The 57,428-nt window shown below is 59.7% G+C and carries 48 protein-coding genes and 1 pseudogene; 26 read left to right on the top strand and 23 right to left on the bottom strand.

The window, feature by feature from the left end; all coding sequences use genetic code 11:
• The first annotated feature begins 192 nt into the window (after positions 1 to 192).
• Positions 193 to 612 carry a peptide deformylase gene (locus ACTQXI_RS07165; protein WP_154517060.1) on the top strand — a complete coding sequence of 140 codons (420 nt, stop codon included), beginning with the start codon at positions 193 to 195 and terminating at the stop codon, positions 610 to 612.
• A gap of 243 nt (positions 613 to 855) precedes the next feature.
• Positions 856 to 1,821 (top strand): choloylglycine hydrolase, encoded by a 966-nt coding sequence (bsh, locus tag ACTQXI_RS07160; protein ID WP_441048508.1) that lies wholly within the window; start codon positions 856 to 858, stop codon positions 1,819 to 1,821.
• A gap of 79 nt (positions 1,822 to 1,900) precedes the next feature.
• On the opposite strand, the gene ACTQXI_RS07155 is transcribed toward bsh, so the two are convergent.
• From ACTQXI_RS07155 to ACTQXI_RS07145, 3 genes and pseudogenes are all read right to left on the bottom strand, one after another.
• The gene (locus ACTQXI_RS07155) at positions 1,901 to 2,062 is read right to left on the bottom strand and encodes a hypothetical protein (protein WP_441048562.1); all 162 of its coding nucleotides are present in this window, start codon (positions 2,060 to 2,062) and stop codon (positions 1,901 to 1,903) included.
• Positions 2,063 to 2,100: 38 nt separating this feature from the next.
• Positions 2,101 to 2,244, bottom strand: a pseudogene (locus ACTQXI_RS07150) (KUP/HAK/KT family potassium transporter); the annotation flags it as partial.
• A gap of 267 nt (positions 2,245 to 2,511) precedes the next feature.
• Positions 2,512 to 3,423, bottom strand: coding sequence for a DMT family transporter (locus ACTQXI_RS07145; RefSeq protein ID WP_441048507.1), 912 nt, complete (start codon positions 3,421 to 3,423; stop codon positions 2,512 to 2,514).
• A gap of 118 nt (positions 3,424 to 3,541) precedes the next feature.
• Between ACTQXI_RS07145 and ACTQXI_RS07140 the strand changes: the two genes are divergently transcribed.
• Both ACTQXI_RS07140 and ACTQXI_RS07135 read left to right on the top strand, forming a co-directional pair.
• A complete protein-coding gene (locus ACTQXI_RS07140) occupies positions 3,542 to 4,399 on the top strand; it encodes a LysR family transcriptional regulator (protein ID WP_441048506.1) in 858 nt (285 codons plus the stop codon).
• 202 nt (positions 4,400 to 4,601) lie between these two features.
• A complete protein-coding gene (locus tag ACTQXI_RS07135) occupies positions 4,602 to 6,083 on the top strand; it encodes an aminotransferase class I/II-fold pyridoxal phosphate-dependent enzyme (RefSeq protein ID WP_441048559.1) in 1,482 nt (493 codons plus the stop codon).
• 226 nt (positions 6,084 to 6,309) lie between these two features.
• On the opposite strand, the gene ACTQXI_RS07130 is transcribed toward ACTQXI_RS07135, so the two are convergent.
• Entirely contained in the window at positions 6,310 to 6,720 is a 411-nt protein-coding gene (locus tag ACTQXI_RS07130; RefSeq protein ID WP_154517072.1) for a peptide deformylase, read from the bottom strand.
• 214 nt (positions 6,721 to 6,934) lie between these two features.
• On the opposite strand from ACTQXI_RS07130, the gene ACTQXI_RS07125 reads away from it, so the two are divergent.
• A complete protein-coding gene (locus tag ACTQXI_RS07125) occupies positions 6,935 to 7,834 on the top strand; it encodes a hypothetical protein (protein WP_441048505.1) in 900 nt (299 codons plus the stop codon).
• 389 nt (positions 7,835 to 8,223) lie between these two features.
• Here ACTQXI_RS07125 and pdxT read toward each other — a convergent pair whose 3' ends face one another.
• Together pdxT and pdxS are read right to left on the bottom strand one after the other, a co-directional pair.
• Positions 8,224 to 8,811 (bottom strand): pyridoxal 5'-phosphate synthase glutaminase subunit PdxT, encoded by a 588-nt coding sequence (pdxT, locus tag ACTQXI_RS07120; RefSeq protein ID WP_441048504.1) that lies wholly within the window; start codon positions 8,809 to 8,811, stop codon positions 8,224 to 8,226.
• A 20-nt stretch (positions 8,812 to 8,831) separates the two neighbouring features.
• Positions 8,832 to 9,722, bottom strand: coding sequence for a pyridoxal 5'-phosphate synthase lyase subunit PdxS (pdxS, locus tag ACTQXI_RS07115; protein ID WP_441048503.1), 891 nt, complete (start codon positions 9,720 to 9,722; stop codon positions 8,832 to 8,834).
• Positions 9,723 to 9,867: 145 nt separating this feature from the next.
• Between pdxS and pdxR the strand changes: the two genes are divergently transcribed.
• Positions 9,868 to 11,298 carry a MocR-like pyridoxine biosynthesis transcription factor PdxR gene (gene pdxR, locus ACTQXI_RS07110; protein ID WP_441048502.1) on the top strand — a complete coding sequence of 477 codons (1,431 nt, stop codon included), beginning with the start codon at positions 9,868 to 9,870 and terminating at the stop codon, positions 11,296 to 11,298.
• A 547-nt stretch (positions 11,299 to 11,845) separates the two neighbouring features.
• Positions 11,846 to 12,718 carry a hypothetical protein gene (locus tag ACTQXI_RS07105; RefSeq protein ID WP_441048501.1) on the top strand — a complete coding sequence of 291 codons (873 nt, stop codon included), beginning with the start codon at positions 11,846 to 11,848 and terminating at the stop codon, positions 12,716 to 12,718.
• A gap of 249 nt (positions 12,719 to 12,967) precedes the next feature.
• Here the strand turns inward: ACTQXI_RS07105 and ACTQXI_RS07100 are convergent, their stop codons facing one another.
• Positions 12,968 to 13,528: a ferritin family protein gene (locus ACTQXI_RS07100; RefSeq protein ID WP_154517090.1), complete on the bottom strand. Its 561-nt coding sequence runs from the start codon at positions 13,526 to 13,528 to the stop codon at positions 12,968 to 12,970.
• Positions 13,529 to 13,933: 405 nt separating this feature from the next.
• On the opposite strand from ACTQXI_RS07100, the gene ACTQXI_RS07095 reads away from it, so the two are divergent.
• The 9 genes from ACTQXI_RS07095 to ACTQXI_RS07055 all read left to right on the top strand — a co-directional run bounded on the left by ACTQXI_RS07095 (position 13,934) and on the right by ACTQXI_RS07055 (position 22,556).
• Positions 13,934 to 14,470 (top strand): iron-containing alcohol dehydrogenase, encoded by a 537-nt coding sequence (locus tag ACTQXI_RS07095; protein ID WP_441048500.1) that lies wholly within the window; start codon positions 13,934 to 13,936, stop codon positions 14,468 to 14,470.
• 8 nt (positions 14,471 to 14,478) lie between these two features.
• Positions 14,479 to 15,858, top strand: coding sequence for an aldehyde dehydrogenase (locus ACTQXI_RS07090; RefSeq protein WP_441048499.1), 1,380 nt, complete (start codon positions 14,479 to 14,481; stop codon positions 15,856 to 15,858).
• A 123-nt stretch (positions 15,859 to 15,981) separates the two neighbouring features.
• Complete coding sequence (locus ACTQXI_RS07085; protein ID WP_195233157.1) at positions 15,982 to 16,308, top strand: HIRAN domain-containing protein; 327 nt, start codon at positions 15,982 to 15,984, stop codon at positions 16,306 to 16,308.
• Between the two features lie 18 nt (positions 16,309 to 16,326).
• Positions 16,327 to 16,506, top strand: a complete 180-nt coding sequence (locus tag ACTQXI_RS07080) for a hypothetical protein (RefSeq protein ID WP_154517096.1) — start codon at positions 16,327 to 16,329, stop codon at positions 16,504 to 16,506.
• Between the two features lie 66 nt (positions 16,507 to 16,572).
• A complete protein-coding gene (locus tag ACTQXI_RS07075) occupies positions 16,573 to 17,118 on the top strand; it encodes a metallophosphoesterase (RefSeq protein ID WP_441048498.1) in 546 nt (181 codons plus the stop codon).
• A 73-nt stretch (positions 17,119 to 17,191) separates the two neighbouring features.
• Positions 17,192 to 18,028 (top strand): PRD domain-containing protein, encoded by an 837-nt coding sequence (locus ACTQXI_RS07070; protein WP_441048497.1) that lies wholly within the window; start codon positions 17,192 to 17,194, stop codon positions 18,026 to 18,028.
• Between the two features lie 341 nt (positions 18,029 to 18,369).
• Entirely contained in the window at positions 18,370 to 19,818 is a 1,449-nt protein-coding gene (locus ACTQXI_RS07065; RefSeq protein WP_441048496.1) for a PTS transporter subunit EIIC, read from the top strand.
• 77 nt (positions 19,819 to 19,895) lie between these two features.
• Complete coding sequence (locus ACTQXI_RS07060) at positions 19,896 to 20,660, top strand: ChbG/HpnK family deacetylase (protein ID WP_441048495.1); 765 nt, start codon at positions 19,896 to 19,898, stop codon at positions 20,658 to 20,660.
• Positions 20,661 to 20,798: 138 nt separating this feature from the next.
• The gene (locus ACTQXI_RS07055; RefSeq protein ID WP_441048494.1) at positions 20,799 to 22,556 is read left to right on the top strand and encodes a DUF2130 domain-containing protein; all 1,758 of its coding nucleotides are present in this window, start codon (positions 20,799 to 20,801) and stop codon (positions 22,554 to 22,556) included.
• A gap of 79 nt (positions 22,557 to 22,635) precedes the next feature.
• Here the strand turns inward: ACTQXI_RS07055 and ACTQXI_RS07050 are convergent, their stop codons facing one another.
• The 3 genes from ACTQXI_RS07050 to ACTQXI_RS07040 form a co-directional block, all read right to left on the bottom strand.
• Positions 22,636 to 25,317, bottom strand: coding sequence for a DEAD/DEAH box helicase (locus ACTQXI_RS07050; protein WP_441048493.1), 2,682 nt, complete (start codon positions 25,315 to 25,317; stop codon positions 22,636 to 22,638).
• Between the two features lie 267 nt (positions 25,318 to 25,584).
• Entirely contained in the window at positions 25,585 to 26,466 is an 882-nt protein-coding gene (gene trmB / locus ACTQXI_RS07045) for a tRNA (guanine(46)-N(7))-methyltransferase TrmB (RefSeq protein WP_441048492.1), read from the bottom strand.
• Between the two features lie 118 nt (positions 26,467 to 26,584).
• On the bottom strand, positions 26,585 to 27,457 hold the full coding sequence (locus ACTQXI_RS07040; protein ID WP_441048491.1) for a class I SAM-dependent methyltransferase: 873 nt from the start codon (positions 27,455 to 27,457) through the stop codon (positions 26,585 to 26,587).
• Between the two features lie 267 nt (positions 27,458 to 27,724).
• Between ACTQXI_RS07040 and ACTQXI_RS07035 the strand changes: the two genes are divergently transcribed.
• The 4 genes from ACTQXI_RS07035 (at position 27,725) to ACTQXI_RS07020 (ending at position 32,218) form a co-directional block, all read left to right on the top strand.
• On the top strand, positions 27,725 to 28,441 hold the full coding sequence (locus tag ACTQXI_RS07035) for a helix-turn-helix domain-containing protein (protein WP_441048490.1): 717 nt from the start codon (positions 27,725 to 27,727) through the stop codon (positions 28,439 to 28,441).
• Positions 28,441 to 29,337 (top strand): DUF4097 family beta strand repeat-containing protein, encoded by an 897-nt coding sequence (locus ACTQXI_RS07030; protein ID WP_441048489.1) that lies wholly within the window; start codon positions 28,441 to 28,443, stop codon positions 29,335 to 29,337. Before ACTQXI_RS07035 ends, ACTQXI_RS07030 begins: the two co-directional genes overlap by 1 nt.
• A 97-nt stretch (positions 29,338 to 29,434) precedes the next feature.
• The gene (locus ACTQXI_RS07025) at positions 29,435 to 31,342 is read left to right on the top strand and encodes an elongator complex protein 3 (protein WP_441048488.1); all 1,908 of its coding nucleotides are present in this window, start codon (positions 29,435 to 29,437) and stop codon (positions 31,340 to 31,342) included.
• Positions 31,343 to 32,218 carry a spermidine synthase gene (locus ACTQXI_RS07020; RefSeq protein ID WP_441048487.1) on the top strand — a complete coding sequence of 292 codons (876 nt, stop codon included), beginning with the start codon at positions 31,343 to 31,345 and terminating at the stop codon, positions 32,216 to 32,218.
• Between the two features lie 203 nt (positions 32,219 to 32,421).
• On the opposite strand, the gene ACTQXI_RS07015 is transcribed toward ACTQXI_RS07020, so the two are convergent.
• The 9 genes from ACTQXI_RS07015 to ACTQXI_RS06975 form a co-directional block, all read right to left on the bottom strand.
• Positions 32,422 to 34,866 (bottom strand): DEAD/DEAH box helicase, encoded by a 2,445-nt coding sequence (locus tag ACTQXI_RS07015; RefSeq protein WP_441048486.1) that lies wholly within the window; start codon positions 34,864 to 34,866, stop codon positions 32,422 to 32,424.
• A 116-nt stretch (positions 34,867 to 34,982) separates the two neighbouring features.
• Positions 34,983 to 36,281 (bottom strand): ATP-binding protein, encoded by a 1,299-nt coding sequence (locus ACTQXI_RS07010; protein WP_441048485.1) that lies wholly within the window; start codon positions 36,279 to 36,281, stop codon positions 34,983 to 34,985.
• A complete protein-coding gene (locus ACTQXI_RS07005; RefSeq protein WP_441048484.1) occupies positions 36,274 to 38,034 on the bottom strand; it encodes a TerB N-terminal domain-containing protein in 1,761 nt (586 codons plus the stop codon). The genes ACTQXI_RS07010 and ACTQXI_RS07005 overlap by 8 nt, the downstream gene beginning before the upstream one ends.
• Before the next feature lie 88 nt (positions 38,035 to 38,122).
• Positions 38,123 to 38,839: a DUF554 domain-containing protein gene (locus ACTQXI_RS07000; RefSeq protein ID WP_154517132.1), complete on the bottom strand. Its 717-nt coding sequence runs from the start codon at positions 38,837 to 38,839 to the stop codon at positions 38,123 to 38,125.
• An 87-nt stretch (positions 38,840 to 38,926) separates the two neighbouring features.
• On the bottom strand, positions 38,927 to 40,318 hold the full coding sequence (locus ACTQXI_RS06995) for a hypothetical protein (protein WP_441048483.1): 1,392 nt from the start codon (positions 40,316 to 40,318) through the stop codon (positions 38,927 to 38,929).
• 39 nt (positions 40,319 to 40,357) lie between these two features.
• On the bottom strand, positions 40,358 to 40,549 hold the full coding sequence (locus tag ACTQXI_RS06990; RefSeq protein ID WP_441547626.1) for a hypothetical protein: 192 nt from the start codon (positions 40,547 to 40,549) through the stop codon (positions 40,358 to 40,360).
• A gap of 49 nt (positions 40,550 to 40,598) precedes the next feature.
• Positions 40,599 to 41,201, bottom strand: a complete 603-nt coding sequence (locus ACTQXI_RS06985) for a hypothetical protein (RefSeq protein ID WP_441048482.1) — start codon at positions 41,199 to 41,201, stop codon at positions 40,599 to 40,601.
• 87 nt (positions 41,202 to 41,288) lie between these two features.
• A complete protein-coding gene (locus ACTQXI_RS06980; RefSeq protein ID WP_427719604.1) occupies positions 41,289 to 41,798 on the bottom strand; it encodes a hypothetical protein in 510 nt (169 codons plus the stop codon).
• Complete coding sequence (locus ACTQXI_RS06975; RefSeq protein ID WP_154517147.1) at positions 41,795 to 42,091, bottom strand: hypothetical protein; 297 nt, start codon at positions 42,089 to 42,091, stop codon at positions 41,795 to 41,797. Before ACTQXI_RS06975 ends, ACTQXI_RS06980 begins: the two co-directional genes overlap by 4 nt.
• 344 nt (positions 42,092 to 42,435) lie before the next feature.
• Here ACTQXI_RS06975 and ACTQXI_RS06970 point away from each other — a divergent pair, with 344 nt between their 5' ends.
• The 3 genes from ACTQXI_RS06970 to ACTQXI_RS06960 are packed head-to-tail and all read left to right on the top strand — an operon-like array spanning position 42,436 to position 46,061.
• Positions 42,436 to 44,037: an FAD-binding oxidoreductase gene (locus ACTQXI_RS06970; RefSeq protein ID WP_441048481.1), complete on the top strand. Its 1,602-nt coding sequence runs from the start codon at positions 42,436 to 42,438 to the stop codon at positions 44,035 to 44,037.
• A gap of 2 nt (positions 44,038 to 44,039) precedes the next feature.
• A complete protein-coding gene (locus ACTQXI_RS06965; RefSeq protein ID WP_441048480.1) occupies positions 44,040 to 44,855 on the top strand; it encodes an electron transfer flavoprotein subunit beta/FixA family protein in 816 nt (271 codons plus the stop codon).
• Positions 44,856 to 46,061: an FAD-binding protein gene (locus ACTQXI_RS06960; protein ID WP_441063729.1), complete on the top strand. Its 1,206-nt coding sequence runs from the start codon at positions 44,856 to 44,858 to the stop codon at positions 46,059 to 46,061.
• On the opposite strand, the gene ACTQXI_RS06955 is transcribed toward ACTQXI_RS06960, so the two are convergent.
• Positions 46,058 to 46,870, bottom strand: coding sequence for an HD domain-containing protein (locus ACTQXI_RS06955; RefSeq protein ID WP_441048478.1), 813 nt, complete (start codon positions 46,868 to 46,870; stop codon positions 46,058 to 46,060). The genes ACTQXI_RS06960 and ACTQXI_RS06955 overlap by 4 nt on opposite strands.
• Before the next feature lie 514 nt (positions 46,871 to 47,384).
• Between ACTQXI_RS06955 and ACTQXI_RS06950 the strand changes: the two genes are divergently transcribed.
• Both ACTQXI_RS06950 and ACTQXI_RS06945 read left to right on the top strand, forming a co-directional pair.
• Positions 47,385 to 48,407: a 2-keto-3-deoxygluconate permease gene (locus ACTQXI_RS06950; protein ID WP_441048477.1), complete on the top strand. Its 1,023-nt coding sequence runs from the start codon at positions 47,385 to 47,387 to the stop codon at positions 48,405 to 48,407.
• A gap of 198 nt (positions 48,408 to 48,605) precedes the next feature.
• A complete protein-coding gene (locus tag ACTQXI_RS06945; RefSeq protein ID WP_441548448.1) occupies positions 48,606 to 49,709 on the top strand; it encodes a diguanylate cyclase domain-containing protein in 1,104 nt (367 codons plus the stop codon).
• Here the strand turns inward: ACTQXI_RS06945 and ACTQXI_RS06940 are convergent.
• The 3 genes from ACTQXI_RS06940 to ACTQXI_RS06930 all read right to left on the bottom strand — a co-directional run bounded on the left by ACTQXI_RS06940 (position 49,706) and on the right by ACTQXI_RS06930 (position 55,469).
• Positions 49,706 to 50,551 (bottom strand): hypothetical protein, encoded by an 846-nt coding sequence (locus ACTQXI_RS06940; protein ID WP_441048475.1) that lies wholly within the window; start codon positions 50,549 to 50,551, stop codon positions 49,706 to 49,708. The two genes, ACTQXI_RS06945 and ACTQXI_RS06940, sit on opposite strands and share 4 nt — an antisense overlap.
• 135 nt (positions 50,552 to 50,686) lie before the next feature.
• Positions 50,687 to 51,622 (bottom strand): DMT family transporter, encoded by a 936-nt coding sequence (locus ACTQXI_RS06935; protein WP_427728283.1) that lies wholly within the window; start codon positions 51,620 to 51,622, stop codon positions 50,687 to 50,689.
• A 100-nt stretch (positions 51,623 to 51,722) separates the two neighbouring features.
• Complete coding sequence (locus ACTQXI_RS06930; protein WP_427747911.1) at positions 51,723 to 55,469, bottom strand: phosphoribosylformylglycinamidine synthase; 3,747 nt, start codon at positions 55,467 to 55,469, stop codon at positions 51,723 to 51,725.
• Between the two features lie 184 nt (positions 55,470 to 55,653).
• Between ACTQXI_RS06930 and ACTQXI_RS06925 the strand changes: the two genes are divergently transcribed.
• On the top strand, positions 55,654 to 57,216 hold the full coding sequence (locus ACTQXI_RS06925; RefSeq protein WP_427719616.1) for a cation:proton antiporter domain-containing protein: 1,563 nt from the start codon (positions 55,654 to 55,656) through the stop codon (positions 57,214 to 57,216).
• Positions 57,217 to 57,428: the final 212 nt, after the last annotated feature.

The following is a 57,428-nucleotide window of genomic DNA, read 5'->3' as shown; positions in this document are numbered from 1 at the left end:
CATACCCTTTCCTTGTTCGGCCCCGAGTTTAGGCCGATTGACACGAACTTACCTACTATATCGCCTTTGGAAGGTCGATGCTTCTCGCATGTTGAAGTTCGGCGCTTTGTAACAGGCGGACGGTATTTTTCGCATGAAAATGTGTAGGTACCGTATACTTAAGCAGTTACATTGAACTCTTTGGAGGAACGTATGATTAAAGAGCTCTGCCGCGACGAGGCCATCCTGTCCCAGCGTTGCGAGGTTGCGACTGTCGAGGACGAGTCGGTCGCACAGGACCTGATCGACACCATCAAGTCGCTCGAGGACGCCGGCTGCCTTGCCGCCAACCAGATTGGCGTCACCAAGAAGGTCTGCGTCTATCTGGACGACGCCGGCGAGCCCCACGTGCTCTACAACCCCCGTCTGGTGTTTGGCCTGGGCGCCAGCAAGATGGAGGAGAGCTGCCTGACGCACGACGAAATCACCAAGTCCACGCGCTATATCAAGTGCAAGGTTGCCTTTGACCAGATCGTCGACGGCAAGATGAAGGAGTGCCGCCGCGACTACACGGGCTTTGAGGCACAAATGATCCAGCATATGATCGATCACTGTCTTGGAAAGTTGGTCTAAGGGGACCAAAGCCCGCACCTTGCCGCTCAATCGTCGCTCGCGTACCTTAAGTACGCTTCGCTCCTCTTTCGTGGCAATCTGCGGTACTTTGACCCCTTAGACGACCTGCGAGGTTGACTTGGTTGAGTTTATCTTGCTTGTGTGGTCCGGGCGTGACGTTATTGTCATGTCCGGGCTTTTGTGTTTAGCGCCTATTTGTTTGGTAACAATGAGCTTAACAAGGACGTATGGCTAGGAGGCGCCATGTGCACGAGCATTCGATTTACCGATAATTCCGGCAACATGTATCTGGGTCGCAACCTCGACTGGAGCTTTAGCTACGGTCAACAGGTTCGCGTGATGCCCCGCGGGTTCCATATCCCGTATTCGTTTATCGACGATGCGTCGGCGGCACACGCGGTAATCGGCATGTGCATCGATTACAAGAACTATCCTATGTTTTTCGACTGTGGTAACGATGCGGGTCTGGCTGTGGCAGGGCTCAACTTTCCCGGTTATGCCGAGTATGCCGAGGACCCGGTTGATGGCAAGACCAATATCGCGGCCTATGAGTTTCCCCTGTGGGTGGCAGCGACGTTCTCGACGGTCGACGAGGTCGAGGCTGCGCTGCGCGACACGGTGATTGTTGCCAAATCTGCCGGAGAGGGGCTGGGTGTGTCGCTGCTCCATTGGATTATCGGCGACAGCCGGCGCAGCATCGTGGTCGAGATGATGGCTGACGGTCTGCATGTATACGACGATCCGGTCGACACCCTTGCCAATCAGCCGACCTTCCCGTGGCACATGGAAAACCTGCGCACCTATATCACCGCCACAAGCGATTTTCCTCAGACGGCGACATGGCGTGGCGCCGAGCTCAAGCCCTATGGCGCGGGTGCCGGCATGCGCGGTATTCCGGGTGACTGCTATTCGCCGAGCCGTTTTGTAAAGGCGGCATACCTCAATGCCAATTACCCGCAAAAAGACAGCGAGGCCGAGAACGTCATTCGCATGTTCCGCTCGCTCGAGGGGGTGGAGATGATCGAGGGTGCGTCCAAGATGGGTGACGGCAAGTTCGAGAAGACTATCTACACCGGATGCTTTAGCGCGCGCACGGGCAATTACTATTACTCAACGTATGAGGATCCGTCGATTCGCTACGTGAGCCTGATGGATGCCGAGGGCGCGAGCCCCGATAGGCTCGTGGTTCCCGAGCCGCGTCGTTCGTAGCCGGCGGTTTTACTGCAATGCAAAGCGGCCCTGCGCCTCCCGTGAGGCGCAGGGCCGCTGTCGTCGACGCGCGACGTCGTTAGAAGTTGGCGTCGTTGAGTTGTTCGCTCTCGAGGCCGTCGAGCTGTTGCTGTTCGGGCGTATCGCCGACGCTCCCGAGCAGCTCGGTGGGGTCGAAGTTCATGTCCCTACCGGCTTCGTTGCCGTTGCCAAGCTCGTCCGAGAAGATATCGACATCCATTTCCTCGGCTTCCTCGATCTGAACTTCGAGCTGGAGTTATTGGCGAGCAGCGCCGCGCCGCCGATCATGGCAGGTAGGATCAGCCACGGCGCCACTTTGCGCACCAGGCTAAACAGGGCGAAGATGCCGCCCTCGTTGTGGTTGTCGGCCTTCATGGCGATTACCACGTACTTGACCGTGCTGGTCTTGGAGGTTTGCCTCCAGTTTGGCGTGCGCCACGTGGACTCCCTTGGACATCCGGTTATCTGTCTTGGACAGATAACTTTTATGCCGTCTTTATACATACAAGAGCTGTTTGGCGCATCGGGTAATTTTTGACAATAATCTCCATCTGGGGATTATTTATGTACGCAGGTAGCATTTCAAAACAGGGGCGCATCCGCTGTATGGCTTTGCTGCAATGTAATAACTGCGGACGCGCTCCTGCTTTGAAACTGAAGAGGGAACTTTTAGACGCGTGCTGCCTGAGCGATACCGGTCTTGGCGCCTGAGCGTTTACCGGCGAGTTCGCAAAAGATCGCGCCGCCGATGATAAGCACGGCGCCCATCAGGCGGACCGGTGTTATGACTTCGCCCAAAAGGGCGGACGAGAACACGACGGCCGAAAGCGGCTCGAGGTAGCCGACGACAGCGACGGTCTGCACGGGCAGTTTGGCGACGGCGCTAAAGTAGAGCAGACAACCGATGCCGGTGTTGACGATGCCGAGCATAGCGACGGCGCGCCAATCGATGGTTGCGGCGATACTGGCGGACAGGAATGAGGGGGTGCCTTGGGTGACGAGCGTAAGGACCAGCGCGGTCACAAAGGCGGCGCTCACCTGGAGCGCGGAGTTCTTGAGGCCTTCGATGTGCGGCGCGCCCTTGCTGGCGATGACCATCAATGCATAACAGAAGGCCGAGGCGATTCCGCAGACGATGCCCGCAATGGGCATATTGCCGCCTAGACCTTGCGCTGCAATGAGAAAAGCGCCGCAGGCGACTGCGATAAACCCGGCGATTTTGCCACCGGTTAGTTTTTCGCCAAAGATAAACGGCGAGAGGGCCATGACGATGATGGGGCCGCAGTAGTACAGCAGCGAAGAAACGCCGACGCCGATCGTCTGATAAGCGCGGAACAGAAAAATCCAGCTGGCGCCCAGCGCGGCTCCCGAGAGGAGGAGGGCTGCGGCTTCGCGGGGGCGAGAAGGCGCCTGCAGCTTATGGCGCTGGGTAATGGCGAGGATGGCGACAAGCGAAAGGGCTCCCAGAAAAGTGCGCAGCAGCACGATATCGGAGCTCGGGAGTGCGATGGCCGCAGCGATGATGCCGTTGGAGCCAAACAACAACAATGCTGCTAAATACGTAATCAATCCGTTGTTCATGCGCTGCCGTCCCCTCTATATCTGTGCATGCTCACTATGGGTGAACTGGCTTTAGAAGAAAAGCGAATTTAATGCATGGAAAACATGACAAAAACTCATGCAAGGGTGGAGGCATGTCGTGGAAACGAATATTCAAAAGATGCAGGTGCTGCTGGAGACCGTGCGCGCTGGAAGCTTTACGCGTGCTGCCGAGCGCCTGAGCTACTCGCAATCGGGCGTGAGCCGCATGGTGGCCGATCTTGAGGCCGATTGGGGCTTTAAGGTACTCGACCGCAGTCGTGAAGGTGTTGCTCTTTCTGCCGACGGGCGGCAGCTCATGCCGGCTGTCGAGGCGCTCTGCGAGGAATTCGTTCGCTTGCAGCGACGGGTGGATGAGATGCGCGGGCTCATGCGCGGCAAAATCTGCATCGGTACGTTTTCGAGCGTGGCGACCCACGTGCTGCCGCCGGTGATTGCGCGTTTTCGTGCTGATCATCCAGACGTCGATTACGAGTTGCTGATGGGCGACTATTCAGAGATTGAACAATGGGTGGCAGAGGGTCGCTGCGATCTGGGCTTTATCCCTCGTGAGCCCCGAGAAAACGGCATGACATCGCTGCCTTTGGTGCGTGACGAGTTAATGGCGGTAGTGCCGTCAGGCTCGTTGTTTGCCACGGCGGAGGTCGTCTCTCTTGCCGACTTGGCCAACGAGCAGTTTATTCTGCTGGAACGCGGCACCGATGACGAGATTACGCCGCTGTTTCGTCGGGCGGGACTGGCAGTGCACTCAAAACTGTCGACCTGGGATGACTATGCGATTATGGCTATGGTCGAGGACGGCCTGGGTGTGAGCATTCTTCCCGCGCTCATCATGCGCCGCTGTCAGTTCGATGTTGCCGTGCGTCCGCTCGAAGGGCATCCCCATCGGCAGATCAACGCCATATATCGAACGGCCGATGTTTCGCTTGCCGCCGCCCGTTTTCTCGAATACCTCTAAATGGGCGCACGTCGTTATCGCCTTGGGATAAATCTTGAGGTTTAGGTCATGTTATTTTTGAAATTGAACTTTTAGAAATAGCACGGCGCTATACTGCTTGCTAAATTGAACCTTGGTTCAATTCGTGTTCTATAAATTGAACTTTGCCAGCAAGGAGGTTCCTGTGACCCAAGAGACGTTTAGCGATCGTCTGCGACAGGCTATGTCCGATCGCGACGTTCGCCAGTCGGACGTAATCCGCGCATCGGAGATGCTCGGCAAAAAACTCGGCAAGAGTCAGATGAGCCAATATGTGAGCGGCAAGACGATTCCGCGGCGCGATGTGGCAGAGCTGCTCGCCCGCATTTTGGAGGTCGATGTTACCTGGCTGCTCGCCGGTGACGCCGATCAAGGCGAGACATCATCGACCCACAACGTTTCCAAGCCCGAACCCTATCCCTCAGCTCAAATTGCAAGGAGCACCACCATGCGTACTTTTTCTAAATCCACCAAACTCGAGAACGTTCTGTATGACGTGCGCGGCCCCGTTGTCGACGAGGCAGCCCGTATGGAGGACGAAGGCGAGTGCATCCTCAAGCTCAACATCGGTAATCCGGCGCCCTTTGGTTTCCGCACGCCCGATGAGGTCATCAAGGACATGCGCCAGCAGCTGCCCGACTGCGAAGGCTATTCCAACTCGCGCGGTCTGTTCTCTGCGCGTAAGGCGATCATGCAGTATTCGCAGATCAAGGGCCTGCCCAATGTTCAGATGGAACATATCTACACGGGCAACGGCGTGTCCGAGCTCATTCAGCTTTCGATGAACGCGCTGCTCGACAATGGCGACGAGATTCTGATTCCCAGCCCCGATTATCCGCTGTGGACGGCGTGCGCAACTCTTGCCGGTGGACATCCAGTGCACTATCTGTGTGATGAGCAGGCCGATTGGTATCCCGATCTGCAGGATATGGAGTCCAAGATCACGAGCGCGACCAAGGCCCTCGTCATCATCAACCCCAACAACCCCACGGGCTCTGTCTATCCGCGCGAGGTGCTCGAGGGCATCGTTGAGATCGCGCGCAGGCACCAGCTCATGATTTTTGCCGACGAGATCTATGACCGCCTGTGCATGGACGGCTACGAGCACGTCTCCATTGCATCGCTCGCCCCCGACCTGCCCTGCATTACGTTTAGCGGCCTGTCCAAGTCGCATATGATCGCGGGCTATCGCATTGGCTGGATGGTGCTTTCGGGCAACCAGCGCTGCATGAGCGACTTCATCATGGGCATCAACATGCTCTCCAACATGCGCCTGTGCTCCAACGTGCCGGCCCAGTCGATCGTCCAGACGGCGCTTGGCGGCCATCAGTCGGTCAACGACTACATCCGCCCCGGCGGTCGTGTCTACGAGCAGCGCAACTTTGTGTATGAGGCGCTCAGCAAGATCGACGGCATCTCGGTGGTCAAGCCGCGTGCGGCGTTTTATATCTTCCCCAAGATGGATGTTAAAAAGTTCAACATCACCGATGACGAGCAGTTTGCCCTCGACCTGCTGCACGAGAAGAAGATTCTCATCACGCGTGGCGGCGGCTTCAACTGGGCTGAGCCCGATCACTTCCGCATCGTGTACCTGCCGCGCATGGAAGTGCTCAAAGAGTCGCTCGAAGACCTCGCCGATTTCTTTGATCACTACCGCCAGTCCTAATTGGTTCCGCCGTTCTACCGAACGGCGGACCGCTTGACGCTACGCGAGCCGCATTCACGCCAATCTGACGTTCAATTTCGAGGGCGCGACCAGAAGGTCAGCGCCCTCTCATTTCACGTCACCTTGGCGCAAATGCGGCTCGCTCGCTGTCGTGTGCTCAGCCTGCGTCGTTACCATGATCCAAAGGGGACGGAGGAAAACAGATCATTTTCCTTGACTCGCGGAACTATATAACGACGCCGTTGCAGTGGTCGATTTCGTGCTGGATGATCTCGGCGGTGTAGCCCGAGAAGTTTTTGATGCGGTGGACGAAGTTCTCGTCCAAATACTCCACCTTAATGCGACGATAGCGGGTACAGGGACGCTCGCCGATCAGCGAGAGGCATCCTTCGCTGGTCTGATAGGCATTGACCTGCTCAAGAATTTGAGGGTTGTACATCAGGAGCGTCCTGTTGCCGTCCTTTACGCAGATGATGCGTTTGCGCACGCCGATCATGTTGGCGGCGAGCCCCACGCACTCGTGCTCATGCTCGTGGAGCGTATCCAGGAGGTCCTGCCCGATCACGGCATCGTCGGGCCCTGCGTCTTCGGAAGGCAGGCGCAAAAAGAACTCGGATTTCATGATGGGCTTAATCATGGCGGGCTCCTTAAGGTGGACACGTTTGGTTCAGGCCATGATACCGCGACATGTCGCATTAATGTGTGCACATAGATTCTGCAGCTAGATTGGATGGCGACACCATAAACTAAGGAACGTTTTGCCGAGAGGCATGAATGTTTAAAGCGCAAAGAGTGCGCGACGGGCCCCGCGAATGGGGCGATGATGCCCGAGAGGGCCAAGAAGGAGTCTCATGTCCGAGAACGAAGAGATCATGAACGAGACCGAGAACGAGACCATGGCTGCCGAGGTCGATGCAGTCGAGACCGTGGAGACCGAAGCTACCGAGGTTGAGGCTGCTGACGAGGTTTCCGCCGAGGAGGAGGCCGAGGTTGTCGAGGCCGCCGTTGATTACGATGACGAAGAGCTGATGGACAAGATGCAGAAGGCCGCCCGCCTGCTGCGTAGCCGTCGCTTTGCTATTTCCAAGGAGGAGGAGGCCAAGGCCGAGCGTATGGCGAACATCGAGCGCGCCATCAAGCTCCTTGACCTCAAGCCCAAGATGGAGCAGAAGGAAATGTCCGATCTGCTGGGCATGCGCCTTCGTGAGCTCGATGGCCTGATGGCCGAGGCCGAGGCTGCCGATCTGGTCGGCCGCATCGACAACGCCGAGGGCGATATGCGCAAGATCGTCGTCTTCGCTGCCGAGGATGCCGCTGAGGGCCTGGTCGAGCTTGCCAACAAGAAGGAGAAGCTCCTGCCCGAGCTTTCTTACGAGGAGGCCACCGAGCTGATGGCCGCGCTCGATAAGGTTATCGCTCCGCTCGTCGCCATGGGTCTGGACGAGGATCGCGGTCCTCGCGGCGGCCGTGACGACCGTGGTGGCCGTGGCGGCGACCGTGGCGGTCGCGGCGGCTTTGGCGACCGCGGTGGCCGTGGCGGCGACCGTGGTGGTCGCGGTGGCCGTGGCGGCTTTGGTGACCGTGGCGGCGATCGTGGCGGTCGCGGCGGCTTTGGCGGCAACCGTGGTGGCTATGGCGACCGCGGTGGCAACCGTGGCGGCTTCGGCGGCAACCGTGGCGGCGACCGCGGCGGTCGAGGCGGCGACCGTGGCGGCCGCAACGGCGGTGGCTTCCGCGGCAACCGTTTTTAGTTACGGCATTTTACCAAACGCCGTAACGGGCCGACGCTGCAAGCCCGCCAGAGCGGCAATCTGCCTTTCAACTTCGGCGGCATGACCAAAAGGTCAATGCCGCCTCGTTTCAAGGCGCCCTGCTCGCGTGTACGGGTTTTCGCTGTCGTTGCCAAAACATCGGCGTTGCCTTGATCCAAACCTGCCAAAAAGGGACAGGTTTATTTTGGTCGGTATTATCTGGGCAAACGTGGCCGTCTATCGCAATGTAGTCGTTGAGAACGTCCCCAACGACTACATAGCATGAGAGTGGATAATCTCCCGGTTTGAGCCTGCATCCAAGCTCAAAGTGGGGGATTTCCACTCTCATTTGCTATGCGTCCGAAAATCCACGTTCGTTTGTTTTCTGCCTACATTTGGAGGAAGAGCTCGTGGAGGCGGGTGTCGTCGTCGAGCTCGGGGTGGAAGGTAACGCCGAGCTGATTGTCTTGACGGGCGGCGACGATGCGGCCATCGACTTCGGCTAGGGCCTTGGCATTGCCGTGCACCTCGACGATGCGGGGTGCACGGATAAACGTTAACGGCACTTCACCGTCGATACCGCCTACCTGCCCCTTGGTGCGAAAACTGCCGAGCTGCCTGCCATAGGCATTGCGCTCAACGAGTATATCCATGGTTGCCAAGCGCGGTGTCCCCTTGTCATCGTGGGCGGCAAGGTCGCGCGCCAACAGAATCAGACCGGCACAAGTTCCCAGTACAGGCATGCCTTCAACAATGCGGGTACGAAGATCCTCGAGCATATCGAGTTCGGCAAGTAGCTTGCCCTGAACGGTGGACTCGCCGCCGGGAAGTACCAGACGGTCAAAGTTCTGCTGCAAATCGGCCGCCTGCCTCAGCTCAATACAGTGTGCGCCCAGCTCGGATAGTCTTGCTTCGTGCTCGGCAAAAGCGCCTTGGACCGCCAGCACGGCGACCGTTTGGTCTGCATAATCGCTCATGGGCGATCCTTTCTGCCGGACTAGCGCCCGCGCTCCTCCATGATAATCTCGATCTCGTCGGCGTTGATGCCCACCATGGCCTCGCCCAGGTCCTCCGAAAGCTCGGCGATGAGTTTGGCATCGGTGAAGTTTGCCACGGCCTTGACGATGGCGGCGGCGCGCTTGGCCGGGTCGCCGCTCTTAAAGATGCCCGATCCCACAAAGACGCCCTCGGCGCCCAGCTGCATCATCAGCGCGGCGTCGGCGGGGGTCGCTACGCCGCCGGCGGCAAAGTTCACGACGGGAAGCTTGCCCGTGGCGTGGACCTCGCGCACCAGCTCGACCGAAACCTGCAGTTGCTTGGCTGCCTCAAAGAGCTCGTCATCGCGCAGGGCAACAACGTCGCGGATCTGCTTTTGGATCTTGCGCATGTGACGCACGGCCTGGACGACATCGCCCGTACCCGGCTCACCCTTGGTGCGAATCATTGTGGCGCCCTCGGCAACACGGCGCAGCGCCTCGCCCAGATCGCGGGCGCCGCAGACAAACGGCACGTCAAACTGGGTCTTGTCGATGTGATAGACGTCGTCGGCAGGGGAGAGAACCTCGGACTCGTCGATGTAATCGATCTCGATGGCCTGCAGGACCTGCGCCTCGACAATATGGCCGATGCGGCACTTGGCCATAACGGGGATGGAGACGGCCTCTTGGATGCCCTTGATCATCTTGGGGTCGCTCATGCGTGAGACGCCGCCTGCGGCACGGATGTCGGCCGGGATGCGCTCGAGTGCCATGACGGCGCAGGCGCCCGCCTCTTCGGCGATGCGTGCCTGCTCGGGCGTGGTGACGTCCATGATGACGCCGCCCTTGAGCATCTGCGCGAGCTCGCGATTGAGTTTGACGCGATCGGCCTTGCTGGTCTGTTCTGCCATGGTTGCTCCCTTGGTTGGCATGTGCATTGCTTGACGGAACATCCTATCGGGGAGCTGGGTATGGCGAAATACTCAGTGTTAGAGATAATAATAAGGCCAGACTAATACCAGATTGAATGACTCAATAAGGTCAGGTGATAAACTCATGCTTGACTACAATTTGGAAAAACGCGGCGAAGCATCGCTCTATGAGTATATTTACCAGCAAATTCGAGATGATATCGTTGCTGGACGCATTGCGGCGGGGGAGCATCTTCCGTCTAAGCGCGCCTTTGCCAATCATCTGGGAATCAGTGTCATTACCATCGAGAATGCATATAGCCAGTTACTTGCCGAGGGCTATATTTGCTCAATGCCGCGTCGTGGCTACTACGCTTGCGAGCTTCCGGATGCACCGGTTTTGGCTTCGGCTGCAGAGGGCATCGACCGGGATGCCGTCTCTGCGGGTTCCGGCGCGCATGATGTCAACGGACAGGTCGAGCGATTCGATACACTTTCTCCTTCTGCTTTGGAGGCGGCGCGGCTTTGGCAAAGCGCGCTGCGGGCGACGCTGGCATCCGAAGACGAGCGCGAAATCTTTTCGACCGCGCCGGCACAGGGCACCACTCGGCTACGACGCGCAATTGCCCACCATCTGCGCGGGACAAGGGGCATGAATGTCGACCCCAACAACGTTGTTATCGGTGCGGGCGCCCAGCTGCTCGATACCATGTTGGTTCAGTTGCTTGGCGCCGACAAGGTGTATGCCGTTGAGGACCCGGGCTATTTGCGCCTAACGCGCATCTATCAGGCTATGGGTTGCAAAGTTCGACATATCCCGTTGGATGATGAGGGCGTAGACTTGAGCGCTCTGCAGAAAACGGGGACCGATGTCCTTCACCTGATGCCGTCCCATCAGTATCCGACCGGCCTGGTGACGAGCATTGCGCGTCGCTATGCGCTGCTGAGCTGGGCCGCCGAGCGACCAGGTCGATATCTCATCGAAGATGACTTTGATTGCGAGTTTCGTCTGGCCGGCAAGCCGATTCCCGCGCTTGCTTCGATCGATGCCGCTCAATCGGTCATCTACACCAACACGTTTTCAAAGAGCCTTTCATCGGCGTTGCGTCTAGCGTACATGGTGTTGCCCGATAAGCTGATGAAGCGGTTTAGGTGCAACCTTGGTTTCTACGCCTCGTCGGTGAGCTCTGTCGACCAGGTCGCTTTAGCTCGTTTGCTGGAATCGGGTGATTACGAGCGACATGTGAACCGCGTGCGCGTTCGTGCTCGTGAGGCGCGTGATGGCCTGGTGGCGCTTGTACGGAATGCGTTTACAGCAGGAGAGGTTTCGATCGAGCATGCAGATGCAGGCCTTTACTGCACCGTGGTTGCGGAGCGGGGAACGGGCGGAAGCTCTTTTGCGCAGGCCCTCACGCGCTCGAGCATCCCTTTTATCGATATCAGTAACTGTTATTGGTGTGCCGATGGCGCATCTGTCCCTGAAAACTCAACTCAAATTCTTGTCCAGTATGACGACCTGAGTCCGGAGGTGCTTAATACCCTGGAATCGCAGCTAATGGGGCACTCTGTAACCTAAGTGAGTAGACTTTTGGCACTTTGGTGACCAGACAGTTTTGTAACAAGCTATCTACCTGTGGTTTTGAGAAGTGGGATCATCGGTCTGCTCGGGATGTTCCAAAAAGTCTACTCACTTGCCGCGCAAAGCTTCCGCATGAGAAAAAAAGTGGGGTTTCCAACAGGGCTTCGTCCAGTTCTCGGTAAGCTTTTGGCCAGTTGGGGAGGGCTGTTGAAAACTTTGCAGTTCGTTCGGCGTCATTTTTGGTGCGTTCGCGCCAATGAGAGACCGACTGGGTTGAAATTCGTGCTTTCCTGTGCCTATGAAGGATCTACTTTGTGACATATCGGCTTTTAGGTACTGGCGTTTGCCCCCTCAAGTCCGCGCTTTGTGTCCTCCGCTTCCGCGGCCGGATGAAGACCGGCAGCGATATGACCTCGTCCGCAACCCGACGGCTGCGGTCGCGCTCGGTTTTCCGTTGTATACATTGGTTCGGACGAGAAACAAACGGACTTGCCCTGCCAACATTAGGCAGCGGCTGTTTCTTGGTGAACTCCCCAGGGAATCCGTGCTGGAAACGGAGCATGGATTTTTGGTCACGTCTCCTCTACTGACGGCATTTATCATGTCTCGACATCTGACGGATCTCCAACTTCTTCTGGTATTGGCGGAGATGTGCGGCTTGTTTGCGGTATGCGCCCTGCCGGCGGCACTTGAGGTGGAGCTTTCGCGTGCAATTGATTCGGGTACGATTTCGACAACGTTGGGTTGGGTGCGCTGCCCGTCCGAGGGCGGCGCCGCCTCAAATTTGTGGCGTCGCGACGCTTTGGTTTTGGATGGGGACCTTGACCGTTTTTGTTCAGATGTTTGCGGGATGCGTTACGGCAATCGATTTATGGCGGTGTCGCAACTCGTTCCATTGGGTGCCGCTTCGCCTTTTGAGGTCGAGGCGTATTTGTTGCTTGGACTGCCGCGAGCCCTGGGAGGTGAAGGGTTTTGCGGCATAGAGCTCAATGTCAAAGTGATGCTAAGCACAAGTGCACGAGCGATTGTAGGAAAGACCCGCGTATATATCGATCTACTTCTTTCCTCGCCGGACGGGAGGCGACAGGTGGCCATTGAATGTCAGGGAAAGGCCTCGCACGGGCGTGCGGGGGATGGCTTGCGTGACGCTGATCGCATGACGGCGCTTCAAGCCATGGGCTACGACGTGCTTCTCCTGACACACGGACAGATATCCGATGAGGATAGATTCCGTGCGATCGTTAAGGCCGTATGCAGGATGCTCGATGTTGAATATCGCGATAAAAGCTCGGATGAGCAAAGGGCTGAGGCATTACTCCGGTCTGAACTATTCGTTGACTGGACAAAATTGGGAGTAATCGACGGAAAGATGTCCATTGGACACAAAACAGCTCGATCGTGGACAGCACGGATCTAAGTGAGTAGACTTTTGGCGTGATGGCGACCAGGCCGTTTTGCAACAAGTCATTTACCTGCGGCTTTATAGAGCAATATGGATGGTCTGCTCGGCAAGTCCCAAAAAGTCTACTCACTTAGTTTTTGACGAGAAGTCGATGCCGAAGGTGGCCCTATTTCAGGGCGTTAACGAGTTCATGAGACACGAAAAAAGCCCGAACCATGCGGTTCGGGCCCTTTAAAGTTAGAGATTATCTCTCAGGCGGTTGGCTTAGCCAAAGTAGCGCTTGAGCAGGCCGGCGAAAGCCTTGCCGTGGCGGGCCTCGTCGCGAGCCATCTCGTGCACGGTGTCGTGGATGGCATCGAGGCCAGCGGCCTTGGCACGCTTGGCAAGATCGGTCTTGCCGGCGGTGGCGCCGTTCTCGGCCTCAACGCGCATCTCGAGGTTCTTCTTGGTGGAGTCGGTCACGACTTCGCCCAGGAGCTCGGCGAACTTGGCGGCGTGCTCGGCCTCCTCGTGGGCAGCCTTCTCCCAGTATAGGCCGATCTCGGGATAGCCCTCGCGATGGGCGACGCGAGCCATGGCCAGGTACATACCGACCTCAGAGCACTCGCCCTCAAAGTTGGCGCGCAGGTCGGCAACGATGTCCTCGGAGACGCCCTCCATCTTGGCGACGCCCACGACGTGCTCGGCAGCCCACTCGAGCTTGCCCTCCTCCTGCTTCAGGAAACGAGAACCGGGAACGCCGCACTGGGGGCACTTAAAATCCTCGGGCAGCTGGTCGCCGTCGAACTCTTCCACATAACCGCAAACGGGGCAAACAAATTTCATGATTCGATCCTTTCGATGGATGGCGATGGGGCGCTTGTCCGATCCCGTAAGGGCCCTCTCCGGACGTGCGTCTTGACGAGTTCTATTATCCATAAATGCAACAAAATGTGAAGCCTATTAGGAATGATTTTTGATAAAACAATTTTGAGATATGAAGATGTTGATTGATTAACGATTGGCAGGCCGCCTGCGACCTCTGATGAGTACAATCGGTCGAACAAATGTTGACCAATCAACAAATGAGGGAGTTTCCTTTATGCATCTAGCCCGCTGCGCCTGGTGCCGAACGTATCAAACGGTTTTTCGCATCGCATTGCCGGTGCTGCCCTATACCGAGCCACGCATTCTGGAGCATGCTGAGAGAGCGCCTGCCAGGCCATTATCGGCTTTGGCGGTGGCTCGGCCATGGACTGTGCCAAGGGCGTGGGAGCACGCATCGCGCAGCCAAACAAGCCCATCAACAAGATGCGCGGCCTGCTGCGCGTCCACCGTCTCCTGCCGCTGCTTATTGCGGTTCCCACTACCGCCGGTACGGGAAGCGAAGTCACGCTCGCGGCGGTTATCACCGATGACGAGACGCACTACAACTACCCCATTAACGACTTTGTGCATATCCCGCGCTTTGCGGTGCATGACCCCGAGTTCGCGCGGTCTGCCCGCCTCCATTACGGGGCAGACGGGCATGGGCGCCCTGACGCATGCCGTCGAGGCCTTTATCGATTGGGCCGATCGAATGAACGCCGCCTTGTCGTTCGAATGAACGCCGCCTTGGACATTCCCAAATATGTGACGGGCATTCGCCGCTCCGACATTCCCGAGATGGCGGCGCATGCCGATGCCGAGGCCAATCCGCTGTACCTCGTTCCACTTTTGATGGACCGTTTGGAGCTGATGCGCATGTACGAGGTCGTCGCGGGTGGTATGTTTGAGGGCGAGAACTAGGAGGGTCCATGAACACCGAAGAAATTGCGCGCATCGTCGGAGACCAGCGCGTCTACTTTAAGACGCATGCCACGTTTGATGTCGATGCTCGACGTCGTGCGCTCGTGAGTTTACGCGATGCGGTGCGGGCCCACGAGGCAGATATTGCCCATGCGCTCAAGACCGATTTGGGAAAGTCGCATGACGAGGCGTATATGTGCGAGATCGGCACGTCGCTTTCCGAGATTCGTCATCAGATCGCACATGTGGCTCGATGGAGCCGTCCGCGCCTGCGTCCGTGTGACCTTGCCAACGCCGTGAGTGTGTGCAAAACGCAAGCCGTGCCCTATGGCGTCACGCTCATCATGGCCCCGTGGAACTACCCGTTTTTGCTAACGCTCGAGCCGCTCGCCGGCGCCCTTGCCGCGGGCAATACTGTGGTCATCAAGCCGAGCGCCTATGCTCCGGCATCGAGTGCGGTGCTCAAGCAGATCTGCGAAGAGGCATTTGATTCGTGCCTGGTGACAGTTGTCGAGGGCGGGCGCGCCGAGAACGAAGCGCTGCTCGATGAGTGCTGGGACAAGATCTTCTTTACCGGTAGCGTTCCGGTCGGCAAGCTCGTCATGGAGCGCGCAAGTAAAAACCTTACGCCCGTGACGCTTGAGCTGGGTGGAAAGAGTCCCTGCATCGTGGATGCGACGGCAAACTTGAAGGTTGCGGCACGGCGTATCGCCTTTGGTAAATGGCTCAACGTGGGGCAGACCTGTGTGGCGCCCGACTACCTGCTGGTCGATACGCGCGTGCACGACGAGTTGCTAGGCCTCATCAAGGAAGAGGCGCGCCGTATGTTTGGCGAGCATCCGCTCGACAACGAGGATTACGGGCATATCGTCAATGCCAAGCATTTTGCGCGCGTGCACGGGCTGATCGATCCCGATAAGGTCGTGCTTGGAGGTGCTGCGCGCGAGGCTTCGCTCAAGATTGAGCCGACAATTTTGGACGGCGTGGCGCCTGAGGACGCCGTGATGCAGGAGGAGATTTTCGGCCCCATCTTGCCGGTGCTGACGTTTGAGAGCCTAGACGAGGTCGAAGCGTTTATTACGGATCGTCCGACGCCGCTGGCCCTGTATATCTTTAGTCAGGATCGCGCGGTTCAGCAGCGCTTTGTGCGCTACGTGCCCTTTGGCGGCGGCTGCGTCAACGACACGATCATGCATCTGGCTACGAGCCATATGGGCTTTGGCGGCATGGGCGCGAGCGGCATGGGGCAGTACCATGGCCGCGAGAGCTTCGATACGTTTAGCCACAAGAAAAGCATCGTGAACAAGGCAACGTGGCTGGACGTGCCATTCCGCTATGCCCCTTACGCAAACTGGAAGCACAAATTCGTGCGCATGTTTGTGCATTAAAATCAGATGGCGTAGGGACAAACGGTCGAAAAGACGCAGACAGGATGAATTTGTGTCCGCACGGACCCGTAGACTTCTCAATAAGGTTAAACGCCGGTTTATCCGGCCGTTAGGGGAGTTGCCATGTACGAGCCTTCACGTGTTCTTCTGTCGTTTCACATTGCGGGATTTCAATATGCCGACGGCGCTTTGGTCCTAGGCGATCTTAAAGTGGGCGATAAACTGACGCTGTGCGCCGAGCGCGATAATCCCCATGATCCCGAGGCGGTCGCGATCTACTATGGCAAGACCAAACTTGGCTATGTTCCGGGAAACGAGGTCGGCCCGCTGTCCTTGATGATGTATTACGGCCACGAGGACGTATTTGAGGCCCGCGTGCAACAGGTTGCCCCCGAGCGCAGCCCTTGGCACCAGGTGCGCGTTGGCCTCTATGTGGTGGATGCCCGCTAATCGGTAAGGGAGGCTGCCATGTTTGATGACGACGACCTGTTCGATTTGACGGACGATTCGTTTGAGTGGGATATGCTACTCGACGACGATGAGCTGGAGCAGGACCGTAAGATGCGACAGGACAAGAAAACTCAGGGTGATGCGTCGAAAAAGAAAGACAAGCGCCGTCGCGGACTGTTTGGCGGGCTCTTTGGGTAACTGCCGCATCGCTGCGTCTGTATACTTAGCACGAGTTGAACACGTTGCGAAATGAGGACAGAGACGATGATGTGGTTTACCGCCGATCTGCACCTGGGCGATACGAATATCTTGCACGACATGGACCGGCCGTTTGGCTCGGTCGAGGAGATGAATCGCAAGGTCATCGATGCCATCAATGAGTGCGTGGCTGTGGATGACCGTCTCTACATTCTGGGTGACTTTACCTATCGTTTGCCCCTGGCGGAGGCGGTGCGCCTGCGCGAGCGTATTGCCTGCCAAAACGTGACGCTCATCCGTGGTAACCATGACGGCGATTGGGAAGATCCCGACGTGCCGCAAATTTGGGAAGACGTGCGTGATTATCTGGAGATTGCCCCCGGCTATGCCAAGGGCCATCGTCTGGTTATGAGCCACTACCCCATGCTTAGCTGGAATGGCAAGGCGCGTGGCGCCATCATGCTGCACGGGCATATCCACAGCAGGGGAGACCGCACCAACGCGCGCAACCGCGATCGCGAGCGCCCCATTTACCGCTACGATGTGGGCCTCGACGCCAATGACTACAAGCCCGTAAGCCGCGATCAAATCCTTGGCTTTTTTGGACTGTAATTAGAAGTGCAGGTAGAATGAACGCGCCGTGTGGATGGTCTACACGGCGTGTGTTTGCAGGAACGGTGATTCCATGAGGGCTATCCAGCGCATTAACCACAACGCTGCCATCTGCGAAGATGGTGCGGGGCGCCAGCTTATCGCTTTGGGTCGTGGTATCGGTTTTGGCGACATGCCGCACGAGGTCGATCTTGACGTTATTACGCGTACCTTTTACGGCATCGATCCAAAGTATCTGGCGTTCATCGACGAGGTCGACCCCGAGGTGCTTGAGTTTTCTGCTCAGCTGGCAGATATTGCGACCGGACAGCTTTCGTACGAATTGAGTCCTAATCTGCCCATTACGCTGGCAGATCATATCCAGTTTGCTATTAAGCGCGCCCGCGAACATATGGTGGTGTCGTTGCCGCTCAAGCGCGATCTGGAGCAGCTGCATCCCATTGAATACCGCTTGGGCGAGCTGGCTGTTCGTGGCATTAAGAAAACTTTTGCCGTTCGCATGCCCCAGAGTGAGGCCGCGGGTATCGCCATGTCGATTATCAATGCGGCGATTAAGCCGAGCGAGCGGCGCGTGCTTGCCGAGCAGCACGAGGAGCATCTCCTCGATATGACGGTTGCGATTATTCAAGAAGAGTTGGGCGTGACAGTCGATCGCTCGTCGTTTGCCTTTACTCGCTTTGCCACCCATGTGCGCTATCTGCTCGATCGCGTGGCAAAGAAAGAGCCGATTGACACCGAGAATTCCGGTCTTTACGACGTGCTCGTGGAGCAATATCCTGCGGCATCGCGCTGCGCTCATCGTATCGACGCTCTGATTCAAGAGGCCTTTGGCGAGCCATTGGCCCAAGAAGAGCTCGTCTATCTGATCATGCATGTGAATCGCGTGGCTCCTGCAAGCTTGAATAAATAGGGTCTCTGGCGTTTTATTTCCGTCGTAGTGACCGTTCGCGGACTGTTTGCTACCGTTCGTCGGCAATCTGAGTCACGGAGAACGCATCTGCCGCATATACTTGCCGTGTGTTGGGTGTTACTCACGGCGCAGCTCCGAGAGGCACTACCGATTCTGCCGAGGCCATTATTGGGTCTCTGTCGGTTGTGCGCGGGGCTTTTTTCATGTAGATCCACCCGGGAATCACATGCAATGAAATCTCTTGCCAACGGGCATCGCGCGCTGCGCAGGCGCGAGCGGAATCGTGCGTCTTGATGCTGTGAAGCCCCACAGACCTTTAGTTGGAAGAGAAGGGATTCGACATGGCTGTCGATAACAAGAAGATTGCCGAGGATGTGCTTGCTGCCGTCGGCGGCGCCTCCAATGTGACGAACGCGACGCACTGCATGACCCGCTTACGTCTGAACCTCAAGGATCAGTCCATTCCCAATGACGATGAAGTTAAGAAGATCAAGGGCGTGCTGGGTGCACAGTGGTCTGGCGGCCAGTATCAGGTCATCATTGGCCAGAACGTGCCGAAGGTCTATGACGCCGCCATTGCGTTGGGCGTCAAGGGCGAAGGCTCCATTGACGAGAGCCTCGATGGCGGCGCCAAGGAGCCGCTGACGCTCAAGACCGCGGGCAACAAGATCCTCAACTATCTCTCTAAGACCATGGTTATGACGATCCCCATCATCATGGGTGCTGCCATGTTCCGTACCATCGCCGTGGTTTGCGGTGACGGCATGCTCGGCATTTGGTCTGCCGATTCCGACATCTACAACTTCTTCTACAACTGGATTTACAACGCCGGTTATTACTTCCTTCCCGTTTATTTGGGTTGGGCTGCTGCGAAGCAGCTTGGCTGCAGCCAGCCGCTCGGCATGATGCTCGGCGGTGTGCTCATTGCTCCTGAGTTCATGACGATGGTCAACGCTGCAGCGGATTCGGGCGTAACGACCACGATGGTTTATGGTGTGTTGCCTGCTCAGCTGAACAACTACTCTGCGACTGTGCTTCCCATGGTGCTATCCATGCCGGTGCTCATGGTTGTCGAGAAGTTCATGAAGAAGATCATTCCCGACATGCTCTCTACGGTGTTTGTACCCGTGGGCACCATGGCCGTCATGATTCCCGTTTCGCTATGCGTGCTGGCTCCGATCGGCTCCGTCCTGGGCAGCACGGTCGGCAACTTTATGTTCGGTCTCGGTAACGCCGGCGGCATCGTCACCATCCTCTCCCTCGTCGTCATTGCCGCACTTTGGGAGTTCCTGGTTATGACCGGTATGCACCAGGTTCTGCTTACCCTTGGCATCGTGCAGCTGCTCACCCTGGGCTCCGACTCCTGCGTTATGGTCGCGGCCGGTATCTCTCAGTTCGCTACGTGGGGCATGGCCTTCGGTGCCTTCCTGCGCCTTAAGGAGACCGACGAGAAGGGCGCCATGCTCGGCTTCTCGCTCTCCGGTATCGTGGGCGGCGTGACGGAGCCCGCACTGTATGGCTGTGGCTTTAAGTACACTCGCTGCCTGGGCGCCATGGTTGCCGGCGGTGCTATCGGCGGTTTGATCGCAGCCCTCACCAATGTGACAACGTATGTTCTGGGCGCGACCAATATTCTGGGCGTCACCGGCTTTGTTGCCGGCGGAACGGCTAATCTCGTCTGGGGTTGCGTTGCATCGGGCGCTGCATTTGTTGCCGCCGCTGTCATCGCCTACCTCTTTGGCTTTAGCAAGGATCAGCTCGAGGAAGATGTTGCTGCCGCTAAGGCTTAAAGTGACTGTTTGGCTAGGAAAAATATCGGGGCACTTGGTTACGCTCCAAGTGCCCTTTCCCATAGATTGGAGTCGTTATGAAGCAACTGCTTATTCGTGCCGATGATCTTGGTTATTCGTACGCCGTTGACTTGGGGATCGCCCGTAGCGTCAACGAGGGCTTGGTGCGCTCAGCGGGCCTTATGCCAAATATGCCCGAGGCCGAGCGTGGGTGGTCACTCGTGGTGGATGCCGATATTGCGGTGGGCCAGCATACCAACGTGTGCCTGGGTAAGCCGTGTGCCGACCCGGCGCTCATCCCGAGCATGCTCAACGAGAGCGGCGAGTTCCATAGCAGCCGTACCTTCCGTGAGCATTTTAAGCGCGGCGAGGAGCTGATAGACTTCGACGAGGCCTGCATCGAGATCCGCGCGCAGCACGATCGCTTTGTCGAGATAGTGGGCCGCGAGCCCGACTACTTTGAGGCCCATGCCGTTATGAGCAAGAATCTTAACCGAGCGATCTCGGCGGTTGCCCAGGAGTTGGGCCTTAAGGAGCAAAAGGCAAGCTTCGACCCGACGGCGGTGGTGCGTTGCGGAGATACCGACCTGCGCATGGTGATGCGCTCGATGGAACCGGGCTACGAGCCCAAAGAGGCAATCATGCAGACAGTTCGCGAGATGTCCGACGGCGAGACGGTCGTCTTTGTGTGTCACCCGGGCTATCTCGATCGTTTTATCCTTGAGAACAGCTCGCTTACGGTCGATCGTGCCAAGGAAGTCGATGCGTTGATCGATCCTGAGCTGCGCGCTTGGCTCGAGTCTCAACCCGATCTTCGCCTGATCGACTACCGCGACCTGTAAAGACCCAAACCACTACAAGGGAACAGGCACTTTTGTGGTGGTTCTGGCGCCGTTGCCATTATGGCGGCGGCGCCTTTTTTGTCCGTGCGGCGCGGTAGAGTGTAGGCGGTTGAAATTTGCGTCCATCGAGGAGCTGCTATGAACGAGATCAAGTGCCCGCATTGTGGCGAAGTTTTTAAGGTCGACGCGTCCGGCTATGCGGATATCGTCAAGCAAGTGCGCAATGCCGAGTTTTCGCGCGACCTGGATGAGCGTGTGAAGGCAGTCCAGCGCGAGGGCGAGCAGGCACTGGAACTTGAGCGCTCGCGTTCGACGGCTGCCTTGCAAAAGGCAGAGTCTCAGCGCAACGCTCAGCTTGTCGAGCAGAAGAACGCCGCGGAGCAGAAGCTGGCACAAGAGGTTGCCAAGCGCGATGCCGAGCTTTCCGAGCTGCGCGCCAAGCTCGAGGGCGCTGCCGCAGAGCGCGAGAGCGCAAGCCAGCGCGCGGCGGTTGAGGCCCGTGCCGACGCTCAAAAGGAGAATGCCGAGCTTCAGCGAAAAATCGACAATTTGCGTGCGCAGCTGGAGCGTAAAGATGACGAAGCCAAGCTCGTCGAGTCGGCGGCGCGCAATGCTGCTCAAAACGATTTGGCTGCACGCGATGCGCAGATTGCCGAATTGCAGGCAAAGCTCTCCGCGGCGGACAAGGCCCAGGAGATGGCGCTTGCCGCCGCCGCGGCCGAGTCGCAGCGTGAGCTCGATGCCGCTCGCGGCGAGGCCGAGCGCGCGCTTGCTGACTATCGCGTGAAGGTGCAAGAGAGGTTTTCTGCCGCAAAGGCACAGTCCGAGCAAGAGGCCGAGGGCCTGCGTGCCCAACTGCGCGAGCAGGAACTGATGGCAAAAATGAACCTGTCAGAGGCGGTCGCCGCGGCGGAGCGAGAGCGCGATGAGGCGCGTGCCAAACTGACGAGCGAGCTGGCGGTGCGCGATTCTCGCGAGGAACAGGCCAAGGCGGCACACGAGCTCGAGCTTGCGCAGGCCAAGCGCGCGAGCGATGACCTGATTCGCTACAAGGATGAAGAGATCGAGCGCCTTAAGGACATGAAGGTCCGTCTGTCCACCAAGATGGTGGGCGAGTCGCTCGAGCAGCACTGCGAGACCGAGTTTAACCGTCTGCGCATGACGGCATTTCCCAACGCGTACTTCGAGAAGGATAACGATGCGTCCGAGGGTACCAAGGGCGACTTTATCTTCCGCGAGTGCGACGCGAGCGGCAACGAGGTCATTTCGATTATGTTCGAGATGAAAAACGAGAACGACGAGACCGCGACCAAGCATAAAAACGAGGACTTCTTTAAGAAACTCGATCACGATCGTCGCCAGAAAGGCTGTGAGTACGCGGTGCTCTGCACGCTGCTCGAGCCCGAGAGCGAGCTCTATAACGTAGGGATAGTCGACGTGAGCTATCGCTACGAGAAGATGTACGTGATTCGCCCGCAGTTTTTCATTCCCATGATCACGCTCCTTCGCAACGCCGCCATGGGCTCACTGCGCTATAAGCAGGAGCTAGCGGAGTACAAACAGCAGAATATCGACGTCACGAACTTCGAAGCCAAGATGGAGAAGTTCAAGAATGATTTCGGTCGCAACTACGAGATCGCGAGCCGCAAGTTCCAAACGGCAATCGATGAGATCGACAAGACGATTAGCCATCTGCAGAAAACCAAGGAGGCATTGCTGTCCTCCGAGAACAATCTGCGCCTAGCCAACAAGAAGGCCGACGATCTTACCATTCGCAAGCTCACGTGGGGCAACAAGACCATGAAGGCGGCGTTTGACGAGGCGCGCGGGGCTGCGCCAGAGACAAACGATGAGTCAGCCGAGGCGGATTCGTATGAGGTCGAGGATACCGAGTAAGGCATAGCGTATAGTGCAAAAACGGGGCCGCTGGCGATATTGCCAACGGCCCCGCTTCGTTTCGTTCCAGTATGTTCGACTAGTCCTCGAGCAGGTCTTCGATAAAGCCGACGCGGTAGTTTTTGAAGATGACTTCACCGCCGTCTTGCGTGGCGTCCAGATCGACATCGCCCATGATGCCAAAGTCGTGGTCGCCGTCCTCGTCGGCAAAGATCTGGTGCACGTGCCATACGTGCGCGGTCTTCTCGTCGGACTCATCGATGGAAAACATCGCGGCGCTGCGGGCATCTCCGTCGGTGAGGATTTCCTCGTGCTGCTCATGGTAGGCATCGAGGGCCTTTTGCCAGCGGATCTCGCTCATGCCCCAGTCGTCGTCGAGCTCGCCCAGGTCGCGAACGTGCTCACGGGCGGCAAGGGTCACGCGGCGGAAGAGCGCATTGCGCACCAGCAGCGTGCAGCCGCGGCGGTCCGCCACGACCTCGTCGATGCCCTGTGGCGGCGCGGCATCGAGGGCTGCCGGGTTGCCGGCGTTCTCCCACTCGTCCACCAGGCTCGAGTCCACCGAGCGCACCACAAAGCCCAGCCACGAGATAATGTCGCGCAGGCGCTCGTCGCGCTTCTCGATGGGTACGGTGCGGTCGAGCGAACGGTAGGCCTCTGCCAGGTAGCGAAGCAAAATGCCCTCGGAGCGGGCGATGCCGAGCTTTTGAATGTAACCCTTAAAATCGCTCGCGCTTTCGAGCATATCGCGCAGGACACTCTTGGGAGAGAGCTGGTAGTCGTTTGCCCAGGGCACTTTCTGGCAGTACTTGTCAAAAGCGGCGTCGAGCAAATCCTCGAGCGGCTTTTCGTACGTGACGTCTTGAATGCGCTCCAAGCGTTCCTCATACTCGATGCCGTCGGCCTTCATCTCGGCCATAGCGCGATCGCGTGCGGCGCGCTCCTGTGCGCGCAATACCTGCTTGGGGTCCTCGAGCGTGGCCTCGACCATCGAAATGAGGTCCATGGTATAGGTCTCACTTTCGGGGTCGAGCAGCTCCAGCGCGGCAAGCAAAAACGGCGAGAGCGGCTGGTCGAGCGCAAAGTCCTCGGGCAGGTCGACCGTCAGCGCGTAGTCGATGTCCGGCGCGGCGTCAGCCGGAGCGTCGGGTGCGGGCGGCACCTCGGTGCGCACGACGACGCCGGAGTCGATGAGCGTGGCGAAGATCTCGTCGGCGCGAACCTCAAGCTTGGCCTTCTCTTCGGGGGTCTGCAGGCTTGTCTCGATGAGGTCATGTACGCGGGCTCGGGCATTGCCGCCCTGCTCGACCACACTAATCACCATAGAGTGCGTGATGCGCAGGCGTGGTTTGAGTGTTTCGGGTGGCGTCTCGATCAGGTGCTCAAAAGTTTGCTTGTTCCAGGAGACAAAGCCCTCGGGGGCCTTTTTCTTTTTAATCTTACGGAGTTTTTTGGGGTCGTCGCCCGCCTTGGCCATAAGCTTGGCATTCTCGATCTCGTGCTCAGGTGCCTCGGCGATTACCATGCCCTCGGTATCGAAGCCCGAGCGACCGGCGCGACCGGCAATTTGATGGAACTCGCGGGCGCGCAGGCGACGCATCTTGTAACCATCGAACTTGGTGAGCGCGGTGAGCACCACGGTATGGATGGGTACGTTGATGCCGACGCCGAGTGTGTCGGTGCCGCAAATGACGGGCAGTAGGCCCTGCTGCGCCAGGCGCTCGACCAGCAGGCGATAGCGCGGCAACATGCCAGCATGGTGCACGCCGACGCCGCATCCAAGCAGGCGTTTGAGAATCTTGCCAAAGGCCGTCGAGAAACTCGTTCCCTTTGCCGCTTCCTTAATGGCCTCGCGCTGCTCCTTGCTGGCGATGCCAAAATTGGCGAGCGACTGTGCCGTCGCAAGGGCGGCATCCTGGCTAAAGTGCACGATATAGAGCGGGGCCTCGCCACGGCGCATGGCGAGCTCGACCGTGCCCTCGAGGGAGGTCGTCACATAGTCGTAGCTCAGCGGAACAGGACGCGGGGCATCGACAACCAAGTCGCAAGCAGCGCCGGTGTGCTCCTCGAGCGAGGCGGCGATGGCGGTGACATCGCCGAGCGTGGCGCTCATGAGCATAAACTGCGTGTGGGGCAGGGTGAGCAGCGGTACCTGCCAGGCCCAACCGCGATCGGGGTCGGCAAAGTAGTGGAACTCGTCCATGGCCACGCAGCCCACGTCGGCGCCCTCGCCCTCGCGCAGCGCATCGTTGGCAAGGATTTCGGCCGTGCAGCAGATGACGGGCGCCTTGGTATTGATATGCGTATCGCCGGTGATCATGCCGACGTTATCGCGGCCGAGTACCTGTACCAGGTCGAAGAACTTTTCGCTGACCAGGGCTTTGATGGGGGCCGTGTAATAGCAGCGCTTGCCCTGAGCCATGCCCATAAAGAGCATGCCCAGCGCGACGAGCGATTTACCCGATCCGGTCGGTGTGCCTAAAATGACGTGATCGCCAGCGGCCAGGTCCATGAGGGCCTCTTCTTGGTGATCCCACAGCTCAATGCCACGGTCGCTCGTCCATTCAAAGAAGCGTTCGAAGGCCTGATCGGGCGTGAGCCATGGTTCGGGCTCGCTGCCGTCCTCGGGCTCCCACCAGGTGGGAGAGAGCGCGCCGAGCGAGCCAAACTCGGCTTCGGTTCCCGTGCCGCCCGAGAACGAGCTGGCGGCGCCGGCACCGGAGACGGTGCTGGCGGCGGTATCTGTCGTGGTCTGTGCCATGTGTTTGCTTTCTCTCGCGATTGTCCGCCAACTATTATGGCGTAGCGTCGCATCGATGCGTTCGCAGGCAAGAAAATGCAGGAAATGGGCGTTCTGCCCAGCTGTTTGGTGCAGTTGCCAGCTAAGTGAGTAGACTTTTTGCAATATTGCGAGCACATGGCTTTTGCGCAAAGGCTCTACCTGCGGTTTTAGTATTGGTTATGCGAGTTGTGCTTGGCTATTGCAAAAAAGTCTACTCACTTAGATTTGAGGGTCGTTTGCTGGCGCCTATTTGCGCTTGTTTGCCGAAGCCGCGACCATCAGAGGCCCCTGGGACTCCTGCGGTAAGCGCTTCTTGCCCTTGCGGGCGCGGTTTTTAAAGTTCTCGACGGCCTCTTCCATGCCGAGGGGCACGTAGGTGAGCTCATCGAGATTGTCGGGCAGGTAGCACGCAAGGCTTTGCTCCTGCGCGCGCCCCGCCGTGAGCTGTTCATCGCTGGGCAGCGCGTCGGGAGTGGCGCAAATGCCATAGACGGCGGCACCCATCTCGCGCGTGCGGCGCTCGTATTCGGTCTCGGGATACTCGGGATGGTCGTGGCGAACGTCGTCACTTACCCATAGTGTGTCGTAGCCGGCCGCGGCAAACTGCCCCAGGGCGTAGTCGCGCAATGGCTTGCTGTCGGTGCGCAGCGTGACGGTGGCGCCGGCTGAAAAAAGCGGGCGGTAGAGCATCAGATGGTCGACATGGACGAGTCGTTTTTTGGCGTACTTGGCCTTAGGCTGCGGCGTGGGAAAGTTGATGGTGATGGCATCAAGCTCGCCTGTGGCAAACAGCTGCGGCAACGATGCAGCGCCTCGGGGCAGGACGAGTGCGTTGGTCAGTTCCTGCTCGCAGATTTTCTGTGCGGCATAGGCGATGCAGATGGGCTCCTGGTCCATGCCGATAAAGAGCGTGTTTGGCTCGTGGGCCGCGCGCTCTACAAGGTACGTTCCCTTGCCGCAGCCAAGATCCAGGTGAAGGTGTTCGAAAGACTTGCTGCCTGCGGGCGCACAGGCCTCGCGCCAATCTCCGGCATAGATTTCAGGGTTCGTCTCAATCGCATCGGCGTAGCGCTCCAGGCGCTCTTCGAGCACAAAGTTCTTAGGCGTGCGAACGTGGACGGCTCCCATGAGGCTCCTTGGTCATAAGTATGGAACGCATAGCTGCGCGTTCCGTCAATGGGTTGAAAAAGGGTAGGCATAGCTTGCCCGAAAGATGCGGTGCGGCTCGACGGCGAGTCGTCGGTGCCTACAGGCGCTTGAGAATCACGTAGCGGTTGAGCTCGCCACTGCGACCGTCGGCATGGAAGCGCTCAAGCTCGCGTACGGGGACCTCGCCGCTCTTGTAGAACGTGCGCACGCCGCGCACCAAGTCGGTGATCTGCTGATCGTCAAAGTGGTGGCAATAGCGGTAGGCGTGGCGGTCGTTTTGCCAGCCAATGAGGTGGTCGCCGGCTTCAAACTGCGCTGAATCGTAACCCTCAAACGGCGGGGTGAGCTCGGCGCGGGCCTCGGCTCGAACGGCCTTGCGCGCCATGCGCTCGTCGTTCATAAACTCCCAAAAGCTAATGGCGATGATGCCGCCCGGGCGCGTCTGCCGCACCAGGGCGTCGAGCACGCGTACGCGGTACTCGCACGACGGCACGTGGTGCATAAAGCCAAAACAGACCGAGATGTCGGCGAGCGGGGCGTCGAAAAGCGCGTCAGGCGCCTCGGCGGGGTTGAGCTTCATGAGGGCATCGAGCACGTCGAGTTCCTGGAAGTGCAGGTTGGGAATGCGCAGGGCATGACCGCGTGCATCGATGGCCAGGTCTTGGCACGAGTCGACGCCATAGAACTCAAACGGGCAGCTGGCATCTGCCGAGGAGTTTGCGCCGTCGACGCCCTTGGCGGCAAGTGCGCCGCCGGCGGCAAAGTTCTCGAATCGCATATTGCCGCAGGCGAGATCGAAGACGCGGACGGGATGCTCGATCCTGGCGACGTCGAGCTGCCCGAGCGCGATGTCCATGGTGCGCACCCAGCCGGGCCACGGGGCCTGACGCGTATCGGAAAAGGAGGCGGAGTGCTCGCGATAGAACGTGTTGTTGAGCTGGATGAGCGATGAGGCGAAATCGCGGTTCACGGCGCGGGACCCCCTCCGTTGGCGGTGCGGAATTAACAGTACGACCATACTACCGTTAACGCCGCAACGGGGACAACCAAGCTACGTGTCATTGCTTTGTTTGGACACATTTCCGCAGCTCATATGCACCCGCAACCGCCGGTTGTCAAAAATCTCACTAGAATAGGTGGCATGCTTTTGGCGGTGGCGGATAGATTTTTAACTGTGCAAGGCGCCTTAAGAACAAAAACGGTCCGGCGGCACGGCTGGCATCACATAGGAGGAACCATGAATGTAGAAACTGCGCAGCGGCTCGCCGACCTTCGCCGCAGCAAAGGCTTTAGTCAAGAAGGGCTGGCGCGAAAGCTGGGGCTGTCGCGCCAGGCGGTCAGTAAATGGGAGCGCGCGGAGAGCGCGCCCGATACCGAGAACCTGATCTCGCTCGCCAAACTCTATGGCGTGAGCCTGGACGAGCTCCTCAATCCGAGCGATGAGATCGAGGACGATATCGAGTTTGAGAACGAGGACCGCGCCCGTCAGCGCGAGGCCGAGGCGGCAGAGCGCGCACGCACCCATGAGGCGGCGGCACGCGCCACCGAGGCGGCAACGCAGGCGAGTGATGCTGCGGCCAAGGCGGCACAAGCGGCAAGCTGGAGTGCGCAGGCCGCCAACGCTGCTACGGCGCAGGCGACGAGTGGCGGTGCAGTTGGCTCGACTCCGGTGAAGGGCCCGTTCCAGTCGTTCCCGTATTGGGCCGTGTGCTGGCTGCTGTTCTTTTTGCTGATGTTCCCGTTTGGTGCCGGCCCCTTTGCTGCGCTCATCTTCTTTACGATTCCAATCTATCACTGGGTGGCGCGTGCGCTCGATGGCGATTGGGCACGCGGGGATATTCAGGTTGGTCCGGCACCGGTGACAGCTAGGGCTCAGAATGTTTCCGCTGCGGTTGATGCTGACGTGGCTACCGCGACCACCGCTGAGCCGATTGCCAAAGAGGGTGATGAATGATGAAGCTTTCGCATGAATCCAAGGTACGCTTGGGCGTTGGCGTCGGAGCGTTTGTGCTTATCATTGGACTTGTCTTTGGCATTTCGCGGCTATTGGCTCATTCCGATATGGTGCGTACGACCGGTATTCTATCTGGCCATTTGTCTGATTTTGACGATATGTTTGACGAGGACGATTCCTTGAATAGCGGTAACTATTCCGCTCGGCCTCAGCAACTTTCGAGTGCGACTTTTGATGCCGATGAGTTCCGCTACCTCGATTTCGATATCAATGCGGCTTCGGTGGACGTCAAGGTTGTTGATGGCAACAAGGCTCGCGTTATAGAGCGGGGGCGCGTTGCCGAGGGTATGGATGCCTCCAAGGCCGCGACGCAAAACATCGCATCCGTCGAGGACTCGACGCTCAAGGTTTCCCAGTTTGGAAGTGATGACGGCAAGGCAATCGATCGCTCAGTTACGGTTGAGCTGCCACGCCGTGTTGCCGAACATCTGAAGGGAGTCAACGCGCACGTGGGCTCGGGTGATCTGCAGATTGCCGGTGTCATCTGTGATGGTTTCGATCTTGTCCTGGGTGCGGGAGATGTAGAGTTTTCGGGCAGCGTGACTGATGCGCTCAGCGCTGAAGTCGGTTCGGGCGATGCGACGTTCGAGCTTTACCAGGCCCCCGCGAAGTCGATGGACGTGAGCGTGGACTCGGGCGATGTGGAGATGACGGTTCCGAACTCGACGGGCTTTAAGGCGAGCGTCACCTTGGGCAGCGGCGACTTCGAAAGCGATTTCCTTCCGCTTGGCTACGACGGCGAGACCATTTTGAATCTTGAATTCGATAACGGTGACAAGTCTGCCACGTATCGTTTTAAGGTCGGTTCGGGCGACATGTCGTTTGATTCGGAGTGACATGCGGTTTTCGGAGATCGGTGCATACAGGCGTGCTCTTTGATGAAGGCGCCGGAGCTGCGACGGGCTTCGGCGCCTTTGCCTTTACAATGGGGGCATGGAACAGATTATCTTGAACATACTCGAGGCTCTGCGTCGCGGCGAGACCGTGGACGACAAAGCGCTCGTCAAACTGATACATGCCGAGGCGCGCCGTGAGGGTGCCGACAAACGCGATTTGGCCAAGCGCCGTCTGCTGCCGTTCTACCAGCGGGTTAAACGTGAGGATCCGGCTCGTTGGGCTGCGTGGAATGTCGATTCCGATCTGGAACGTCAACTGCTGCAGGTGCTACGCATGAAGCCGCGCCGCACGGCTTCGGGCGTAGCGACCATTACCGTCATCACCAAGCCGTGGCCGTGCTCGGGCGATTGCCTGTTTTGCCCCAACGACCTGCGTATGCCCAAAAGCTATTTGCATGCCGAGCCCGCGTGCGCCCGTGCGGAGCAAAATTGCTTCGATCCGTATCTGCAGGTGAGCGCTCGTCTGACCGCGCTTTCGCAGATGGGGCATGCGACCGATAAGATTGAGCTCATTGTGCTCGGTGGCACCTGGAGCGACTATCCGGAAGGCTATCAGACATGGTTTATGTCGGAGCTTTTCCGTGCGCTCAATGACGATGCCGTCGCCGGCGTGGCGGCCAACCCCATGTTGGCGCGTCCGGGCATCAGCCGTGCTGAGGCGGGGCGTCTGCTCGACGATGCACCCGCCGATGCGCTGCCGCCGGTGGTGTCGGAGCGCCGCGAGCGCTATCGGGCTGCCGGCATTGCGACAGACGAGGCTGAGCTCGCTGCCGGCGTTGCCGACGAGCAGGAGCGTGTGGATGCTGCCGTGGGCGGCTATAACCGTGCGGTGCGTCGTTTGTACGGCCCCGGTACGCCGTGGGGCGAGGTCACCGAGTGGCAGACGGCAACGATGGAGGAGCTCGAGCGTCAGCAGCGCATCAACGAGACGGCGAAGCATCGCGTGGTGGGACTCGTTATCGAGACGCGCCCCGATGCCGTAACGCCGCAGGCGCTTACGCTCATCCGCCGCCTGGGCTGCACCAAGATCCAGATGGGCATCCAGAGCCTCGACCAGTACCTGCTCGATATCAACGAGCGTCGCATTTCGGTGGGGCAAATCGAGCGGGCGTTTTCGCTTGCGCGCCTGTTTGGCTTTAAGATCCACGCGCATTTTATGCTCAACTTGCTGGGTGCCACACCCGAGGGGGACAAGCGCGACTACGAGCGCTTTATGACCGAGGGGGCCTTTATGCCCGACGAGGTCAAGGTCTACCCGTGCGCGCTCATCGAGGGCTCGCGTCTGGTGGGCTGTTACGAGCGCGGCGAGTGGCGCCCCTATACCGAGGAGGAGCTGCTCGACGTGCTAGCCGATGACATCGTGGTGACGCCGCCGTTCTGTCGCATCAGCCGCATGATCCGCGATTTTAGCTCCGACGACATTATGGTGGGCAACAAGAAGCCCAACCTGCGTCAGCTTGTCGAGAACCGCCTGGCTGCTCGGGGTGACGGTGCGACGGTGCGTGAGATTCGCTATCGCGAGATCAGCACGGCGGGTGCCGACTTGGATGAGCTGACCCTTGACGAGGATGTGGCGTACGAGACGCCGGTGACGCACGAGCGCTTTTTGCAGTGGGTGACGCCGCAGGGCAAGATTGCGGGCTTTTTGCGCCTGTCGCTGCCCGACCATTCGTTTGTTGCCGCGCATGCGGACGAGTTGCCGACGATGCCGGACGAGGCGATGATTCGCGAGGTGCACGTGTACGGCATGGCGGCGCGCGTGGGCGACCAGGGCCAGGCGGCGCAGCATCACGGGTTGGGGCGTTTGCTCGTAGAGCGTGCGTGCGAGATTGCCCGGGATGCGGGTTATGCGCGCATCAACGTGATTAGCGCGATTGGCACGCGCGAGTACTATCGCCATCTTGGATTTTATGACCATGGCCTTTATCTGCAAAAGGAGCTCTAGATGAACAAACCGAGTGTTTCTGCCGGCGTTGTTGCCGGCGTTGCTCTGGGAGCCGCGGCGCTTGGTGCGGCTGCCGTCGCTGTTCGTGCTGCCTGCCTGCAGGTTGCGCGAACCCGCAATGGGTTGGCGCGTGTGAAACGCGTGCACGATGAGGGCGGCGATGAAGTCCGCGTATTGGTGCAAGGCGGTGTCTACCAAAGCGCGAGTTACGTCGGCGAGCGCTGGGCGGAACCCGTCTTTGCGTACTATCGTGCGTTTGACGACGTGTTTGAGGCCGAGGATGCGATGCGTGACGTTTATGGTCACGGTATCAGCCGTATGCTTATGCTAGGTGGCGGCGGGTTTGCCTATCCCAAATTTGCGCTGATGTCGCACGAGGGCCTGCGCATGGACGTTATCGAGTATGACGGAGAGATTACGCGCCTGGCGCGCCGCTGGTTCTACCTAGACGAGCTAGAGCGCGCGGCAGGCGATCGCCTGCGGGTGATAACCGCTGAGGCTCGCTCGTATCTGGGTGTGACGAGTGTGGGCCATCGTCGCTACGACGTGGTCGTGAGCGATTGCTTTGGCGGTGCCGAGCCCGTACGCGAGCTGGCGACGGTTGAGGCGTTGCGTTTAGTGCGGGGCAGCCTGAACCCCGGGGGTATCTACGTTGCCAATATCGTGAGCGCAAACGAGGGGAGCGATGTAACGTTCCTGCGCGACTGCGCTGCCACGGCACTCGAGGTATTCGCCCACGCCTGGGTGGTCCCCTGTGGCGATACAGAGTTCGGCGGCGAGGAAAACTACCTGCTCATCGCCAGCGACGGGAACCATGCCTTTGCCGAAGCCGTGCCCCTTGACGCCGACTTCCTCGGCGCCGTCCTTCACGACTAGCGCGTCTTTCTGCGACCAGTCTTTCTGGGACGGGGGTTTTAGCTGCTTTCGGATGCCGGCTCGCTCCACATCGGGAGCAGTCAATTTGGGACGGGGCTATTTTAGCTATCCCTGCCACTAATCGGCCAAACCTTTCGCTTTACCTGCAAGGGCAGCTAAAATAGCCCCGTCCCAAATTGACTGCTCATATAGTCAGCCCCGTTTTATGCGTGGTCGCGCCAGCTGCGGACACGCTTCTTCATGCCATCTATGTCGAGCACGCCTTCGGCAAAGCCCTTACGCACGAGCTCTTCGGGAACGAACTCATCGTAACGATCAAAGTAAGGCACCTCGCCGGGATAGACGAGCTCGATGGGATCGAAGTCCTTCTCGGCCTCGGCGGCGAGTACCTCAAAGAACGTCTCTTCGTCGGCCTTCATCTTAAACTGCATAAAGTACGGGCGCGACGGGTCGAGTCCGCGAAGGCCCAGCTCCGCGGCACATTTAATCTTGAGCATGCGCTCGAGCGCCAAAAAGGCATAGCTGCCCAGCCAGGGGAAGAGCACCCAGGTGTCGCCGCCCAGGTTAATGAGCGGCCTAGTGCCCGCACCCGAAATCTCGGCCGTATGGCGAGCCTGCGCCAAGCGGGCCCGCGCGTTGCCCATAAGGTATGGATATGTCGCGTGCTCGTTGAGCGCTTTACGCATGCGCTCGAGTACATGCGTGTTGATGTCGCCGGGGCAGTCGCCAAAGTAAGCCGGCACACGGCCCTTGACCTGCGTGGCAAAGACGGTATGGCGCTTCCAGTCCACTTCCTCGACAATCCAGCAGTGCCCGGCGATGGCGATGCGTTCACCGGGCGGTGGGGGATTGACGATCGTGCCCAGTTCGGACGACTCGCTGCGGACGGTGAACTCCTCGTTTTCCTGGAACACGGCGTAGAACTTAAAATTGTTGATGATGCGCTCGCCCGCGAGGCCCACGATGAGTCCGCCGCCCTCGGTGACCTGGATATGGTCGATCTTAATGAGGTGACGCAGCAGCACGCGATAGTCATCGGCTGAGACGCGGTGGAAATAACTGAGCGTGAGCACGCGCTGGGCAAGTTCTGCCGGCGTGAGCTCTCCGGTGCTGGCAAGCGTCGACATAGTCTGGTGATAGAGCAGACTGTAGGGGAGTCGATCGAGCTCGGGCGGCTCGACCCACTTTTCCTCGCGATAGAGTTGTACGAGTGCGATGCCCTGCAGGAGCTTCCACGGAATGGTTTCGGGCATCATCGTGCGCGGCTCGGGCTCTTCCTCGCGCATGACAAACCACATCTCGGGTGGAAGGTCGCGGCGTCCCGTGCGGCCCATTCGCTGCAAAAAGGAACTGACGGTAAATGGCGCATCGATCTGAAATGCACGCTCCAGACGGCCGATATCGATGCCAAGCTCAAGCGTAGAGGTGGTGACGGTCGTCTGTGCCTGCTCCTCATCGCGCATGAGCTCTTCTGCCGTCTCGCGCAACGATGCCGAAAGATTGCCGTGATGGATGAGGAAACGGTCAGGCTCGTGTCGGCTCTCGCAGTAGCTGCGCAGCATGGAACATACGGCCTCTGCCTCCTCGCGCGAGTTGGCAAAGACCAGACACTTGCGCCCGCGGGTGTGTTCGAAGATATAGCCCATGCCGGGATCGGCGTTGTCGGGTGCGGTGTCGGTGGGGTTGAGGAGCGCTTGCTCGGCGGCCCGGGGGATGTCGACTTCGCCCTCGGGGGCCGAGGAAGTGCAGCGGTTCCCGGAGCTAGCCTTACCCTGTGCCCGTTTGCGACGTTGACGGCGCTTGTCCTGTGTGGGCTGTCCGCTGTGGCACGTGCCTTGGGTGTCGGCCGGCAGCGCCGTGGGTGCCGCTGCCTCAATGCGCTCGGAGGCAAGCACTTCGGCCTCTTGAGGACCCATGCTCTCGAATCCCCGCTGCTGTGCCTGGGGACCCGAGTTGTAGAAGTGCTCCATGGAGATGCGCCACACGCGGCGCGGTTCCTCAAAACGGGGGATAACGCAGTCACGTCCCGTTCCCTGTGAGAGAAAAGCGCCCGTGCGCTCAGGGTCGCCGATGGTGGCCGAAAGGCCAATGCGTCGAGGCTGCACGCCGGCCATGCGCGAGAGTCGCTCGATAAGGCAGAGCGTCTGCCCGCCACGGTCGCCGCGCATGAGCGAGTGGACCTCGTCGATGACCACATAGCGCAGGTCGCAAAACATGCGCGGGATCGCCATGTGCTTATGGATCAGGAGCGCCTCGAGTGACTCGGGCGTAATCTGCAAGATGCCGCTCGGCTTTTTGATGAGCTTAGCCTTGTGCGACTGTGAGACATCGCCATGCCAGTGCCAGACAGGGATATCGGCCTCTTCGCAGAGGTCGTTAAGGCGGACGAACTGATCATTGATGAGCGCCTTGAGGGGGCCGATGTAGAGGGCGCCCACGCTCGCGGGCGGCTTCTCCCAAAACTCGGTCAGGATGGGAAAGAAGGCCGCCTCGGTTTTGCCGGAAGCCGTGGATGCCGTCAGGAGCACATTGTCTTGTGTGTTAAAGATGGCATCTGCCGCCGCAACCTGAATGGAGCGCAGACTCTCCCAATCGTGGGAGTAGATGAAGTCTTGGATAAACGGGGCGTAGCGGTCAAAGGCGTTCACGGGGCCTCCTTTCAAAAGCGAATCTCTCAACGCGGCGGGCAGTGGCTTGCTGCATGACTGCTTCAATGTTTGCCCAGATAAAACCTGCCAAAATAAACCTGTCCCTTTTTGGCAGGTTAGATGGCGAATTCGGCGAAGTTGCGGTCGGCGCCTGCGGTGCCGGTGTCGTCTGTTGCGGCTGCTGGCGCGTCACCGCCGACGCTTTGCAGCAGCTCGGCCACGTTGGCGTTGGGGTTTTGGCATAGGATGTCGAGCAGCTCGATAAAGTCACGAATGACTTCGCGCGGCGTCAGATGCGTGTCGGCTCCCACGCGACCGAACTCAATCTTGAGGAAGTCCACCAGGTCGCTCTCGGTAAGCGTGGGCGTCCAGCCAAAGTAGCCGGCGTGAATTTGCATGAGTTTTTCGATCAGCACCAGCAACTCTTCGTAGGTGAGTGGCTGCAGACGGATGATGGGCGCGAGCATGTCCTTAAGGTCCTCGCGTGCAAAGCGGCCCTGAGCGAGTCGGCTGCGCAGGGCCTCGTAGGAGAACACGCCGCGGCGGCGGTCTTCGATGGAGGTTGGCGTGCCGCCCATGATCATGCCCAGGTACTGCGCCTTGCCCTGGAGCGTGTCGTTGTACATGGTCAGGATCTTCTCGTAGTTGTATTGGCGCGTGATCGCGTTGGGAATCTTATACAGATTCACGAGTTCGTCGATGAGCACCAGCATGCCCTTGTAGCCGCTGCAGACCAAAAAGCGCGCAATGAGTTTAACGTAGTCGTACCAGTCGTCATCGCTGATGATGGTCGAGGAACCCAGTTCGGCGCGAGCCTCGCTCTTGGTGCGGTATTCGCCGCGGATCCATTTGGTTACGCGGCTCATGGCCTCTTCATCGCCCTCGGATACGGCCGTGCGGTAGCGGCGGAGCATGCGGGCGAAGTCGAAGCCGTGGACCATCTCCTCGAGCGGGGCCAGTTGGGCATTGACGACCGACTCGTCGACGTCGGCACACGAGGCGACCCAGCGATCCAGAATAAGGTTGACCGCACCGCCCTCGGGGCGCGTCTTGGTCGATATGTTGCGGATGAGCTCACGGTAGGTGGCAAGGCCCTGCCCCTGACCGCCCTGCAGGCGGCGCTCGGGCGACAGGTCGGCATCGGCGACGACGAACCCCTCGCCCATGGCGTGCGTGCGGATGGTCTGGAGCAAAAAGCTCTTGCCTGCGCCGTAGCGACCGACCAGAAACCGGAAGCTCGCGCCACCGTCGGCGATGAGACTCAAATCGGTGAGCAGGGCGCGGATCTCGACCTCGCGCCCTACGGTGATATAGGGAAGGCCGATGCGCGGGACCACACCGCCCTTGAGTGAGTTGAGAATGACGGCAGCGACGCGCTTGGGCACGCGGGGTGCTGCGGATGCGGTATCACTCATGGTCTAGGTATCCTCTCACGTCTGCTTCGTAATCCTCGATAATTTGCGGTCCTGCCGCGCCGAACTCGATAACGGTGTCTCCCACCAGGTCAAAGAGCGTCTCGTTGATGCTGTCGACGAGCATATCCTCGCTCTGGCCCGACCTCTCCACTGCCGATGTCGCTTGCGCTGTGTTTTGCTCGAGGAGCGCGCGAAGAAAGGCATCTTCGGCGGGCGCGAGTTTGTTCGTAGCTTCGGCAGACGCGGGCGTTACGGGTGCGGGCGCAGACACGAGGAGCGGTGCCATGACGCCAAACTCTTCGGCGGAGACAGTCGGCTCGTCGGGTTCGTCTTGCTGAATGGTCATCTCGCCAGGTTCGGCAGTCATGCCGGGCGCAGGCTCGCGGCCCGGCTGCTCGATAAGCGTTGCCTCGGCTTCCACGGGCGTGCCGTCCTCGCGCTCCTCATCAATCAAAAGCGCTTCACGCGTTTGCGCGGCGGCGCTCCGAATGTGCCCCAGCTGGCTCAAATCGATATCGATCTTGACGGGCTGGTGTGCGGCATCCCACGAAAGCCATGCCACGATCTCGTCATCGATGATTTTGGCCAGATATTTGGGGACCTTCTCCTCCTTCAGGGGGTGGGCGGGGGCTAGGGCCAGGCGCAGACGTTGGTCGCAGGCGCGCATCATCTCACCAAGCTTGCTGCTCTTTTGCCTGCTGCCGTGAATTCGCATGCATTCCCAAAAACCGTTTTGGCAGCGGTAGATATGAATGGGGTCAAGACGGTATTCGCAGTCCTCGTGGCGCTCGGGCGCAAAGAACACGGCCGAGGCAAACATGGTATAGGGCATGGCCGTCTCCTCCCCAAACAAGCTCGCCACGATACCGGTCTTTCGATGCGTGTCATAGTAGCGCGCCATGCGGACGTACACGGCACATGCCACGTGGCGTAGGTCGCGATGGTGGCTGCGATCGAGTCTTGAGTTATCGAGGTTATACGTGGAGAGGGCGTTGATAGCGGCCATGAGTCGCTCCTCGCCCGCCTCGTCGGGCGGGAGGGGGAGCGTAGGCTCGGAGGTCTTGCGACGCGCAGGCGCCAGGTCCGACGGCGTCGGTGCAGGTGCAAGGTCTCGAGCCGCGCGCCGCAGCTCGATAAGGGCGTTATCGAACATGACGGTTTTAGAGTCGCGAAGCAGTTTGGGGTCGAGCCCGTGGAAAACGGCGTAATCTTGCAACCACACGCGTGCAAACCGGTCGATGCCGGGCTCGAAGGCACGATAGGCGTTCCAAAAGGCCTTGATCTTGCTAAAGCCATCGAGTGGGTCATCTACGCCAATGCCGCAGATCAGCTCATAGAGATACAGGAAGGCAAAGGACGTAGACGTTTCCTCGACAGTTCCGCGGCGCACTTGGGCACGCCAGGTAAAGTAGCCGCGCAACTGTCGATCGCTCATGGCATTGTAGGTGGGAAAGTACGACTTAAAGGTGCCGTTGTAGGGACAATCGTCCTCGAAGTCGGCCATCAGCAGGCCTTGGCGGTAAAAGAGCTCCGCCTCCGATAGCCAACGTCCCGCGCCGCCTTTGGGATCATCTTGCCAGCGCGATATCTCGCGCATCTTGCGGTACTGGTCGGGGAGGAAGTTCTGCATCTGTCGACCGGTCTTGAGAATCGGCTCGTCAGCATAGATTTCGTTTGAGAAGTGGGCGGACTGATGGGTCCGGGCCTCGGCCATAATGCGCTCGATGAGCATCTTGACGTCCTGGTCGGCCACCGCTTCTCCTCTCCTAACGCAGCTTCGGTGACCTCATATCATAGCACAGCATCAAACAGGTGTTCGAGAAACCGCTACGTAGATAGATTTAGAACAAGAGGGCGTAGATGACCGCCACGACGACGGAGGGGAGCATGTTGGCCGTGCGGAAGGTCTGAGGTCGAATAAGGTTAACCCCAACACAGAAGATGAGCATAGAGCCCACAAGCGAAAGGCTGTCGAGGGCTGCGGTGGTCATGATGGGGGAGAGTGCGCCGGCAAAAAGCGTGATCGTGCCCTGGAATACGGCAACGGGCAGGGCCGAGAAGATGCAGCCGCGGCCAAGCGAGGCCGTCATGGTGCAGACGATGATGCAGTCCAGCGCGCCCTTCAGGGCAAGCGTGGACCAGTCGCCGAGCAGACCGTCCTGAATCGATCCTACGATGGCCATGGCACCGATACACACGGTGAGCGATGCTGAGACAAAGGCGTTGGTAAACTCGTTGTCGCCTTCGCTGCCGGTTTTGCGCTTGAGCCATTCGCCGAGGTTCTCGATGGCGGCCTCCAGGTTGATGGCCTCGCCGATGAGCGAACCGAGGGCAAATGAGACGATAAGCATGGTGGTGCCGGTGGTCGCCAACGCCTCTCCATCGATAACGAGCATCTTTTGCATGGTGCCGCCCAGGCCGATAAACAGAACACACAACCCCGACGCCTTCATGAGCGTGTCTTGGATGCGAGGCGTAATGAAGCGCCCGCCCATAAGGCCAAGCAGACCGCCCGCGATCAAAAGCGCGACGTTGATGATCGTTCCTAAACCCGGCATGAACCCTCCTGTAATTGATGCCAACGCGGCAATCGTAGCAGAACGGGGAGGGGCGCTCAGTATCCGAGCCAAGCGACGGTTAGCGGTCTAGGACAGGATGGGGCTAAAGTCGAAGCGCAGCGTCATGAGGTGCTGTGGGGATTCGATGGCTGCGGCAATGATGTCGGCATCTCGTGCGCGATCGAACCCTTCAAGTTCCATTTGATAGGGGACGTCTTCTTGGATACCGATGCGACGAGGAACCAAAAGCTTGGTTCCGTCGAATTCTTCGGTTCGCGTTCCGTCTGCTGCAACGGAATAAAGGTGTAACTTGGCGGTCGTTGTGGCATCAAGTGCCGAGATAGCTTGGATATCGTTCGATGCGCTCTTTGCTCCCACTGCTGTAAGTGCCGTAGGCGCGACGACTTCGCCCGAAGGCAAAAAGACGAGCTCGACGGTGTTGGGGAATGCGATGAGGATATTTTTGCGGCGGGGCGCATTGGCAGCGACTGGCTCAATGCTTGCAGCATCGACGGTTTCCGTGTGGTCGAGCGCGACCATCATGCAACAGTTGCCTTCGTCGACACTTGGGGGAGCGGCAAAGTCCAGGCCGTCTTTCGGTTGGGAATCGCCTAGTTCGGTGGCGCTGCCGCTTGGCTTCTCGAGAGGAACCGCAGCGTTGTCTTCTGATGATGCATCGTCAACATGTGCCGGTGCGTCTGCGACCTCGTCTTTGGGGGATTTGTCATTATCGCTCGATATAGGAGCGGCAATCTCGACGGACCCCACTCCGTGCCATGTCATTTGGAGCAGCGCCGGATCGGCGAGAATGCGCTGCACGCCCGGCTCCTGGGCATCGATATTGATGGGGGCGGGTTCTGATCCGCGCGTGAGGTTAAGCGAGCCCTTCTGCCTGGTGCTTTGAGCCTTTTGGTCGTCCGCGTCGCCAGCGTAGAACAGCAAAGGCGCATCTCCCGTTGCGATGGCTTCGGTGTCCGCCTTGGTCAGCCGCAGCGACGCCGTAAAGGAGATGATGGGCTGCGCGCCATCGGCATTCGAGGGAACGCAGCCCAGGCATACACCCCCTTCTTCTTCATGGGCCGCGCTGTCGAAGACGACCTTTGCCCCGTTCGCCGAGTCATCGACCGAGGCAATATCGATGCGCAGCTCTAAGTCGCATGGGTCGCCATCGGCGTCGACTGCAGCCGATTTCCATGTGCAGATGGCGCAACCTGTCTGGGGGCCGTTCTCCTTGTCCGGTCGCTTGATATCCACGACTATCGAGTCGACCGCATTGCGGTGAAGGCATCCCGAGGTTCGGACCGTGGCATGTGCGAGCGAAAAACGTTGGCAGGCGACGATACCCGACGAATTCGCCGCGGGGTTCAGAGCTTGCGGTAAGGAGCTTGCCGTGGCGGGCGTCGCCCAAGCGGCGAGAGGCGTACCGCTCGCCAGTGCGCTGCAGAGCGCGGCAACGGGCAAAAGGTTTTTGGGTGCCATGGTTCTCCTATCTATTCCGCGTACTCCGGTCGTGCTTGGCTATTGGTTGCGTTTGATGTGCAGGCCAAGGCACGTCAGTCCTGCTCCCACCGTGGCGACGCCTACCGCAATGAGTTGCCGGGTGTCGCTCGTCTGGACGAGCGGCTCGTGACGGCTGCCGCGATTAAGGCCCGAAAGATCGACGGTCACTTCTGTGGCCGCTTGCGCTTGCTCTTGTTGAGCAAAGGCCATTGCGGGTGCGGACGCCAAGATGCCGACGATGGCGGCCAGTGCAATCGCCTTAGGACGTGGCGTGCGCACCGGGCTCGACCGTCCAGGTGATGCTTGCCACTTGATCTCCCGTACCGGTGGCGTGGTAGATGTCACGCGTGACGCGGGCGACGTGGCCACTCACATTGAGCCTAATTTTGTCCGTTCCGTCGGCAATGTCCTTGTACTTCATGTCGAAGCTTGCGTCTTGGGAAAGATCGAGGCCCGTAGTCTGAGTCGCCGAGCTGGCATCCTTTTCTGCCGTATCGGGGCCAACCTTAAAATCGATGGAGTTCTGGGCCGAGCCCGTCTTTGCGTCTGCAACGATTGTCCAGTCGTTCTTGGCCGTGACCTTCATGTTGGTGACGTGGATGCCATATGCCGAGAGGTTGTCGATGGTAATCGTATTGTCGGAGGGTCCTACAAGCGTTCCGTCGGCTTTGGCGGCAAAGGGGATGACCGTTGGCGCCTTAAACGAAACATTGCTAATGTCGGCCTTCACCGTCACATCGGTGGTTCCAACGCGCACCTCTGCCATGGCCGCCGTTGGCGCGGCGCCCATCGCAAGTGCGAGCGTAAGCCCTGCGCCCACGGCGAGTGCCCTGGCTCCGCTCAGGTTCATGGGTGTGTTCATAATCGATCCTTTCTGCTCGTCACGGACTGTTTCCGTGATGGTTGGACGAATGGGGACAGGGTGCTGCCCCTGCGAGCGCGTCGGCCACTAGCCTTCTGCCTGTGCCACCCGCACTTTGACGCGCGTCGGATTGCCGTGGGTGTCGTAGGTCTTGGCATCGAGTGCCTGAATCTCGATATATGCCTCGCCTTCTTGGATATCGCCGGCGGGGCAGGTCTCAACCGTCTTGCCGGCTTCGACCACACCGGACTCATAGATGGTCTCGTCGTTTTGAATCACGCGGAAGCGCTGGGGAAACTTGTTGTCTTGGACGTTTTGCACGTTGACGCGCAACTTGCCGCCTTCCTGCAACTGTGCGACCGGCGCGACCGAGATCGTCATCATGTTGTCGCGGACGATGGCGTCGAGCTCATCCTGGATTTCTTGGCGCGATTTACCTTCTGCCGTCGTGACTGAGGCGCCCGCTTCGGGCACGGGCTGCGACTGCCAGGCGTATAGCCCTACGGCGATGAGGGCGCAGACGACAGCCAGGCAGACAACGACGAGTTTCTTGCGACGCCCCAGTCCTGCAAGGCGGGGCGGCTTCTTCGCACTCATGCGGCGTCCTTGGTGGTGTAGACACGTGCGAACGTGGACGGGTCCGCTCCAAAGAGCATGTGAAGCATCAGGCGGCGCGAGTAGATGAGCTCGTCGAAGTCGTGAGGGAGCTCGATGTTGTGGATACGCGCGATGTGGTGGGCGAGCGCCGAGAACGACTCGGGGTCGCAGATCACATCGGTGGTGACGTGGTAGACCTCCGTACCTGGAAATGCATCTTCGTCGAAAGGCAAGAGATAGGGGTCGTCATCGACTTCGATGGCGAAACCGTATTGGGGCCAGTAATATGCCATGGAAACCTCCCTGCTCTGGGGCCAAAACTCCTATTGGTTTGGCTGTCGATGCCGACCGTATCAGCCGCAACTTGCCCAATAACTAACCAATTGCTTGACGAGCCGATATCCCCGCAGGTAAAAGCATGTGAAAAAAATCTCAACTATTTTTGACTGATAAATGCACATGTTGTGGCTGCGCGGCAACGTGTGGCAAAAGCATCGCTTGTCTCGAAAATTCCGCCGTTCGCCGAATTGCGCGAACGTTAAAAACGTCAATTATGGAGACGGTCTCGAACATGTCGGTGAAACGATGCGGTAACATTTCCCTGCAAACACTGTAGTTAGCTAAAGGGGGAGTTCGCGTGTCTGCAACCATCAAACCCTTCACCGACGAGTTCGAAGAGTATGGTCGCGATGAGTCTCGCACATCGGGCGAGGCCTCGAGCATCTCGTTTCCGACAACGGAGGACGAGGTCCGCGCCATTATGGAAAAGCTCCATGCCGAGCGTGTCCCGGTGACGGTTCAGGGCGCCCGGACCGGTCTTGCCGCCGGCGCCGTGCCTCATGGCGGTCACATTCTCAATACTTCCCGCATGAATCGCTACCTAGGCATTCGCCGCGATGAGCAGGGCCGCTTTCTTTTGCGCGTGGCGCCCGGCGTCGTGCTGTCTGAGCTGCGCAAGCAACTGGGCAAGAAAGTGCTGCCGACTGCCGGCTGGGACCAGGCATCGCTTGAGGCCTACGAGGAGTTCCAGGAAGCTCCCGAGCAATTCTTTCCTACCGATCCCACCGAGGCATCTGCCTGCCTGGGCGGTATGGCGGCATGCAACGCTTCCGGCGCCCGTAGCTACGCTTACGGCCCCATGCGCCCTCACGTCACGGGCCTTCATGTCGTGCTGACCGATGGCGACCTGCTCGAGCTTCACCGTGGCGAGGTTTTTGCACAGGGTCGTCGCCTTTCGCTCGTTACGGTGCAGGGCCGCACGCTCGAGCTCGACCTTCCCGACTACACCATGCCCAAGACCAAAAATGCTTCGGGCTATTTCGTTGCTGACGATATGGATGCCATCGATCTGTTTATCGGTGCGTGTGGAACACTCGGCGTCATCACCGAGCTCGAGATTGCCCTGCAGGCGGCGCCTACGGTCGTTTGGGGCGTGAGCTGCTTCTTTGACAGCGAAGACAAGGCCGTGTCCTTCACCGATTCTGTACGTCCCGTCCTGTCCCACGCGGCTGCCATCGAATATTTCGATGCGGGCGCCCTGGATATCCTGCGTCGTCAGCGTGAGCAGTCGACCGCGTTCGCCTCGCTGCCGGCGCTCGACAAAGACGCCAAGGTCTGTGTCTACGTGGAGCTCGACTGCGACGACGAAGCCCAGACGACTGAGGAGCTGTATCACTTGGGGTGGGTACTGGAGCTTGCGGGCGGCAGCGACGATGCGACATGGGTCGCGCGCACCGAGGTCGATCGCGAGTGTCAGCGATTCTTCCGCCATGCGGTGCCCGAGAGCGTCAACATGCTCATCGACGAGCGTCGCCGCACGGACCCCACCATTACCAAGCTGGGGTCGGATATGTCGGTGCCCAACGCACGTTTGGCCGATGTCATCGCCCTTTATCGCCGCACGTTGGCCGAAAGTGGGCTTGAATCTGCCGCCTGGGGGCACATCGGTAACAACCATCTGCATGTGAACATTCTGCCGCGCGATGCGCAGGATTACCGCCGCGGCGGAGAGCTCTTTGCCCAGTGGGCTTCCGAGGTCACGGCCATGGGCGGCGCCGTCTCCGCCGAACACGGCGTCGGCAAGATCAAGGCGGGCTTCTTGGAGACGATGTACGGTCACGAGGCCATGGTCGAGTCGGCGCGGCTCAAGCTCCAGCTCGATCCTGCCGGGCAGTTGGGCCGCGGTAACCTGTTTTCGGAGAAGCTCTTGGATGAGCTCGTCCAGAAAGGGGGCGCGTGAAGATGAGCGATTTCCATATGGTGGTGTGCGTCAAGGCGGTGCCGGGCAGCACCGAGGTCAAGATGGACCCCAAGACCAATACCATCGTGCGCGATGGCAAGCAGGCGGTCATTAATCCCTTTGACGCGAGCGCTTTGGAATGCGCGCTGGCGCTGAAGGACGACTTTATCGGCTTTGGCATGGACGTGCGCGTAACGGTGGTGTCGATGGGCATCCCCGCGACTGAATCGCTATTGCGCGACTGCATCGCCCGAGGCGCCGATGACGCACTGCTGCTAACCGATCGCGCCTTTGCAGGTGCCGATACCCTGGCAACCACCTATGCCCTCAAGTGCGGCATTGAGGCGCTCGACGAGGACTTCGACCTGCTCATCTGCGGCAAGATGGCGGTGGACGGCGATACGGCCCAGATTGGTCCCGAGCTTGCCGGTGCCTTCGAGATTCCCTGCGTGACCGACGTGAGCTGCGTGCAGAGCGCGGGCTTTACGACCTGTGGTTCACTGGCGCTTGTTCACGGCTGCGATGCCGGCGAGGAGACGGTCTATCTTGAGATGCCGTGCGCGATGACGACTGCCAAGGAGATTGGCCAACTGCGTATGCCGAGTATCGCCGGTATTCGTGCGGCCGAGGAGGCGGACGTGCGCGTGGTCAACGCTGCCGACGTGAACGCCGACCCCGCGCGCTGCGGTCTTGCCGGCTCGCCGACACAGGTCGTGCGATCGTTTGTGCCCGACCGCAACCAAACGTGCGAGGCCGTTGACGGAACGGCGTCCGAGCAGGCGGCGAAACTTGCCAAGATTATCGAGGGGATGGCATAGATGAGCGGACTGATTATCGATAGCGAAGCCTGTATCGGCTGTGGTCGCTGCGTTCGCGCCTGTGCCTCAGGCGGCATCGTAGTGGAAGGCGAGCGGCCCAACCGTTGCGCCCGCGTAACCGACGGCTGCATCCTATGCGGCGGGTGCGTCGACGCTTGCCCCATCAATGCCATTTCGATCGAGCGCGACGAGGCCGCCGGCGCGGTTGACCTCGATGCATATCGAGACATTTGGGTATTCGCGCAGACCGACGAGCACGATACGGTGGCTCCCGTTGCCTTCGAGCTCATGGGCAAGGGCCGCGAGCTTGCGGATGCACGCGGCTGTCGCCTGGTGGCGCTGGTCGGCATGGGCCCCGAGGGTTCTCTCGGTGACCTGGAGCATCTGGTTTGCGCCGGTGCAGACGAGGTCCTGATCTGTCGCGACGAGCGTCTGCGCCAGAACGATGTGGAGGTCTACGCTCGCCTCATCTGCGATTTGGTGGCAGAGCGCAAGCCCGAGGCCATTCTGTACGGAGCGACCGCCTTTGGCCGCGAACTGGCACCCGGCGTTGCCGTGCGTTTGCAGACGGGCCTTACGGCTGACTGTACCGTGCTTTCGATGGATACGGAGACGGGGCTGCTGCAACAGACGCGTCCGGCGTTTGGCGGCAACCTGATGGCCACCATCGTCTGCCCCAATCATCGTCCCCAGATGGCAACGGTGCGCCCCGGCATCTTTAAGGCGCCCGACTTTGACTACGGCCGCTCCGGCACGATCACCCAGATAGCACTTGCGGATGATGCTAAGGCTCGTGTCGAGATCTCGATTCCCGCCGAGGAGTGGGGACAGCAGGCTTCAATCGCCGATGCCGAGCGCCTGGTCGTGGTAGGTCGCGGCATTGGTTCCAAGAAAAACCTGCCGCTGATGCGAAGGCTCGCCGAGACTCTGGGAGCCGAGCTTGGCTGCACGCGACCCGTCGTGGAGGCCGGCTGGTTGGAGTATCGCCATCAGATTGGCCAGACGGGCGTATCGGTTTCGCCCAAGATGCTTGTGAGTATCGGTGTTTCGGGCGCCATCCAGCATCTTGCCGGCATCGGTGGGGCGGAATGCATTATCGCCATCAACGAGGACCCGGATGCCCCCATCTTTGGTGCTGCCCAGTACAAGGTTGTCGGTGATGCCGTCGAGGTCGTCGAGGAGCTGCTAGCCCAGCTTGAGCGCTAGGCGCGCGCCAGCCAGTCGCGCATCTCTTCCCTAAGACGGCTCCAGGCTGCCTGTGTGGCGGGGTCGGTAAAGGGCTGCGTAATACCAAAGGGCGCGTCGAGCAGGCGGTAGATATCGCCCTGCTCGCGCGCCAGCGCGCGGCTCGCCGGATAGACGAGCTCAAACATAAAGCAGATGAGTCCTACCAGGTAGTCCGCGGGCTCGTCGCGTTCATCACGTGCGACGCAGCGGTGCTCGTCAAAGGCGGCCAACGTCGGCGCCGAGAAGTGGCTGGCGAGAAATGCGTCCTCATCCACCTTGAGGATGGTGTCGACGGTGCTGTCGGCGATGGTGCGCATAATGTCGATTTTGTCGCCATCGCGCACGATATCGCAGAAGCACCGTGTACGCTCGTCGAGTTGTGCCGGCAGGCGAAAGTCACTGTGATAGGCGATGCTCGCGCGGATGAGCTCGTCTTCTGCCGGGCTGTCGATAAAGTCGCGGATACTTGTTGCCGCGGGCGCGTCTGCAGGGTTTTTGCCAAAGAGGACCTCGAGGCCCAACTTCGCATGGCTCATGCTCTCGGCATCCCTAAACGTGTCCCAGCGTCGCAGCTGCTCAAAGCGGCCCATATCGTGCAACAGCCCACAAAGCCACGCCAGGTCAATGTCCTGCGGTGCCCAGTCCTGCTTGCGTGCCACGGCATCGCATGCCTCGGCAACGTGGTACGTATGCTCGATTTTGAGCGCGATACGCGGATTGGCGGCATCGTAGGCATCGGTGTAGGTCCTGAAGGCCGCGATTGCCCCCGTTCGATCGATAGCTGTCATAATGACTTCCTAAAAAGCTGTGTCTTTCTGTGTCTTTCGATCCGGTGGCAATTGTAGGTGAACTCGGTTGCCGCCGGGCGATGATTCTGCCATGTCGTCGAATGCGGCTCGGAAAGCTTGTCGGGACGAGGAACGCCATGGTGCTCAAAATCGTTAAAACCGTCTGGCCGGTGATGCTTCCCAATGTTGCGATAGGTGCGCCGTTGTCGATATTCCCACCGCTATTGCGGGTTTTGTCTGCACATCGCTCTTTATTTGCCTGCTCTTTTCGCAGCGGCTGTCGGCGTCGTTGCGGTGGCAATCAAGACAAAGTCGATGTTGTGGTGCTGCGTCTCGGGTATCGGGCTCTATATCGTTTTGAGCCTCGTATAGGAGTGGGGTGCGTTTAGCGTCCGGGCCCCACGAATCGGATTTCTCACCGAGCCGGTCTGCTTCTTCTGGTACCATGGTCAAACTTTACTGTAGCAAAGCATGACGTGGGCTTTTGTCCTGCGTCGGCGGAAATGGGGGTTTCATGGCACAGGAAGCGATCGCCAACGAGCAAAAGAAATTCAAAGTACCGCGCATTCCGGGTGACATCATGATCTACCCGATGATCGTCGGCCTTTTGCTCAATACCTTCTGCCCGCAGGTCTTCGAGATCGGCGGCTTCTTTACCGCCGCCTGCCGCGGCGGTTCCAATACCATCGTCGCCGCGATCCTGTTGTTCGTGGGTGCCGGCATCAGCTTTAAGTCCACGCCGGGTGCCATCAAGACCGGCATCGTCGTACTGATTCCTAAGCTTGTGGTGGCAGCCGTGCTGGGCTTGAGCGTTGCGTATTTCTTTAATGACAACTTTTTGGGCCTGAGCTCGGTTTCCATCATCGGCGGCATTACGTTTTGCAACATGGCGCTCTACACGGGCATCATGGGCGAGTTTGGCGACGAGTCCGAGCAGGGCGCCGTGGGCATCCCGTTCTTCACGGCGGGCCCTGCGGTTACCATGATCATTCTTGGTGTCTCTGGTCTTGCCAACATTCCCGTTGGCACCATCATCGGTTCCATCCTGCCGCTCGTGATTGGCATGGTTTTGGGCAACCTCTTCCCGTTCATCAAGAACCTGCTGGTTCCCGGCACCAATCCTGCGATCGCCGTCATCGGATTTCAGCTCGGTGCGTCTATGAGCCTGTCGAGCTTTATCACCGGCGGCATTTCCGGCATCTTGCTGGGCCTTGTCACGTTGTTTGTCGTCGGTCCCATCACCTTTGCGTTCGAGCGCCTGTGCGGCGGTAACGGCAAAGCCGCCGTGGCTTGTTCCACCATCGCCGGCACGGCTATGACCACGCCGGTTGCTCTTGCCGAGGTCGCGCCGCGCTATGCCGATCTTGCGCCCACCGCATACGCTCAGATCGCCACCGCCGTCATCATCACGGCAATCATGGCTCCGATTCTGACCGGTTGGGTCGATAAGAAGTTCTGCCAGGGCAAGGAAGACCTGTCGCCCGCCGGTGTCGAGGCCATCGAGGAAGCCGTCGCGGCCGACATCGATGGCGAGTAGCCATCGGCGCCCATCAATGATGCTGGCGTGCAACTCGCGCCGTGAGAGCGCCCGGGCGCTCTGGTATTATTCCCTCATTCCCCTCTGGATTGGGGGAGTTATGGTGATGCGTGCGGCTCGGAGAAGCGCTGTCGGTTTGATGATGGGGAGATGGGCCTGGTGGTTAAGGCGCTCAAGATTGAGATATTCCTGCTAAGCATGATTGTTCTTATCGGGCTTGCCGTGCGGAGCCGTCGCTCCTTGTTCTCGAGCACCCAGCAGCTATTGTTTAGCATGCTTGGCTACACCTCTGCCGCGTACATATTCTTCGATATGATCTGGGTGCTATTGGATGGTGTGGACGGCACGTTGGGCATTGCTGTCAACTGGATTTCCAACGCGGTTTCGTTTTCGCTCTTTGCCATCGTGTGTCTCATTTGGTTTATCTATTCCGAGACGGTGCAGGGTTCTCGCCTTTTGGCCTCGCGCTATAGGGTGGTGCTTGTAGCGTCGCCTACGGTTCTGGTGGTCGTGCTGGCGTTTACCAGTTACTGGACGCACGCCCTGTTCTATATCGATTCGCAGGGCGTGTATAGTCGCGGCTCTGCTTATATGATCCAGCCCATTGTCAGCTACTGTTACGTTATACATACGTCCCTACATGCGTTTGTGCAGTCTCGCAGGGTCGAGAGCCTGCAGACGAAGACCATCTATCGAACCTTGGCATTTTTCGCCATTCCGGCCCTGGTGTGCGGTACCTTTCAGGTTGTATACTCGTTGCCCGGTCTTTGTGTCGGCATAATGATTAGCATATTGCTGCTCTACATTGTCTTCCAGGAGCAGCTCATCTCGACCGACCCGTTGACTGGCCTCAACAATCGCAACCGTTTTGAGACCTATATACTGTCGCTCTTCTCAAATGTGGATCAGGCCGAAGACGTTTATCTGCTTGTGATGGACGCCGACGGCTTTAAGCAGATTAACGACCGCTATGGACATGTGGAGGGCGACCATGCTCTTCAGGTCATATCCGCTGCGCTCAAAGAAGTCTGCTCGGCGTCTGGTAGCTTTATCGCGCGTTATGGCGGCGATGAGTTCGTGGTGCTTCAAAAGGCGATAGCGGAGCAGGATATCTTGCATCTGTGCGCGGCAATCAACGACGAGCTCGCGCGCGCCGAGGTTCCGTATCTGTTGCGGATGTCCATCGGCTACGCACGGGTTGGTGATGGCGTCGATACCTGGCAAGACTTGCTCCGTGCTGCCGACGCGGAGCTCTACCGCGTAAAGCGCGAGAAGAAGAAAGTCGGCGTCCAGATACGCTAAAAAAGGGGGGCGCACGACCGTTGCGATGGTCGTGCGCCCCTTCTGCGCTTTCGGGGACTAGTATCGGCTGTCGAAGATGCGCCTCGTCTTTTTCTCGGAGCGCGGCAGCTCACCAGGCGCGGCGTGGCATCGCCATGGTTTTCGATGGGGTTAAACGCGTCTGCGGCCTTGCCGCTGGAGTAGGCGTCTGCAATCTGCGGCAGGCGCTCGTTAACCTCGCCATGGGCGGCAAACGAACGGCGCGGGAAGATAACCCATTTGGGATCCTTCTCAAAGGTGCCAGCGGGATGTGCGACGGTATGCTCGGGTACCTCCAAATAGGTTGAGGCGTGACATACGCGGGTGGTGGGGCGCACGATAACGGGCGTATGGTAGCGCTCCGAGATTTCAAATGCCTCTTGCATCATCGCGTAACCCTGCTCCAGATTTTGCGGATCGAGCACGGGGATCTTCGCAAATGCGGCAAAGCGGCGCGTATCCTGCTCGGTTTGAGAGGAGATGGGGCCGGGATCATCGGCAACAAACAGCACCAGACCGCCCTTGATGCCCACGTAGTTGAGGCTCATGAGCGGGTCGGAGGCAACGTTTAGTCCAACTTGTTTGCAGGTAAAAAGGCAGCGCGCTCCTGCATACGATGCACCTGCCAGCACCTCGAGCGCGGCTTTTTCGTTGGTCGACCACTCGACGTGGACACCCTCGGCACTACCTTGGGCCTTGAGTTTGGCAACTGTCTCGACAAGTTCCGTCGACGGCGTGCCCGGGTAGCCGGCGACCACGCGAACGCCCGCCGCAAGCGCGGCATACGCAAAGGCCTGGTTTCCCATAACCAGTTTCTTATGCATCTGCATCCCCTCGATGTCGCCGGCGCGTTACGGCAAGGCGGCGTTTGCCGCCGCGACTCGGTACGAAATCAACGAGATACAGTGTGCTCCATTAAGCTAAAGTGAGAGCTGCCCTTTTCAAAACGGGGTGGTTTGTTAGGCCTTTTTAGGTTTGTTGACAATGATGATGCCACTGCAGACCAAGAGCAGGGCCACAATTACGGTAACGGGGCTCGTGCCAGCGCCCTCTCCGAGCAACAACGCGCTCAACAGCACGCCAAAGACCGGGTTCATAAAGCCAAAGACCGAAACGCGGCTAACGGGGTTGACGGCGAGTAGGCGGGACCACAGCGAGTACGCGACGGCGGAAATGAGCGCCATATAAATGATGAGCGCGATGGCGGGGGCGATTTCGGTGGGGAATAGCGCGCCGCCCATCAAAAACCCGATGGCGGTAAGGACCAAACCGCCGACCAAAAACTGCCAGCCGGCGAGCAAGACGCCGTCATGCTCGCGCGAGAAGATGCCAATGAGGCAGGTCGACAGGGCGCCCGCAATAGTGGAAGCCAATATAAATCCCTCGCCGTCGAGTGTAAAGCCAAAGGTGCCGTCCGCACCCGAAAGGTTGACGAATGCGACGCCGGCAAAGCCCAGTACGCAGCCGAGTACCTTGGTCGCATCGAGCTTTTCGGTGCGAAACGCCAGAGCGGCAAAGAGGATGGCGAGGAAGTTGGCGCTGGCCTCGATGATGGAACTCGACATGGCGCTGGCGCGCGAGAGTCCCAGGTAGAAAAAGAAGTACTGCCCGATAGTCTGGAAGAGCGACAAGATGCAGATGGGCTTAATGTCGCGAGCCTGTGGAACGAGTGGGCAGCGCTGGGCCGCGCTCATCCCAACGATAACCAGGGCGCCGGCAAGCGTGAAGCGCAAGCCCGCAAAGAGCAGCTGCGAGGCGCTATCGTGCGCGGGGATGCCAAAGAGCTCATAGCCGATCTTGATGCAGGGGAAAGCCGACCCCCAGAGTGCGCAGCAGACGAGGCAGCCCAGGATGAGTCCGGGCAGGGTGGCGAGATACGGCTTGCGGCTTTCCATGATGTCCTTCCTGTATGCGCGAAGTAAAAAAGAACCCGCCACCGGGTGTGCCGGTGGCGGGTGTTGTTACCCGAGGGGATTGTACCCGATGGGAACGTATTTAAGCGAAGTAGGCTACGCCGCTCTCAAAGATCGGCATGAACTTATCGCCGGGGACATGCTCGGGCACGTTGCGGTACAGGTTGTCGCCGCGACGCTCGGCATGGCCCATCTTGCCCAGGACGCGGCCGTCGGGGCTCGTGATGCCCTCGATGGCGAGCGCGGAGCCGTTGGGGTTGACGGAGAGATCCATGCTGGGCTTGCCATCCTCGCCCACGTACTGCGTGGCGACCTGGCCGTTGGCGATCAGCTGGGCGAGCACTTCATCGTTGGCGACAAAGCGGCCCTCGCCGTGGCTGATGGCGACGGTGTAGGGGTCGTCCAGACTGCACTGCGACAGCCACGGGGACAGGTTGGACGAGATGCGGGTGCGCACCAGACGGCTCTGATGGCGACCGATGGTGTTGAAGGTCAGCGTGGGCGCATCGGGCGTGGCGTCGACGATGTCGCCGTAGGGCACCAGGCCGAGCTTGATCAGGGCCTGGAAGCCGTTGCAGATGCCCAGCATCAGGCCGTCGCGGGCCTTGAGCAGGTCGCGGACTGCCTCGGTGACCTCGGGAGCGCGGAAGAACGCCGTGATGAACTTGGCGGAGCCGTCGGGCTCGTCGCCGCCCGAGAAGCCGCCGGGAATCATGACGATCTGGCTTGCACGGATGCGGCGGGCGAGCTCGTGGGTGCTCTCGGCGACGGCCTCGGGCGTGAGGTTGTTGATCACGAAGGTGTCGGCCTCGGCGCCGGCGGCGCGGAAGGCGCGGGCGCTATCGTACTCGCAGTTGTTGCCGGGGAACACAGGGATGATCACGCGCGGGCGGGCGATCTTGGCGCCGCCGTACACGTGGATATCCTTGGCGCGGAAGTCGATGGCCTCGACCTCGGGGGTCTCGCCGGCGCTGCGGTAGGCGAAGACGCCTTCGATACCGCTCTCCCAGGCCTCCTGGAGCTCGGCGAGCTCGATGACTTCGGAGCCGGTGTCGATGACATAGCCCTCGACGGTGGTACCCAGGGGCTCGACGACAACGCCGTCGGCGACCTCGGGCAGCTCGGCGTCCTCGGCGAGCTCGACGATAAAGCTGCCGTAGAGCGGGGTGAAGAGGCTCTCCACGTCCACATCTTCGGCAAGCTCGATACCGATCTGGTTGCCGACGCACATCTTAAAGAGGCTCTCGGCGCCGCAGCCGTAGCCGGGCGTGGAGACGGCCAGGGCGTCGCCGGTAGCGGTGAGCGCCTCGACGGCGTCAAACGCGGCGAGCAGCTGCTGGGCATCGGGGCGGTAGTCCTCGCCATAGGTGGCGGGGGCGATGCGAACGACGCGGTGCGTGAGGCCCTTAAACTCGGGGGAGACGGCGCGGGCGGCACGGCCCACGGCGACAGCGAAGCTGATCAGGGTCGGCGGAACGTTGAGCTCGCCGGCCTCGTCCTCAAACGAGCCGCTCATGGAATCCTTGCCGCCGATGGCGCCGGCACCCAGGTCGACCTGGGCCATAAGGGCGCCCAGGACGGCTGCCATGGGCTTGCCCCAACGTTCGGGCTCGGTGCGCAGGCGCTCAAAGTACTCCTGGAAGGAGAGGTAGGCGCGCTTGTGCTCAAAGCCGGCGGCAACGAGCTTGGCGATGGACTCGACCACGGACAGGTAGGCGCCTGCAAACTGGTCGGCCTCCATCAGGTAGGGGTTGAAGCCCCATGCCATAGCGCTCGCCGTGGTGGTCTCGCCGTCCACGGGGAACTTGGCGACCATGGCAGAGCTCGGGGTGAGCTGCGTCTTGCCGCCAAAGGGCATGAGCACGGTAGCGGCACCGATGGTGGAGTCGAAGCGCTCGGAAAGGCCCTTGTTGGAGGCGACGTTGAGATCGGTGACAAGCGAGGTCATGCGCTCGGCAAGCGTGGTGCCGGCCCAGCTGGGTTGCCACACGCTACGGGCACACACGTGGGCGACCTGGTGCTTGGGTGCGCCGTTGGAGTTGAGGAACTCGCGGGACAGATCGACGATGGCGACGCCGTTCCAGGCCATACGCATGCGCGGTTCGGCGGTAACCTCGGCGATGACGGTCGCCTCCAGGTTCTCCTCGGCGGCATAACCCATGAACTCCTCGACGTCACCGTCGGCGACGGCGCAGGCCATGCGCTCCTGGGACTCGGAGATAGCGAGCTCGGTTCCGTCCAGGCCGTCGTACTTCTTGGTCACGGTGTCCAGGTCGACATACAGGCCGTCGGCAAGCTCGCCCACGGCGACCGAGACGCCGCCGGCGCCAAAGTCGTTGCAGCGCTTGATCAGGCGGCAGGCGTCGCCGCGGCGGAACAGACGCTGCAGCTTGCGCTCGACCGGGGCGTTGCCCTTCTGGACCTCGGCACCCGAGGTTTCGATGGAATCGGTGTTCTGGGTCTTGGAGGAGCCGGTGGCACCGCCGATGCCGTCACGGCCGGTGCGGCCGCCCAGCAGGATGATCTTGTCGGTGGGGGCGGGGCACTCGCGACGCACGTGGTTTGCCGGGGTGGCGCCCACGACGGCGCCGACCTCCATGCGCTTGGCCACGTAGCCGGGGTGATAGAGTTCGTTGACCTGACCGGTGGCAAGGCCGATCTGGTTGCCGTAGCTGGAGTAGCCGGCGGCAGCGGTGGTCACGAGCTTGCGCTGCGGCAGCTTGCCCTCGAGCGTCTCGGAGACCGGGACGGTGGGGTCGCCGGCGCCGGTGACGCGCATGGCCTGGTACACATAGCTGCGGCCAGAGAGCGGGTCGCGGATGGCGCCGCCCACGCAGGTGGCGGCACCGCCGAAGGGCTCGATCTCGGTCGGGTGGTTGTGGGTCTCGTTCTTAAACAGGAACAGCCAGTCCTGGTCCTCGCCGTCGACATCGACCTTCACCTTGACGGTGCAGGCGTTGATCTCCTCGGACTCGTCGACATCGGTCATGACGCCGGTCTTCTTAAGGTACTTGGCACCGATGGTGCCCATGTCCATGAGGCAGACGGGCTTGGCGTCGCGACCGAGCTCGTGGCGCATCTCCATATAGCGGTCGAAGGCCTGCTGTACCACGGCGTCATCGATTGTCACGTCGTCCAGGACGGTACCGAAGGTGGTGTGGCGGCAGTGGTCGGACCAATAGGTGTCGATCACGCGGATCTCGGTGATGGTGGGGTCGCGGTCCTCATCGCGGAAGTACTGCTGGCAGAAGGCGATGTCCGCCTCGTCCATGGCAAGGCCGCGCTCGGAGATAAAGGCGGCAAGGCCGGCCTCGTCGAGTTCGCGGAAGCCGTCGAGCACCTCGACGGGCTGGGGCTCGGGGGTTTCCATGTACAGCGTCTCGGGTAGGTCGAGCGAGGCGATGCGGGCCTCGACGGGATTCACCACGTAGTGCTTGATGGCCTCGATGGCGGCTTCGTCCAGAGCGCCCGAGATCATATAGACCTTGGCGGAGCGCACGGCGGGGCGCTCGCCCTGGCTGATGAGCTGCACGCACTCGCTGGCGGAGTCGGCGCGCTGGTCAAACTGGCCAGGCAGGAATTCGACGGCAAAGACGGCGCCATCGCTTGCGGGGAGTTCGTCGTAGGTCACATCGACCTGGGGCTCGCTAAAGACGGTCGGCACGCAGGAGCGGAAAAGCTCCTCGTCGATGCCCTCGACGTCGTAGCGGTTGATGATCCTCAGGGCCTCGATGCCCTTGATGCCGAGAATTTCGGTCAGCTCGCCCTTGAGCTGCTGAGCCTCGACGTCGAACCCGGGTTTCTTCTCCACGTAAATACGAGAGACCATTGGTTCCTGCCTTCCTGATCGGTTGGGCGTACGGTGCGGTATGCGGCAGCGGTCGGTTTGCGGGACAAGCCTCGCGGTCGCCTTGAGCCACATGTTTGTAAACGTCACTATGATACGACAGCTCATGGCGTATTGAGGACGGCGAGGGTGCTACAGTGAAGCGCAAACAAGAGAAAGGCATCACATGGCATTCGTTTCGCTCGCCATCATCGCGCTTGTGGCTTTCGCAAGCCCCTTTATCGCATCGGCGATTCCCGGAAAGCCCGTTCCCGAGACGGTTTTTTTGCTCGTGTTCGGCGCGGTGCTGGGACCTCACATGCTCGGCGTCATCCATGTAGATGCCGAGGTCTCGCTTGTGTCCGAGCTCGGTCTGGCCTTTTTGTTCCTGCTTGCCGGCTTTGAGATCGACCCCAAGAACATCACGGGCGTCGAGGGACGCTACGGTATGGCGACGTGGGTCGTCACGTTTGGCATCGCCTGGCTTGCCGTGCGCTTTACCCCGTGGTTCTCGGTCAGCCATTTCGACGGTATCGCCGTGACGCTGGCGCTCACTTCGACGGCGCTCGGCACGCTCGTGCCCATCATGCGTGAGCGTTCGCTGACCGGCACGCGCGTGGGCGACTCCATCCTTGCCTATGGCACGTGGGGAGAGCTCGGTCCCGTGCTTGCCATGTCGGTGCTGCTCTCCGCTCGTACTGGTATCCAGACGCTCGTGATCCTTGGCTTGTTTGCACTGGTCTGTGTGCTGTTGGCCGTGGTTCCGAGCCGCTCCAAGCGCGTCGGCAGCCGCTTCTTTGCGTTTGTCGAGGAACGGGCCGACACGACGTCGCAGACATTCGTGCGCCTGACGGTGCTCATTCTGGTCACACTCGTGGCATTTTCCGCCATCTTTGACCTCGACATCGTGTTGGGCTCTTTTGCCGCCGGCTTTGTCCTGCGCTACATCATCCCCGAGGGCAACCATACGCTCGAGACCAAGCTCGATGGCCTGGCCTATGGCTTTTTGATTCCGGTGTTCTTTACCGTGTCGGGCGCAAAGATTGACCTGACGGCCGTGGCGTCGCGCCCGGGTCTGCTCGTGGGCTTTATCGCGGCGTTGCTGATCATTCGCGCCGTGCCGATCCTTGTCTCTATGAGCATTTGTCCCGCGACACGTGACGTTTCGGCGTATGGCCGCATTACCGTGGCTCTGTACTGCACTACGGCCCTGCCGATCATCGTTGCCGTGACGAGTGTGGCCGTCAACGCAGGCGCTCTGTCGCAAGACGTCGCCTCGGTTATGGTAGCCGCCGGTGCCATCACGGTGTTCTTGATGCCGCTGCTCGCGCAGCTCTTCTATCGCGTGGTCGATGCCGCGCCGGCCACTGCCGTGGCAGAGGTCGCCGAGCACCCTGCCGACGCACTCGATATCCTGCGCGCTCACCACGACCTAGCGAGCCTGCTCGCGCGCGAGCATGAGCTTTTGACCTCGCATGGCCATGGGCGTTCGCTCGACGGCATACCTACCCTTGATTCCATTGCTGACCGCCTCTCGATCGAGGCGGCGAGCGGCCACATCGATGCCCGCATCGTGGACGCCGCTCATTTGCTGGCTGAGAAGACCTATGGCGACGAGATCGACCCGTCCAAGCTGACTCCGCGTGAGCGCCGCCGCCTGGAGCGCGCCAAGCTCGCCGTGCGCGAATACCGCCGCCGCATGCTGGAGCTCTACGCACGCGATGAAGCCCAGGACGACGACGGCAAATAACGAGATGCTTCCCTAGGGGAAGCCGCGTCCCGCTTTAAAGACCCGAAACGGGACGCAGTTTCCGCATCGGCCCCCATCGGGAAGTCACATCCCAGAATGGACGGGGACTGCGGACAAAAAGTTGGACCGTTGAGGTCCGGAACGGAGTCCGCATGGCATACAGTAGGAGAATGGTGGAGAGGGCCAGGGCGCTTCGCGGCGCCGGGCTCACC

This window comes from Collinsella sp. LCP19S3_C9, assembly GCF_052121575.1.
Classification (GTDB): Bacteria; Actinomycetota; Coriobacteriia; order Coriobacteriales; family Coriobacteriaceae; genus Collinsella.
Note: the sequence above shows the minus strand (reverse complement) of the source record. Positions and strands in the feature narration are given on the sequence as shown.

Bases quoted from the DNA above. Each gene is read 5' to 3' on its own strand.
- ACTQXI_RS07165 (WP_154517060.1), top strand. From the start codon at position 193: ATGATTAAAGAGCTCTGCCGCGACGAGGCCATCCTGTCCCAGCGTTGC.
- bsh (WP_441048508.1), top strand. From the start codon at position 856: ATGTGCACGAGCATTCGATTTACCGATAATTCCGGCAACATGTATCTG.
- ACTQXI_RS07155 (WP_441048562.1), bottom strand. From the start codon at position 2,062: ATGGATGTCGATATCTTCTCGGACGAGCTTGGCAACGGCAACGAAGCC.
- ACTQXI_RS07145 (WP_441048507.1), bottom strand. From the start codon at position 3,423: ATGAACAACGGATTGATTACGTATTTAGCAGCATTGTTGTTGTTTGGC.
- ACTQXI_RS07135 (WP_441048559.1), top strand. From the start codon at position 4,602: ATGTCCGATCGCGACGTTCGCCAGTCGGACGTAATCCGCGCATCGGAG.
- ACTQXI_RS07130 (WP_154517072.1), bottom strand. From the start codon at position 6,720: ATGATTAAGCCCATCATGAAATCCGAGTTCTTTTTGCGCCTGCCTTCC.
- ACTQXI_RS07125 (WP_441048505.1), top strand. From the start codon at position 6,935: ATGTCCGAGAACGAAGAGATCATGAACGAGACCGAGAACGAGACCATG.
- pdxT (WP_441048504.1), bottom strand. From the start codon at position 8,811: ATGAGCGATTATGCAGACCAAACGGTCGCCGTGCTGGCGGTCCAAGGC.
- pdxS (WP_441048503.1), bottom strand. From the start codon at position 9,722: ATGGCAGAACAGACCAGCAAGGCCGATCGCGTCAAACTCAATCGCGAG.
- pdxR (WP_441048502.1), top strand. From the start codon at position 9,868: ATGCTTGACTACAATTTGGAAAAACGCGGCGAAGCATCGCTCTATGAG.
- ACTQXI_RS07100 (WP_154517090.1), bottom strand. From the start codon at position 13,528: ATGAAATTTGTTTGCCCCGTTTGCGGTTATGTGGAAGAGTTCGACGGC.
- ACTQXI_RS07095 (WP_441048500.1), top strand. From the start codon at position 13,934: ATGGACTGTGCCAAGGGCGTGGGAGCACGCATCGCGCAGCCAAACAAG.
- ACTQXI_RS07090 (WP_441048499.1), top strand. From the start codon at position 14,479: ATGAACACCGAAGAAATTGCGCGCATCGTCGGAGACCAGCGCGTCTAC.
- ACTQXI_RS07085 (WP_195233157.1), top strand. From the start codon at position 15,982: ATGTACGAGCCTTCACGTGTTCTTCTGTCGTTTCACATTGCGGGATTT.
- ACTQXI_RS07080 (WP_154517096.1), top strand. From the start codon at position 16,327: ATGTTTGATGACGACGACCTGTTCGATTTGACGGACGATTCGTTTGAG.
- ACTQXI_RS07075 (WP_441048498.1), top strand. From the start codon at position 16,573: ATGATGTGGTTTACCGCCGATCTGCACCTGGGCGATACGAATATCTTG.
- ACTQXI_RS07070 (WP_441048497.1), top strand. From the start codon at position 17,192: ATGAGGGCTATCCAGCGCATTAACCACAACGCTGCCATCTGCGAAGAT.
- ACTQXI_RS07065 (WP_441048496.1), top strand. From the start codon at position 18,370: ATGGCTGTCGATAACAAGAAGATTGCCGAGGATGTGCTTGCTGCCGTC.
- ACTQXI_RS07060 (WP_441048495.1), top strand. From the start codon at position 19,896: ATGAAGCAACTGCTTATTCGTGCCGATGATCTTGGTTATTCGTACGCC.
- ACTQXI_RS07055 (WP_441048494.1), top strand. From the start codon at position 20,799: ATGAACGAGATCAAGTGCCCGCATTGTGGCGAAGTTTTTAAGGTCGAC.
- ACTQXI_RS07050 (WP_441048493.1), bottom strand. From the start codon at position 25,317: ATGGCACAGACCACGACAGATACCGCCGCCAGCACCGTCTCCGGTGCC.
- trmB (WP_441048492.1), bottom strand. From the start codon at position 26,466: ATGGGAGCCGTCCACGTTCGCACGCCTAAGAACTTTGTGCTCGAAGAG.
- ACTQXI_RS07035 (WP_441048490.1), top strand. From the start codon at position 27,725: ATGAATGTAGAAACTGCGCAGCGGCTCGCCGACCTTCGCCGCAGCAAA.
- ACTQXI_RS07030 (WP_441048489.1), top strand. From the start codon at position 28,441: ATGAAGCTTTCGCATGAATCCAAGGTACGCTTGGGCGTTGGCGTCGGA.
- ACTQXI_RS07025 (WP_441048488.1), top strand. From the start codon at position 29,435: ATGGAACAGATTATCTTGAACATACTCGAGGCTCTGCGTCGCGGCGAG.
- ACTQXI_RS07020 (WP_441048487.1), top strand. From the start codon at position 31,343: ATGAACAAACCGAGTGTTTCTGCCGGCGTTGTTGCCGGCGTTGCTCTG.
- ACTQXI_RS07010 (WP_441048485.1), bottom strand. From the start codon at position 36,281: ATGAGTGATACCGCATCCGCAGCACCCCGCGTGCCCAAGCGCGTCGCT.
- ACTQXI_RS07000 (WP_154517132.1), bottom strand. From the start codon at position 38,839: ATGCCGGGTTTAGGAACGATCATCAACGTCGCGCTTTTGATCGCGGGC.
- ACTQXI_RS06995 (WP_441048483.1), bottom strand. From the start codon at position 40,318: ATGGCACCCAAAAACCTTTTGCCCGTTGCCGCGCTCTGCAGCGCACTG.
- ACTQXI_RS06990 (WP_441547626.1), bottom strand. From the start codon at position 40,549: ATGGCCTTTGCTCAACAAGAGCAAGCGCAAGCGGCCACAGAAGTGACC.
- ACTQXI_RS06985 (WP_441048482.1), bottom strand. From the start codon at position 41,201: ATGAACACACCCATGAACCTGAGCGGAGCCAGGGCACTCGCCGTGGGC.
- ACTQXI_RS06980 (WP_427719604.1), bottom strand. From the start codon at position 41,798: ATGAGTGCGAAGAAGCCGCCCCGCCTTGCAGGACTGGGGCGTCGCAAG.
- ACTQXI_RS06975 (WP_154517147.1), bottom strand. From the start codon at position 42,091: ATGGCATATTACTGGCCCCAATACGGTTTCGCCATCGAAGTCGATGAC.
- ACTQXI_RS06965 (WP_441048480.1), top strand. From the start codon at position 44,040: ATGAGCGATTTCCATATGGTGGTGTGCGTCAAGGCGGTGCCGGGCAGC.
- ACTQXI_RS06960 (WP_441063729.1), top strand. From the start codon at position 44,856: ATGAGCGGACTGATTATCGATAGCGAAGCCTGTATCGGCTGTGGTCGC.
- ACTQXI_RS06955 (WP_441048478.1), bottom strand. From the start codon at position 46,870: ATGACAGCTATCGATCGAACGGGGGCAATCGCGGCCTTCAGGACCTAC.
- ACTQXI_RS06950 (WP_441048477.1), top strand. From the start codon at position 47,385: ATGGCACAGGAAGCGATCGCCAACGAGCAAAAGAAATTCAAAGTACCG.
- ACTQXI_RS06945 (WP_441548448.1), top strand. From the start codon at position 48,606: ATGATTGTTCTTATCGGGCTTGCCGTGCGGAGCCGTCGCTCCTTGTTC.
- ACTQXI_RS06940 (WP_441048475.1), bottom strand. From the start codon at position 50,551: ATGCATAAGAAACTGGTTATGGGAAACCAGGCCTTTGCGTATGCCGCG.
- ACTQXI_RS06935 (WP_427728283.1), bottom strand. From the start codon at position 51,622: ATGGAAAGCCGCAAGCCGTATCTCGCCACCCTGCCCGGACTCATCCTG.
- ACTQXI_RS06930 (WP_427747911.1), bottom strand. From the start codon at position 55,469: ATGGTCTCTCGTATTTACGTGGAGAAGAAACCCGGGTTCGACGTCGAG.
- ACTQXI_RS06925 (WP_427719616.1), top strand. From the start codon at position 55,654: ATGGCATTCGTTTCGCTCGCCATCATCGCGCTTGTGGCTTTCGCAAGC.